This window comes from Candidatus Zixiibacteriota bacterium, from assembly GCA_026397505.1.
Classification (GTDB): Bacteria; Zixibacteria; MSB-5A5; order GN15; family PGXB01; genus JAPLUR01.
In genome coordinates this window covers 1-40,905 of the sequence record JAPLUR010000122.1, presented here as the reverse complement: position 1 = coordinate 40,905, position 40,905 = coordinate 1, and the positions used below count along the sequence as shown (strand labels likewise).

Annotated in this window: 38 protein-coding genes and 2 tRNA genes; 10 read left to right on the top strand and 30 right to left on the bottom strand. The window is 48.8% G+C overall.

What is annotated here, in order from left to right; genetic code table 11:
- Window positions 1-155 precede the first annotated feature (155 nt).
- The 6 genes from NT002_12800 to NT002_12775 form a co-directional block, all read right to left on the bottom strand.
- On the bottom strand, window positions 156-2,021 hold the full coding sequence (locus NT002_12800) for an aspartyl protease family protein (GenBank protein ID MCX6830136.1): 1,866 nt from the start codon (window positions 2,019-2,021) through the stop codon (window positions 156-158).
- Window positions 2,022-2,293: 272 nt separating this feature from the next.
- Window positions 2,294-2,683: a hypothetical protein gene (locus tag NT002_12795; GenBank protein ID MCX6830135.1), complete on the bottom strand. Its 390-nt coding sequence runs from the start codon at window positions 2,681-2,683 to the stop codon at window positions 2,294-2,296.
- Window positions 2,684-2,865: 182 nt separating this feature from the next.
- Entirely contained in the window at window positions 2,866-3,621 is a 756-nt protein-coding gene (locus tag NT002_12790) for a hypothetical protein (GenBank protein ID MCX6830134.1), read from the bottom strand.
- A 69-nt stretch (window positions 3,622-3,690) separates the two neighbouring features.
- The gene (locus NT002_12785; protein ID MCX6830133.1) at window positions 3,691-5,004 is read right to left on the bottom strand and encodes a glycine--tRNA ligase; all 1,314 of its coding nucleotides are present in this window, start codon (window positions 5,002-5,004) and stop codon (window positions 3,691-3,693) included.
- A 134-nt stretch (window positions 5,005-5,138) separates the two neighbouring features.
- Window positions 5,139-5,951, bottom strand: coding sequence for a DNA repair protein RecO (recO, locus tag NT002_12780; GenBank protein MCX6830132.1), 813 nt, complete (start codon window positions 5,949-5,951; stop codon window positions 5,139-5,141).
- Between the two features lie 6 nt (window positions 5,952-5,957).
- Window positions 5,958-6,314, bottom strand: coding sequence for a septum formation initiator family protein (locus NT002_12775; protein MCX6830131.1), 357 nt, complete (start codon window positions 6,312-6,314; stop codon window positions 5,958-5,960).
- A 155-nt stretch (window positions 6,315-6,469) separates the two neighbouring features.
- Between NT002_12775 and NT002_12770 the strand changes: the two genes are divergently transcribed.
- Window positions 6,470-6,982, top strand: a complete 513-nt coding sequence (locus tag NT002_12770; GenBank protein ID MCX6830130.1) for a DUF6125 family protein — start codon at window positions 6,470-6,472, stop codon at window positions 6,980-6,982.
- Window positions 6,983-7,012: 30 nt separating this feature from the next.
- Here NT002_12770 and NT002_12765 read toward each other — a convergent pair whose 3' ends face one another.
- The 6 genes from NT002_12765 to NT002_12740 all read right to left on the bottom strand — a co-directional run bounded on the left by NT002_12765 (window position 7,013) and on the right by NT002_12740 (window position 14,029).
- Window positions 7,013-7,435 carry a hypothetical protein gene (locus tag NT002_12765; protein ID MCX6830129.1) on the bottom strand — a complete coding sequence of 141 codons (423 nt, stop codon included), beginning with the start codon at window positions 7,433-7,435 and terminating at the stop codon, window positions 7,013-7,015.
- Window positions 7,436-7,638: 203 nt separating this feature from the next.
- A complete protein-coding gene (locus tag NT002_12760) occupies window positions 7,639-9,018 on the bottom strand; it encodes a putative Ig domain-containing protein (protein ID MCX6830128.1) in 1,380 nt (459 codons plus the stop codon).
- Between the two features lie 124 nt (window positions 9,019-9,142).
- Window positions 9,143-10,717, bottom strand: a complete 1,575-nt coding sequence (locus tag NT002_12755) for a transglutaminase-like domain-containing protein (protein ID MCX6830127.1) — start codon at window positions 10,715-10,717, stop codon at window positions 9,143-9,145.
- 273 nt (window positions 10,718-10,990) lie between these two features.
- Window positions 10,991-11,767 carry a dienelactone hydrolase family protein gene (locus tag NT002_12750; GenBank protein MCX6830126.1) on the bottom strand — a complete coding sequence of 259 codons (777 nt, stop codon included), beginning with the start codon at window positions 11,765-11,767 and terminating at the stop codon, window positions 10,991-10,993.
- A gap of 147 nt (window positions 11,768-11,914) precedes the next feature.
- On the bottom strand, window positions 11,915-12,478 hold the full coding sequence (locus tag NT002_12745; protein MCX6830125.1) for a transposase: 564 nt from the start codon (window positions 12,476-12,478) through the stop codon (window positions 11,915-11,917).
- 84 nt (window positions 12,479-12,562) lie between these two features.
- Complete coding sequence (locus NT002_12740) at window positions 12,563-14,029, bottom strand: right-handed parallel beta-helix repeat-containing protein (GenBank protein MCX6830124.1); 1,467 nt, start codon at window positions 14,027-14,029, stop codon at window positions 12,563-12,565.
- 387 nt (window positions 14,030-14,416) lie between these two features.
- Here NT002_12740 and NT002_12735 point away from each other — a divergent pair, with 387 nt between their 5' ends.
- A complete protein-coding gene (locus tag NT002_12735; GenBank protein ID MCX6830123.1) occupies window positions 14,417-15,007 on the top strand; it encodes a hypothetical protein in 591 nt (196 codons plus the stop codon).
- A gap of 286 nt (window positions 15,008-15,293) precedes the next feature.
- On the opposite strand, the gene NT002_12730 is transcribed toward NT002_12735, so the two are convergent.
- The 6 genes from NT002_12730 to NT002_12705 form a co-directional block, all read right to left on the bottom strand.
- A tRNA-Lys gene (locus tag NT002_12730) sits at window positions 15,294-15,366 on the bottom strand.
- Window positions 15,367-15,374: 8 nt separating this feature from the next.
- Window positions 15,375-15,446: transfer RNA gene (locus NT002_12725), tRNA-Lys, on the bottom strand.
- Window positions 15,447-15,503: 57 nt separating this feature from the next.
- Complete coding sequence (locus NT002_12720) at window positions 15,504-16,160, bottom strand: FKBP-type peptidyl-prolyl cis-trans isomerase (GenBank protein ID MCX6830122.1); 657 nt, start codon at window positions 16,158-16,160, stop codon at window positions 15,504-15,506.
- Between the two features lie 136 nt (window positions 16,161-16,296).
- Complete coding sequence (gene pepF / locus NT002_12715; GenBank protein ID MCX6830121.1) at window positions 16,297-18,189, bottom strand: oligoendopeptidase F; 1,893 nt, start codon at window positions 18,187-18,189, stop codon at window positions 16,297-16,299.
- 243 nt (window positions 18,190-18,432) lie between these two features.
- On the bottom strand, window positions 18,433-18,711 hold the full coding sequence (locus tag NT002_12710) for an RNA-binding protein (protein ID MCX6830120.1): 279 nt from the start codon (window positions 18,709-18,711) through the stop codon (window positions 18,433-18,435).
- Between the two features lie 363 nt (window positions 18,712-19,074).
- On the bottom strand, window positions 19,075-20,322 hold the full coding sequence (locus tag NT002_12705) for a serpin family protein (protein MCX6830119.1): 1,248 nt from the start codon (window positions 20,320-20,322) through the stop codon (window positions 19,075-19,077).
- A gap of 139 nt (window positions 20,323-20,461) precedes the next feature.
- Between NT002_12705 and NT002_12700 the strand changes: the two genes are divergently transcribed.
- Window positions 20,462-20,617: a hypothetical protein gene (locus NT002_12700; GenBank protein ID MCX6830118.1), complete on the top strand. Its 156-nt coding sequence runs from the start codon at window positions 20,462-20,464 to the stop codon at window positions 20,615-20,617.
- A 55-nt stretch (window positions 20,618-20,672) separates the two neighbouring features.
- On the opposite strand, the gene NT002_12695 is transcribed toward NT002_12700, so the two are convergent.
- Complete coding sequence (locus NT002_12695) at window positions 20,673-21,500, bottom strand: hypothetical protein (protein ID MCX6830117.1); 828 nt, start codon at window positions 21,498-21,500, stop codon at window positions 20,673-20,675.
- A 240-nt stretch (window positions 21,501-21,740) separates the two neighbouring features.
- On the opposite strand from NT002_12695, the gene NT002_12690 reads away from it, so the two are divergent.
- Both NT002_12690 and NT002_12685 read left to right on the top strand, forming a co-directional pair.
- Window positions 21,741-22,904 carry a radical SAM protein gene (locus tag NT002_12690; GenBank protein ID MCX6830116.1) on the top strand — a complete coding sequence of 388 codons (1,164 nt, stop codon included), beginning with the start codon at window positions 21,741-21,743 and terminating at the stop codon, window positions 22,902-22,904.
- Between the two features lies 1 nt (window position 22,905).
- Entirely contained in the window at window positions 22,906-23,445 is a 540-nt protein-coding gene (locus tag NT002_12685; GenBank protein ID MCX6830115.1) for a hypothetical protein, read from the top strand.
- A 72-nt stretch (window positions 23,446-23,517) separates the two neighbouring features.
- Here NT002_12685 and NT002_12680 read toward each other — a convergent pair whose 3' ends face one another.
- From NT002_12680 to NT002_12665, 4 genes are all read right to left on the bottom strand, one after another.
- Window positions 23,518-24,213, bottom strand: coding sequence for an FkbM family methyltransferase (locus NT002_12680; protein MCX6830114.1), 696 nt, complete (start codon window positions 24,211-24,213; stop codon window positions 23,518-23,520).
- A gap of 278 nt (window positions 24,214-24,491) precedes the next feature.
- Complete coding sequence (locus NT002_12675; GenBank protein ID MCX6830113.1) at window positions 24,492-25,595, bottom strand: hypothetical protein; 1,104 nt, start codon at window positions 25,593-25,595, stop codon at window positions 24,492-24,494.
- Window positions 25,596-25,877: 282 nt separating this feature from the next.
- Complete coding sequence (gene murQ, locus NT002_12670; GenBank protein MCX6830112.1) at window positions 25,878-26,783, bottom strand: N-acetylmuramic acid 6-phosphate etherase; 906 nt, start codon at window positions 26,781-26,783, stop codon at window positions 25,878-25,880.
- A gap of 65 nt (window positions 26,784-26,848) precedes the next feature.
- Window positions 26,849-27,595, bottom strand: a complete 747-nt coding sequence (locus tag NT002_12665) for a hypothetical protein (protein MCX6830111.1) — start codon at window positions 27,593-27,595, stop codon at window positions 26,849-26,851.
- Window positions 27,596-28,019: 424 nt separating this feature from the next.
- Between NT002_12665 and NT002_12660 the strand changes: the two genes are divergently transcribed.
- The 5 genes from NT002_12660 (at window position 28,020) to selD (ending at window position 32,607) form a co-directional block, all read left to right on the top strand.
- Window positions 28,020-28,604 carry a sigma-70 family RNA polymerase sigma factor gene (locus NT002_12660; protein MCX6830110.1) on the top strand — a complete coding sequence of 195 codons (585 nt, stop codon included), beginning with the start codon at window positions 28,020-28,022 and terminating at the stop codon, window positions 28,602-28,604.
- The gene (locus NT002_12655) at window positions 28,601-29,377 is read left to right on the top strand and encodes a zf-HC2 domain-containing protein (protein MCX6830109.1); all 777 of its coding nucleotides are present in this window, start codon (window positions 28,601-28,603) and stop codon (window positions 29,375-29,377) included. The genes NT002_12660 and NT002_12655 overlap by 4 nt, the downstream gene beginning before the upstream one ends.
- Before the next feature lie 47 nt (window positions 29,378-29,424).
- Window positions 29,425-30,456: a bacterial transcriptional activator domain-containing protein gene (locus tag NT002_12650; protein ID MCX6830108.1), complete on the top strand. Its 1,032-nt coding sequence runs from the start codon at window positions 29,425-29,427 to the stop codon at window positions 30,454-30,456.
- Entirely contained in the window at window positions 30,453-31,451 is a 999-nt protein-coding gene (locus NT002_12645; protein ID MCX6830107.1) for a tetratricopeptide repeat protein, read from the top strand. The genes NT002_12650 and NT002_12645 overlap by 4 nt, the downstream gene beginning before the upstream one ends.
- Window positions 31,452-31,623: 172 nt before the next feature.
- Window positions 31,624-32,607, top strand: coding sequence for a selenide, water dikinase SelD (gene selD / locus NT002_12640; GenBank protein ID MCX6830106.1), 984 nt, complete (start codon window positions 31,624-31,626; stop codon window positions 32,605-32,607).
- Window positions 32,608-32,706: 99 nt separating this feature from the next.
- Here the strand turns inward: selD and NT002_12635 are convergent, their stop codons facing one another.
- The 7 genes from NT002_12635 to NT002_12605 form a co-directional block, all read right to left on the bottom strand.
- Complete coding sequence (locus NT002_12635) at window positions 32,707-33,909, bottom strand: PKD domain-containing protein (protein ID MCX6830105.1); 1,203 nt, start codon at window positions 33,907-33,909, stop codon at window positions 32,707-32,709.
- Between the two features lie 15 nt (window positions 33,910-33,924).
- Entirely contained in the window at window positions 33,925-34,983 is a 1,059-nt protein-coding gene (locus NT002_12630; GenBank protein MCX6830104.1) for an N-acetylmuramoyl-L-alanine amidase, read from the bottom strand.
- Window positions 34,980-36,008, bottom strand: a complete 1,029-nt coding sequence (locus tag NT002_12625; protein MCX6830103.1) for a hypothetical protein — start codon at window positions 36,006-36,008, stop codon at window positions 34,980-34,982. Before NT002_12625 ends, NT002_12630 begins: the two co-directional genes overlap by 4 nt.
- A 187-nt stretch (window positions 36,009-36,195) precedes the next feature.
- Window positions 36,196-36,906, bottom strand: a complete 711-nt coding sequence (gene bshB1 / locus NT002_12620) for a bacillithiol biosynthesis deacetylase BshB1 (GenBank protein ID MCX6830102.1) — start codon at window positions 36,904-36,906, stop codon at window positions 36,196-36,198.
- A 62-nt stretch (window positions 36,907-36,968) separates the two neighbouring features.
- Window positions 36,969-38,192 (bottom strand): alpha/beta hydrolase-fold protein, encoded by a 1,224-nt coding sequence (locus NT002_12615; protein MCX6830101.1) that lies wholly within the window; start codon window positions 38,190-38,192, stop codon window positions 36,969-36,971.
- Window positions 38,193-38,204: 12 nt separating this feature from the next.
- Window positions 38,205-39,653, bottom strand: a complete 1,449-nt coding sequence (locus NT002_12610) for an outer membrane protein transport protein (GenBank protein MCX6830100.1) — start codon at window positions 39,651-39,653, stop codon at window positions 38,205-38,207.
- A 299-nt stretch (window positions 39,654-39,952) separates the two neighbouring features.
- Window positions 39,953-40,831 carry a metal ABC transporter permease gene (locus NT002_12605; GenBank protein MCX6830099.1) on the bottom strand — a complete coding sequence of 293 codons (879 nt, stop codon included), beginning with the start codon at window positions 40,829-40,831 and terminating at the stop codon, window positions 39,953-39,955.
- Window positions 40,832-40,905 lie beyond the last annotated feature (74 nt).

Genomic DNA, 40,905 nt, shown 5'->3' with positions numbered 1-40,905 from the left:
ATGCTTTATTCAACTATTTCAATCATAAATGGCACAGAAACAATGAAATAATAAAAACCATCAAAAACATGATACAAAAAGCAGCCTAAATAAATGAAAAAAAGGATATACCAATTTCCACACTAATATTGACATTACCATGACGCCGTCAAAAATTAACTGTAAAGATCACGCAGGGTCAACTTCAGCTTCTGCACCTTTCCGTCACGTACGATTTCAAAGGTAAGGACCGTGCCCGGTTTTTCCTTAAGAAGATTTTTCAGGGCGATTATCCCCCCCAAGTAGCCGACATCGATACCGTTGACCGTTTGAATGACATCATCGGCCTTGAATCCGGCTTTGGCCCCCGGCGTACCGGGAGAGACATAATATATCTGCATCTTGCCGTCCGTTGTAAGACCGGCCTGAAGGCCGCTGTTGTCGCGCGGGAAAGCTTTGCCGAAATCGATCCCCTTCTCGACAATTAACCGCTCTTTCTTGTAGTCAAGGTACAATACAAAATTCCGCAGAAGGGTATTGCCGATATTCCCGGTCAGTTCTTTACCCCCGAAAGCACCCTTGGTCGCCTCCAATCCCCATGATATAACCGGCTTTTCTACTGCAAATCCGCCGAATTCTATTTTCTGGAACTGCGCCTTGCGTTCCTTAAAAGAACCGCCGGCGCCGAAACCGAGAGCATCTATACCGGGGTAAGTCAGAAATCCGTTCGCCTCGGCAAAGGGGTAATGAAAGCTGGTTTCTCCGGCGCCCAAATCAAGACTCCAGAGGCCGCCGTATTTCCCGTCGACCGTCAAGGGAAGGTGAAACATATTATCCTGTGATATCGGTGCGCTGAGAACGGTTCCCGATCCGGCGTGAATGTAACTGTCGGGGTGATAAAATGATATTCTCTCATTGGCGTAGTCGATTCGGGTCACGAGACGCGAAAGGAAATCGTAACCGAGTATCCCGGCGACATCAAGGCCGACCCATTTCTTTATCAGCCAGCCGATATCAATAACGGCCACTTTTTGCGACTCGAATTCAAGACCGTCAATGCTGAACTGCGGCAGAACGGCAAAGGAAACATCAACCAGATTCCCCGCTCCCTGCCCTTTGATATTTCCCTCGGCTTTAAGTCCAAGCTCGGCGGCATACTTGCTGTCGATGACTGTAGCGCCGGCGCCGGAATCGAGAATCCAGAGGCGGCTGCGGCCGTTGACCGTTACATACAGAAAAATATGATTGTCGATAAACTGGAAGGGAATATTTTCGGCGCTCTTGCCGTTGGCAAAACGGAAATCCGTGATATCCTGCAGGGGCGGTTCGAAAAGGGAGGAGTCAACAGGAACATTTGTCTCAATCAAAGTGAATACCGTATTCGCAATCTGCCCGGTCGGCTCGGTGACCGATCTCTGAGCGAAAGCATATAAAATCCCATTGACAGGGCGATAGTCGGAGAAAATAGTTTTGGTTTCAGTGTCAGGCTGCTTAGCGACCGCTTCTATGAGATAGAAACTTGAAGTGTCATAGTAGTTGACAATAATATTCTCATTGATGGTGTTGGCGATTTTGACCACATAGCATGGTGCACCGGCGGCGGTATCGATTCCCTCGAAAGTGATTTTGAAATTCTTGGAATTCCGATTCAAGTGATAGTATTCGGCCAACAGCATGGCCACCTGACGCTCTTTGAGAGATTTTTCATCACGGGCGATCTGCAGCTTGCCATTGTGGTCGACACTCCAATTGAATTGGCCGTTATCGCCGGAGGATTGTTTGATGATCTTGAGATCGACATCCTGCCTATTTCTTATGGGGATTTCGCCCCACTGGACAAAGGTTCCTTTGAGGCCGGTTCCCTCAATGTCGATATTCCCTTCGACATGAGTTGTTTTCTGGGCTTTGATTTTGTCCAGCCCGCCCGATGCCTGGTAGGCGCGGTTGAGAATTTCGTACGGGTCGGTCAGAGTCGCCCGGCTTTCGGTTCCGATTAAGATTACGGCCAGAAGGCAGAGAGCAGCTATGATTAGTCGGCGCATGGATTACTCCTTTTCAAGGTATTTCTTCTCTATCAATTAAACTGCTTTAGATACGATTTTCAAGGGAAGATGTTTCCGGAATTGAAAGCTTACGGGCACCCGCCACGCGACAAGATAGATTGATTTTACCATGGCCGGAGATTATATTATTGCATAGCAGGTATTTAGGCCTGGACTTCAACATTGCACAATCGGCCCGGCTGGACCAGGGCACTTACATTTGCATGGCTTTGAAATAGATTATGAGTCAGGCGCAGAATGCAGCCGCCTTATCACTCGCCCGGCTTAATTTTCATGCTCCGTAATGAATCATGGTCGAGAATAACCCCTTTCTGCCAACTGTGCTTGGGGATTCTGATCCTGAAGGGAAATTCCTTAGCGGCGGTATCACCGTAGAAGCAGGTGTAAAGGCTTTCTTTGAGGAGAGTATCATAAACGGCGCTTTCAATGCGAAAAAGATCATTGACCCAGGAGACGTGCAGGCTGTCCTGAGATGACGCAGTTTGCGTTTTTTCCGTGTTCAATCGGGTTTCGACATACTCCTGCGCCACGCGGGTGACCTCGGCGCGATAATCTTTCCGCACCAGAAACGGCATGAAAGCCCAATAAAGGGAAAGCCCCAGCATATAGAGGGCCACCGGCGCCATGAGGTATATGACCATTTTCTGCAGGCCTGTTTTGTTATCATTGGGCATAAATTTCAACGAGTGAAACTAATCATTGCATAAGACCGGAGGTTCGGCAATTTCATGCCTTTTTTGCACCTTGCTGTCATAGTCGTGGATGATGACGGTATCAACTGAATCGAAGTCGAATATCAAACCGATTGTAATATCCTATTCTCCTATTTTATCGAGACCTCCTGGCCATCCCGATAGATCATTACATCAACGATTTCGCCTCGGGGATCAAGATGGAGCCATTTGCCGTCCCTCTTATCATTTACCTTTCTACCTATATAGAAATCCGTATAATATCTCAACCAATCATTATTATGAGTTCTCTTCCATTCAATCCATAAATCCATCTCCGCATTATAATATTCATTCGTGCTATGAAGCCATTCGCCGTCTCTTTTCTCCAATCTAACCAAAAGCGTGTCTCGGTAATAGTAATCTACTGAGTCGATCATCAGATTGGGATTGTTGCGATCATCCCCTTGTCGCTTAATGATCCATAACCCATACTTTGAATTGTACTTATAATAGCCTATGGTTTTCACAGTGTTGTCAGGGTACCATTCAATATATTGACCATTTAGCGCACTGTAGAAGTTATCTGGCAATTCAATAGCATTGTCAATATATGTTGTTTCTTCCCGGCGATTGCCATTTTCATCCCATTTGATCCAAGTGCCAATTCTTCTATTCCACCTATAAGTGCCGTTCTCTTTCAGCTGCCCATTCTCAAACCAGGACTTATATTGGCCATGAGGTTGAAAGGTGTCTCCATATCCTTCAAAGCACGCCCGAGTATAATATTCCCTTAAGTTTCCATTCTCCCACCGAACTTCGACCGTGTCATATTTCGTTGCCTCCCAGGCAAAGACCGTCGAAGAACTCAAAACGATCAAAAAAGAAATGATTCTCATAGTACGCATTTTGCCCTCCTTATTGTAGATTATTACTTCTTATGCCCGACCCGTCGCAACGGGTCCACATTATAACATCTATTTTATTCGCGCGGCGATTAAATCCTCCAGTTCCGGAATCTTATGCCTTGTCTGTTGCATGCTGTCGCGGTCACGGATCGTAACCGTCTCATCCTCTTTGGTCTGACCATCAATAGTGATACAGAACGGGCAGCCGGCTTCATCCATCCGGGCGTAACGCCGTCCCACCGAGCCGCCGTCATCATAGAAAATCTTGAATTTCTTTTTCAGGTCGTGATAAACCTTCTCGGCAATCTCCGGCATACCGTCTTTATTGACCAGCGGCAAAATGGCCGCCTTGATAGGTGCAATCCGGGGCGACAGGCGGAGCACCGTTGATTTATCGCCGCGCGTGGGATCCTCATCGTAGGCATCAACCAGCACCGTCAATAGTGTCCGGTCGCAGCCGGCCGAGGTCTCTATAATATAAGGGACAAATTTCTCGGTGAACCGTTCGTCAAAGTAAGACAGGTCTTTACCGGTCGCTTGCTGGTGGCGCGAGAGATCAAAATCGGTGCGGTTATGCACCCCCTCAAGCTCTTTCCAGCCGAACGGGAATTCATATTCGATATCAAAGGCTTTCTTGGCATAGTGCGCCAGTTCACCCTCGCCGTGCTGGTGCCAGCGGATTTTATCTTTCTTTATACCCAGTTCCAGGTACCAGTTCCAGCGCTCCTCCCGCCAGTACTCAAACCATTTTTCATCCTCGGAGGGATGAATGAAGAACTGCATCTCCATCTGTTCGAACTCGCGGGTGCGGAAAATGAAATTACCGGGGGTGATTTCGTTACGGAATGCTTTCCCGATCTGAGCGATCCCGAAAGGAATTTTCTGCCGCGAGGAATTTTTGACATTAAGGAAATTGACATATATCCCCTGCGCGGTTTCCGGGCGCAGATAAACGACGGCGGTGGAATCCTCGACCGGCCCCATGAAAGTTTTGAACATCAGGTTGAACTGCCGGGATTCGGTGAGCGTTTCGTTGCCGCAATTGGGGCAGCGTGTTTTTCCGGCGATATCATCGGCGCGGAACCGGGCCTTGCAGGTTTTGCAGTCGATCAACGGGTCGTGGAACTCGGCCACGTGGCCGGAGGTGATCCAGACCTGCGGATGCATTAGAATAGCGGCATCGAGTCCCTCGACATCATCGCGCCGGGTGGTCATTGCCTCCCACCAGAAAGTCTTGATGTTCCGTTTCAGCTCGGCGCCGAGCGGGCCGTAATCCCAGCAGGAGTTGAGTCCGCCGTAGATTTCGGAGGAGGGGTAGATAAAGCCGCGCCGTTTACAGAGCGAGACCAGTCGATCCATTTTGTCATCAGTTTTTTTCGCCATAGGTTGCTGTTGCCTTTATTTTAATTGCATTTATTCATTTTAGTAGGGGCGTATTGCCATACGCCCATCTGTCTGTCGTAGGGGTTTGATTTATCAAACCCTGAAAGGCCTGCATCTCCAATCTTCTCTCGGCCTCACACCTGCGCCTTGCGCAATTTCTCCAAGAACTTAAGCGAGTTGAGCTCCCGCGTATCGGTCTGGTATTTCAAAAATCCGGTCAGAAGCTCCAGAATCTCCTCTCCCTCGCCCAGATTCATTTTCATCGCACCGGCCTCGGCCAGAGAGGAGGTTTGCAGGCGGTATATTGTCTTCAGCCGCTCAAATTGGAGCTTAATATAATACTCTCCCGGCATTTGGCAAGACGAACATACCAGCCCGCCTCGCTCGGGAGTAAAGAAATATGCCTTGCCCGTAGCGCCGTTGCGGCGGTTGGTCTCCGTGATAGCCAGCGCCTCTTTCTCTTTCCCGCACCCCACGCACCCGGCGAAATTCGGACGATAGCCGAGATAGGAGAGAATTTTGAGAAAATAGGCCAGGAAAAGAGGAATCAGTGAGTTTTTCGAAACAGAGTCGGTGAGACGAAGAAATTGGATGGTGAGAAGATAAAGTTCTTCGTGCGGTTCATCCTCGGCAAGAAGGTCGTTGAGAAGCTCCAGCGCCGCTGAAGCGAAAGTAAGCCGGCCAAGAGTTCCCTCTTTCTCGAAAAGGAATCCCTCCAATAGCTCCACCTCGGTCAGATATCCGGTGCCCGATCTTTCCGATTTGAAATACTCGATTTCCAGACGGCTGAAAGTCTGAAGTCTGCCCCGTTTGCTTTTGAGCGAGCGACCGCCGCGATCAATAATTGATTGTTTCCCGGCGTTGTCGGTGAAGAAAGTGACGATTCGTGAGTTTTCTTTCCAGTTGACCGCCTTAAGGATTACCCCTTCTGATCTGACCTGCGGCATTGAATTCTATTCTTTGAAACGATAGATAACCTCGCCCGGGCGGGTGAACAGGTGCTTGGTGCGGGCGATATATTCGATATAATTCAAATCGTTCTGAAGGCGCATCCGGTCGTATTCGGCATCAATGAGCCTGACCAGTAACTGGTGGTTTGCCCTATTGATTTCATTGATTTTATAATGAATCTTGGCAATCCGGACAAAACCATAGGTGCCGCCGAAAAAGGCATAGACAAGAAACGCCAGCACGACCACCAGAAGAACTCGGAACAGCCCCCGGCGAAAAGTATTCTTGCTGTTGGAAAGTCGGTCGGCCAGATTGTCCCGCCAGGGATGAGAAACTTCTTTTCTATGATCATGCCGCATTAGTCAGGTCCTATAGAGTATCACACATTGACATTTTTTTCAGTATTTTGATTTAACTGTTTTGTCTCTTTTTGGCAAGAAAATTTTTGATTAAATTGTCCGAAAGTTTGGAATAACCCATGACTGCAGATGATAGAATTAATAGAGGATAAATCATGAACGATCAACTGAAGAATTTACCCAGAGAAACTCTTGAGACGATGCTGGTAGATTTCGCCAAAAACTGGCTGGCACACGACGGGCTCTGGTTTCAGGCGGTGGAGCAGGAATGCGGTCTTGAAACCGCTATCCGGCTTGACACCCAGGCCTGGCAGGAGTTCACCAGGATTGAGGCCCGACGGATAATGGAACGTCACCAACTCCCCGCCAACGGCGGACTGGAAGCGCTCAAGAAGGCGCTCGGATTCCGCCTTTATGCTTTTCTGAACGAGCAGACTATTACCGAGGAAACCGAAAACTCTTTTCTTTTCAGGATGGTTGACTGCCGGGTGCAATCGGCCCGAAGAAGGAAGAATCTCCCGTTGTTTCCCTGCAAATCGGTTGGAATAGTGGAATATACCGAATTTGCCAGCACGATTGATGCCCGGATTAAGACAGAATGTATCGCTTGCCCGCCGGATGAGGGGAAACGGGATTTCTATTGTGGCTGGCGATTCACAATTGAATAATCGCCGGAGGAGATTACTCGGGGAATCAGATTATCCTGAAGATTGTTTGGCCGCTTTCTTGACCAATGAGAAAATCAGCGGGCCGAATAATTCGCAGGCCAGAATCACGGTCCAGAGGCGCCCCTCCAGGATATTATAATCGGCCAGCAAGGTCTCCCACGGGTTCCCCATGACATAATGTCCGAATACAAACTCAAAAATAACAGTAGCAATTACCCAGAGAAAGCCGACCAGAAAAAAATCCAGTTTTGAGAAGGGGACCCGGACATGGGTTACAAAGATATAGGTCACGACCAGAACAAAACCGGAAAGAGCCACCGCCGCAATGACATGAGCGGGATATTTCCCCATCGTCGGTTCCAAAAAGATATTCCGTATGGTGCCGTTGAGAAAAGCAAATATGAAAAAGACAAACCATATCCCCATGGCATGCAGGAAAACTTTCCCTTTCATATACACTTCCTGTATTTCGGGAGAATCTTTTCTGATCGGCAACTCCTTTTTGCAGCCTTTTGTCACCGGCGGATGACGGTCGGCTTCAATTGAAAAGATAAAAGAGCCGGCCTTCTCTTTCAAACATAATAATTAATGCCATAAAATAAGAAAAGCCTGCCCCGCTCAAAGGCGGGGCAGGCTTAAATCATAATCAATTCCGGTTAATACTGACAGGGCGCGGGGCCGCCTTTGTAGATATAATTGACCAGATAGGTAATATCCAAAATATCACAATTAAAAGTGCAGTCGAGGTCGCCGGCCTGCGGGATGACCGGAGGCGGGCCGGAGCGATACAGATATTTGATAATATAGGTAACATCGGCGATATTGTATTGGCCGCTGCAATCGGCATCACCGTTCATGGCATTGGCCACCGGCAAAGTAAAATATTTGAAAAAGCTTTTGACCGGGATCGAGGAATCCATTACGCGGAGGGCGAAAGTATAGCTGCCCCCTTTTTCCGGACTACCGTGTATCAGGCCGCCGGTTTCCAGAGTCAATCCGGCGGGAAGCTGGGCGACCAAAATCGACCAGTTATAGGGTGGCGTCCCGCCGCTGGCGTTCATCTGGTAGCTATATTCCGAGCAGGGATTGCCGGCCGGAAGCGGAGTCTCCTCGGCAATTCTGACGGCGTTAATATCAAGAAGAGCAGCCCCCTGACCAAAATTGCAGGTGCCGTATTTGATCCAGAAAAAACCATTATCGCCCCATCCTGGCCCCCAACTGTTCTTGACCCGCCAGGCGCCCTGGCCGTTGCACATGGTGTCATCCCAGCCGACAATTAGCACGCCATGATTCAAGTCGGTGGTGAAGGTGTTATTGCTGTAACAGCCTCCGCCATAAGAAAAGAAATCATTAAAAACATAGAAGGCAACCGCCACCGGGGCGGTCATAACCGCGGTCTTCAGAGAATAAATATTGTTCGGGATGGCTGTCCAACTGTCGAGAAAAGCAATCGGTTGATACTGTGTCTCGGTGCATGGAATATTATGATTGGCCAGATAGGGCATTTGGGATTCGAGAATGGCGCCAAAAGATTTATAATGATTATATACATCATCCATCCACCCGCCATTGCATCCCCAGCCGGGAGACACGCAGGAAAGAATCTGCTGTTCGGAAAGATCGTATTCAACTTGGCGATAGATTTTATAATTTGCCTCCAGAGCGCCGGTGGCACAGAAAATCCAGCAGGAACCGCATCCTCCCTGGTTTTTCACCGGCGTGACCTTGCCCGAATCCTGCCAATTGAAACTGACAGGAAGGTCGGACGCCGCCTTGGACACAAAGTCCTTGCGCAGGTGAGCGCTCCATATCTCTTCCCAGTTGGGCGGCATTTTCAGACCGAGCATTTGGCGACGTTCATCGAGAGTATAATCGGTCATGATAGGATTTAGTCCCGCCGTCCAGTCAAGGCCCTCGTCGGCGATTTTCTTCTGTATAGCCGTAACTTCCTTCTCAGCCTCAGAATCGGCCAGAACGAGGTTAGAGATGAAAAGTGGGGCGAGGAGCAACAGCGCGAAAATACCAAGTCTTTTCATAAAAGGCACCTACTGTTTATAATTTAGGCAAGTAATCATATTATCAACTCAAATATAGTCATAAAGCTAATATTGTCAAGGAATTAGTGGACATTTTGGATACAACGGCACAATCGCCCGGCTGCTACCACCAGACCTGCTGATTATCATCAATCGTGAATATCCTTTCTTCACGGTCAGAGTCTTTGGCTACCAGCCAGTAGAGTCCCGCGGAAGGGATTTTCTCAAACTTGAGAGGCTGATCGCCGGCGGTAATTTTTCCGATTGACTGCCAGCCATCATCCCAGTAGAACAGTTCATACTCTTTTCCGGGAGTCAGAAAGGATTTGGCGATCCCATCGGTCGAGGCAACTTGTGCAACTTTCGTGGTAGAAACGAATTCGGCGGTGATACTCCTCTCTTCATCAGGGGAAAATTCTCGGGTGGTGCAATCATTATTTAATATGAATGGGGATCCATAGGGGACAATTTTCTCATCCATGTAAAGCGCCGGAAGGTAGGCGATGTCGGTACCCATGGAATTGAAAACAGCCTGGCCGTTTTTGATTCTTCCCCAGTGTATCGCCTGCCACTCGCCGGAGTTGAAAACGCACAGATAAGCGATATCAACCGAATCGGGAACAGGCTTATTGAAAGTAACGGCAATGTCACATGTCTTCGTGTAAGCGGAAGTAACATCAATATAGCTCTTTCCGGCCAGCCAGCCGGGGACTTTCTGCTGTTTTCTCTCCTGGAAAATGAGATTATTATGCTGCTGCGCGTAGGTCTTGCGATAGACCTTGGCCAGTTTATTGGCCAATTGATACTTGCCGGGGTTACTTTCCGCGCCCATAAAAGGGATCACTTTTCGATCGGGCAGAACAATAGCATTCCAGGCATGATTGTTTCCCGAGTTGGCCCAAAAAGGAGTGTAGTCGCTGGTAACCGCCACGCCATTGGCCCGCATGGCGTAGATGGCGGCATTGGTCATATCCTCGCATCGCCCCAAATGGTTCTTCATCATCTCGGAAAGTCCCTGGTCGGTCGGATGATAATAAAATCGGGGATCGAAGGTGAACCAGGTCATGACATCATTATTAATCAAACCTGCCGCCTCCATTGGATCGGTGGAATCAGCCATTTTAGAGGTTATATCCTTATACTTCTCCCAAAATATCTCCCGCCACGGCTCGATCGGCTCATTGCTGCAGCGATATGGCAGAACATAATCAAAGAAAATATCGACCGGCAGATTTTTCGCCCAGGGTTTTTCGCGCCAGGCCCGGAAGGCGTAATCAATCTGGTTTATCAGATAATCAGCCCGGATTGTTTGGAGATCATAAATGGTTTCCTTGCGCTTAAAATCCAGCGTGCCGTATTTTGCCTCGAGCACTTTCCAGCCTGCCTCCAGAGAATCATATTTAGGATAATCAAATATGCTGAAAGGGACTTCCTGCCCGACAGAATCCCGGAGATCAAAAGTGACATAAGAGTGTCCCCCCATGTTGCCGACCAGATATAGAGCGGCCTTGAGCTTAAGGGAATCCTCCGGTGCCGCATAATGAGAAAATACCTTTTCCAAATCCGCACGATTATTCCCGGCGGAATCAAGCGCACGGTAAACATCATCCGAGTATGGCGTAATCTGCAACTCTGCCCCCCGCACTGATGGGCCAAGAAACAGCAGGATCATTATGGCAATCTTATAAACCGCAGTCATAGCAGACTCCTGTCATACATATTCGTGACATTATGTTTCATTTGAAAATAAGAGATTGTTGTTGTTGAAGCAATCCTTTCGTCAATTTTGCCATACATGGGCAAAGTTGACGGAGGACAAATCGGGACGAGAGTTCGTTATTTAATTGGATTAGTCCAAATCTGACGGGAGATTAGCTCTGACCAAGTTTCTTAACTGTGCAGTTATTATTTTCCTCTCCTTAGCCGGGGGATGCGATTAAATCTCCTATCATATATCCTTTCCTGCCGCCGGCTATTGGAATATTTCACTGAAGAATTGTTTCATTGCCTCCCAGGAACGGCGATCGGCTTCTGCATTATAGGCCGCCCCTTTTGTGGGGTCGTTGCCGCTGGCCGGATTGGTGAAACTGTGCACGGCGCCGCCATAGATTATCATCTGCCAATCGACCGAGGCCTCTCGCATCTCTTTTTGGAAAGCCGCCACTTGTTCGGCGGGAACATAGGGATCATCACCGCCGTGCAATACCAACACTTTGGCCCTTATATTGCGGGCATCCTCGGGATGCGGCGTATCCAGATTGCCGTGGAAACTGACTACGCCATTGAGTTTGGCGCCGCTTCGCGCCAGTTCCAAAACCGTGCCGCCACCAAAACAGTATCCGATTGCGGCAATTTTGAGCGTGTCGGTCAGAGGAAATTTCTTGAGTTCCTCCAGACCGGCTGTGGCCCGCGCCCGCATTAGGCCGCGGTCAGCGCGGTAAATTGAGGCTTGCTCGCCCGCCTCTTTGGTATCTTTGGGACGGACCCCTTTGCCGTAAATATCGGCGGCAAAGGCAACATAGCCGAGCGAGGCCAGTTGCTCGGCTCTTCTTTTGGCGTAATCATTCAGCCCCATCCACTCGTGCACAATCATAACACCGGGCCGTTTCCCGGCAAAGGAATCATCATAAGCCAGATACCCCTCCAGAACAGCAGCGCCCTGCTTGTATTTGACGGTCTCGGTTTTAATCATAGCCGAATCGCCCTGCCCCAGAAGCGCGATTAATAGAAATGTCGCCAGATATTTCATAACCTGCTCCATGTTCATCTTTTTGGGGTTATACGAAACCGAGAAGCAATTTCACAAATGCAATTTTCTTGATATATGGGTAAGGGGAATGGCGGAACCGCAAGACTTCGTCTGGGATTCCGCACTACCCAGCTTTTGGGTCGACCCCTACATACTTATGCCGCGTTCAGGATTTTCCTCATCGAGCGCCCATTTCAACGGATTTTCGATTATGTATTTTCTAATTTCGTTCAGGTCATATTCATTGCGAATGACATGTTCATAATAATTGCGCTGCCAGATTCTGACCGGTGCATCCCATTCCTGGCGTTCAACATATCTTAGCCACGCATTCGCACATGATGATTTAAATGCCCCTATAATTCGCCCAATTGTGGGGTTCACCTGTCGATTTGTAGATGTAGGGGCGAGGCTTGCCCTCGCCCTTTCATTTTGGGCGACCGCGAGGGTCGCCCCTACGATTATGATTATACCGTGCACGTGGTTCGGCATTACTACATATTCATCCAATTGCACAGTGCAAAATCGTTTGGGGATATTGAGCCACTCTCTTTCAACAATCTTTCGCAGTTCCTCATAGCGTTCAAAATGTGTCTTGTGATTCCGGGTGCAAATGGTGACAAAATACCCGCCGTCTTGTGAATAGTTATATTCCGGCAACCGTATTGAACGGCGGCCGTTAAATCTCTCACTCACCATTTTTGAGGTCATTTGGCACCCCGGAATAATTCGTCTGCTTGCTCTCTTTTATATATATCGTGCCGAGTTAGTCTTGCCTGCCGCGCACAGAATGCATTACTCTTTATTGCGGGCGAGCTTCACCTTGTCAAGACAATCGGCGGCGATATCCCATGCCCCATTGGCATTACCGCGAAGGTCGTTGTCCTCAAAGACACCTTGCCCGCCTTTATATACCCAAATCGCTTCATAGAGATTTTTATAGATGCGATTGCGACGTAGGGTGGGATTGCCTCCTTCCCTGATTTCCACACCAGCAAATGCATTGCCGAATATATCATTATCCTCAATCACACCCTGACCATATTGGCCAACAAGAATGCCGTCCTCCCTGCTATCGTGGATACGGTTGCGACGCAGGATTGGATTGCCCCCCGTCTTGATCACCACGCCAGACATCATGTTGCCGTAAATATCATTATCCTCCAGCGATCCCTGGCCATACTCCAAAATATAAACCCCGCCCCGCTTGCTTTCGTGAATTTGGTTGCGGCACAAACGTGGGTCTGCACCTCCATGTATCTTAACACACGATCGAGACTGACTTGTTATATCGCATCCTTCCAGATCGAGACGTCCCTGGGTGATATCGATGCAATACCAATCCCCGCCGCCAACTTGCCGCAGGGTCAGATTGGCGACTCGACCCATGTTCGCCATGAAGACGACGGTATCCTTGCCCTTCGCTTCGATTACGACCTCGCCCAACGCCCCGTCACCTATGATTTCGACCGGCTTGTCAATAGTGACACCTTCCTTATACAACCCGGGCCGGACAAGAATCCGGTCACCCGGTTTGGCGGCTTTGAGTGCATCCCCCAGAGTCAGGTGATCTCCGCGATGGAACGCATCGACGATTAACGTCGGAGGCTCGGTTTTGGACAACGGTCCGCGCGAGTCATCGGCAGATTCCGTGCCAGCTTCCTCGCGCTGTGGGCTCTTCTCGGCACTGCTCTTAATAGCCTTTCGGTGCCCGCGTGCGCCCGCGCTGTGCATAGGCCGCGGCTTGGGCTGCCCGCGTTCCAATGCCTCGACGATTTGCGCTGCCATCCTTGCGATCATCTTGCCTACCTGTGGGGAGGTAAATGGCTCAAAGCGCAGTTCGCGCCAGTCGATATATTGCCGCGCAGCGATGACTCTGGCCAATGGGTCAGCTTGCCGCTTCGCCTCATCGTTAAGGATCGGACAATTTACGTAATAGACCGGCAGAATCAGATCCTGGCGTTTCAGCTTTTTCTCCCGCTCGAGGAAACGATTCAGCTCTTCGCAACATGGCGGGCTTTTAAAGAACCCGGGTGTGATGATTGGGATGAGAAAGGTGACGGCATCAAGGGACTCGTCGATGCGTTGTTTCCATTGCTGGCCCCAGGCGATGTCCGCCCGATCCTGAAATATGTGAAACTCTTCTCCGGTCTGCAGGCGGATTTCACCACTCAAGCGATTGCGGAGTTCGCTTAATCGTCCCGTTTCATGCTCATCAACGAAACGGACATAGCTCATAAAGGCGGCCGGCTGCTGACTCATATTACCCTACTTCCTCGTTTGATACTGTAAATATCACCTTCCGATTCAAATATATAATCATTTTGAGGAAAAGTCAAAAATAGCTTTGTAGCGCAAAATCCCGAAGGGTTTTGCGAAACGGAATTTCATGCTCGTTGCTTTCCTCGCGGCGTCAGGAACCCCCTCCTGACGCAATATTGCTGTTGTGTCAGTTCCTTAGCGCGGCTTTTCCAAGCGATGAACTGACACATATTATTTTTGCTTGATCGCCTCAATATCAATCCATTTACCCCGCAATTTCACAAATATTTCCTTCCTATCCCCTTGCCATTCAATCACCGCAATACAAAATCTGTATCGAATCGATGGTGATTTTGCTCCATACCCCCTTAATAGGAGTATGAAAATATGTCAATAAGCGAAAAACAACTTATCGCCAATCGCGCCAACGCTCAAAAATCCACCGGCCCCAAGACCGATCAGGGCAAGGAAACCGTCGGCCACAATGCCGTCAAACACGGCATTTATTCGGCCGATATTATTATCAATTCACCCCGCCTCAAAGAAGATCCCGCCGAATATGAGCAACTTCTATCCTCATTATTCGAGGAACTTAAACCTCAAACCCTTCTCCAGGAACACCTTGTCCGCAAAATCGTCAACTCTCTCTGGCGTTCCCGCCGCCTGATCGCCGCCGAATCCGCCCAAATCACCAACCAGCTCGAGCAAATTGACAATAAACTTGTCTTTGTCAGCGGCCATGGCTTTGTGGATAATATCGAGGACCCCGATAATGATTCGATCTCGCCCGAAGATAAAGCCCGCGTCATTAATAATAAGGTCGGTGCCAAATCAATCCCCACGGAATCTTTCAATACCAACATTCTCCGTTACGAAATGCGCCTCGATCGCCAGCTGACCCGCGCTTATACACTCCTCCGCCTCCTTCAACAAGGTCAAAAAGCAAAATCACCCCCCGATTCCAATGAAACATTTTAAAAATCGAAGAAACAAACCCATTTTTCCGACCCCAACATTTGACAGTTGTGAGGGCATCTTGGGACAAATATGTTCTTGTGCCACTATCGCCACGTTATTGTCATGCTGGACTTGATCCAGCATCCAGAGATTCACCTCATGCGGTGCATGGCAGACCTCCCGGTTGCCGATTTTCGTTCGGGCAAGACGGCAGACAAGGACCCGCCCCGGCGGGCCGCACACTTAATATGGATTCTGGCTTTCGCCAGAATGACATGAAAAGGGGATCTTTGGCACCAATAAAAAATGCGCCATAAAGGACTCGAACCTTTGGCCCGCTGATTAAGAGTCAGCTGCTCTACCAACTGAGCTAATGGCGCATTCTATATGAGGGTGGAAGGGATCGAACCTTCGACCACCTGCTTAAAAGGCAGATGCTCTACCACTGAGCTACACCCCCGTGCTTTCGGGGTGACACAAAAATATGCGGTCGGCCGCTTATGTCAAGCCGTTTTTCTTATTTTATGCCAAGCAGTTCGACATCGAACATGAGCGTAGCATTGGGGGGAATTACACCGCCGGCGCCGCGCTCGCCGTAAGCCAATGCGGGAGGAATAATCAGTTTCCGTCTCCCGCCGACTTTCATGGTCATAACGCCCTCATCCCATCCCTTTATCACCTTGCCCATGCCGATCTGGAATTCAAATGGCTCGTTACGGTCGCGGGAACTGTCGAATTTCTTGCCGTCAAGAAGCCAGCCGGTATAATGAACCGAAACCGTATCGCCGGATTTCGGAGAGGGGCCCTTACCAACGACCATGTCGATATATTTCAGCCCGGAAGCCGTAGTAGTCTCCTTGCCTTCCATCTTTTTCCCCATTTCCTTGGCTTTTTCGGCTTTGACCGCTTTCAGGGTGGAATCGGCTTCTATCTTCTTAATCTCGACGGCCTTCTTTTCCTCAACCTTGGCCTTGGCGGTATCGGCCACTTTTAGCGCGCCTGCCTCAGTCTCAAGTTTCTTGGCCTCGGCCTCGACCTTAATCTCCTCGGCCGCTTTGGCCTTCATCGTATCAGAAACTTTTTGCATTTCCACGGCCGCTTTGCCGCTGTCGGCTTTGGGGGCTGCGACCGTAAAGCCCAGCATCAGCCAGACAAATACTACAGAAAGAAACATATCAGAACTCCTTCATTTGGTTCAATTGTGCCCGGTATATATAACTAATCGGCGGCGATTTGTCCAGTGGGGTATTCGGGCCAATAACAAACCGGGGATGAGCTATCCACCCCCGGTTTCAGGTCGATTTCGACAGCTATTTTTCCAGAAGCAGTTTCTCGAACTGGTCGACCAATTCCGAGAATATTCTCGTCACATTTTCCACCGGCACCGGGGTGTTCATGTCGACTCCCGCTTTCTTGAGGATATTAATCGGATAGTCGGAACTTCCGGTGCTGATAAAACTCTGGTAAGAATTGAGGGCGCCTTTCTCGCCGTCAAGAATCTTCCGCGACAGCGTCTGTGCCGCGGCATAGCCGGTGGCATATTGATAGACGTAATATTGACGGTAGAGATGATATATGCGAAGGCCGCCCATATCTTTTTCCGGCTCCATCACCAGGTCGGGGCCGTAATATTTTTGATAGATTTCGCGGTACATCTTGCGCATCGACTCGGCCGACAATGCGCCGCCAGATTCCACAATTTCATGGATTTTAAGCTCGAATTCGGAAAACAGCACCTGACCGTAAAAAGTCCCGATAATCTGGTTGATGTAATAATTGAGGAGGTACAACTTCTGGTCTCTGTCCTTGGCGTTCTTGATCAAATAGTCGATCATGATAGCCTCATTACAGGTCGAGGCCACCTCGGCGGTGAAAAGGGAATACCCGGCATAGGTGATCGGTTCGTTCTTATTGGTATAATGGGAATGCATGGCATGCCCCAGTTCGTGCGCCAGCGAAAAGATGTTATCGAGTGTTCCGGCGTAATTGAGCAGGATATAGGGATGCACCGAGTAGGTCCCCCAGCTGTAGGCGCCGCTGACCTTTCCCTGATTTTCATAGACATCGACCCAACCCGATGCAAGAGCCATATTGAGATTTTCCAGATACTCTTTCCCCATCGGCTTCAACGCCGTAATCAGGGTCTGTTTGGCTTTCTCGTAGTCGGGGAATTCCATTTTGGCTTCCGGCACCAGCGAAACCCACATATCATAGGTGTAAAGGGTATCCAGTTTCAGGACTTTCTTGCGGAGGGCGGTATAACGGTGCAGAGGGGCAAGATTTTTATTGACCGCATCGATCAGATTATGGAAAACTGCCGTCGGAACATTGTAACCATCAAGGCTTCGCTCCAAACAGGTGCTGTACTTGCGTGCCTTCGTATAGAATAGATCGGCGTTGATAGAGGAACTGAGATTGGTAGCCAGAGTATTGAGATAGGCCTTATAAGCGTTGTTATAAGCATCGCTGGCATCTTTGCGAACCTGCCGATTGGGTGACTCCAGAAGAACCCCATAACGCTCTTTGGTCAGCTCGATCATCTCTCCTTTTTCATCTTTGACCGGCGGATATTTGATATCGGCGTCATCGATCATGGAGAACAACTGGATAAAGCTCCGAGTGACATTTCCGGTCATGGCCAGAAGGTTCTCCACCTCGCTCGACATAATATGTGCTTTGCGACGAATAAGGTCTTCGATATAGAATCGATAGACGGCCAGTTGGGAATCGGAATTCAGAAATGATTTGAGAGTATCATCGGGCAAGGCGAGTATCTCCGGCTCGATGAAAGCGGTTGCTTGACTGAAATCGGTGCCGACGGCCGAAATCCGGTCGCCCATTTCCTGATATTTGGAGACCCTGGTGTCCTCATCCTTTTTGAGGAAAGCATACACAAAGAGGCGGTGGAAATTAGAGCTGAGCGAATCATTAAGCATAAGACAGCCGGCGAGTGTCTCGGAGAAACTGCCCAGTTTTCCCTCAAAGGCCGCAAATTCGGGGATACGTCCTTTGATTTCAATAAAAGCCTTTTCCCAAGTCTCATCGGAGGGGAATAGGTCTTCCAGTTTCCATTTATATTTGGCGTCGATCTGATCGCGGGTAGGGGCCGCTTTGACCGGTGCGGCGTTTTCAGCTTGTGCCATAGCCATTGTCGCTCCCAAGGTTAGAATGAGGATGGCGAAGATTGCCTTGCGCATGAACATCAGGTAGTCTCCCTGTCTTTGGGTTGAATATGATATATGCATAACGCATAAGTTTGTCTAATATCTTACAAATACGCAGAATATCAAGCGGAGGTTTTCAGTTTTTGATGTGGAGGGGTTCAAAAGAGGGTGAAATTATCTGATATGAAGTATCGCCTTATTTACACACAAAAACCAGGGGCGTATATAAGAACGCCCCCGAAAATATAGAACCTGTCCGACCGCGCTCAGTCAGGAACCGTTTTAGATACGGCGACCTCCGCCGTCATCGGTCTGCTCGGCCTTCGGACGCGCCTCATTTACTTTGAGAGCCCGCCCCTGGATCTCTTTTCCATCCAGACCCGTGACAGCCGCCTGCCCTTCTTCACTGGAGGGCATTTCGACAAATCCGAAACCGCGTGATTTCCCGCTGAATTTGTCTTTGAGAATGGTCACATTGGCGACCTGACCGAATTCCTCAAAGACTCTGCGCAAATCATCCTCGCTTGTCTCAAATGACAAATTCCCGACATAGATGTTCATCATAGACTCCTGAAAATAATGTATCTAAGGTGATTAATAAACAAAGAGAATTTCCTGATTCAAAAATGGATAAAATCGCCTGATCGTGCCCGCAAATTTGATTGTTTCCGAAATGTGGTCAAAATCTATGCTATACTAACAACTTCCAGTAACGGCATGGAATCTATACAACTCTTCTCCGTTTGTCCAGTCCAAAATCAGAAATCAGATAGAATTTTTTGGAATAGTCGGTTTCACGACACAAAAGCAGTGGGGTTATGTCCTGATTAGGAATTTCCCCGGGATTATCGCCGCATCATGCCGAAATGGTAAAACCTGATTTCCGGGGCAGTCGCACTGCGTGAGGTCTCTCAAGCATCAGGCTTATTCATTCCAGACGGGCCGGGCGATTTTGCCGATAAAGAGAATGGCTCCCGACTGGTGCTCGTGTATCAGGAATATAAACGGCCGGTTGATCAGCATGCCCGGATTGAAACTGTCAATCATCACCACGGCCGTCACAGCCGCCGCCTCGGTGCCGTTTTCATCGACCTGGACGAAGGTTTTATGTTTAACCTGATCTATCCATCCCACGCCATCGACAAACATCTTGCTGAAATCGGCCCCGCCGCCGAATGCAATGGTCATCCCGAGCGCCTGGAGTGCATCATTCAGTTTCACCCCATACTCGAATCTGAATCGCGGCATGGCAATCGGCATCACCGCCTTGTAAAAGCTTTTTCTCCAGACCGCCCAGTTGGCGTCATTTAACTGCGCTGCCACTTGCTCCGGTGTCACCGATGGCAAAGGGAGAAGTATCGCCATACTGAAATTTTCATCACCGTAAGGAAGATCGACTGCTTCAAACAAGTCATTGGCGAAGTACAGAAGAGTATCCTCGCGCGCCATCATCCGGCTTGAAATTTCGGTACTATCACTCAGATAAAAGGCGCCGTCATAAGATTCGGCACTGTCGAAGAGATGGGTCCAGGTTCCTTTGAAATAGATGGCATTCATCAGTAGCATGGCCACATCGGCCGGCAATCCGCCTTTGAATATCTCCTTTATCTTGCCGTTGGTGTTAATATTAACCCAATTGTCGATGGAATCGACCGTTCCCGGAGCAAGAAAGTCAACCTCTTTTACCGTGGCATCGAAATAATCCCGGCTCAGGGTAACAAACTCGGGCTGTATCGTTTTCCCAATCCGCGACCAGATAGAATTGGCGATCTTGAATGCGACGGTCGGGTCAAGCCGGGTAAGAATTTTGGTAAGGTTCCGATATGCTTCGTTTATCTCCCGGTCGGTTAGTCCGGCCAGTTCAAGAGTCTTGTTCATGGCTTCGCGGGTCGTTCCGGCGGCGCCGTTGCGTGTCATACCGAGCGCATAGGAGACAGATAACGGCGAGACAAAAATGTTATTCCCGGCCGGTTCCCGTGCCGAGATTTCCCGGAACAGGTTAAAACCGAACCGATTGGTTGATTCCGCCAGACTTTTATCGGCGGCGGTCAACTCGATCGGGGGATTCTGATGCGGCGGCTTGGCCGGCTGAACTGGAGCAGCCGAATCTGAGCAGGAAAGGCCACACAGGGTCAGGGCCGTTAAAACCAGAAGTCTAATTATTTTCCTCATAATTCCTCACTTGCTAACATCTTATATAATAAATGTCGGAGAGGAAGGGCGAGAGGTTCATATTATCTAAATTAAAGATATTGTTTTCAGCAATTTTGTGCAATGCAAATTAATATCTGGCTGGAACTGAAGCCTCCCCATGGAGTTTTCCAAACAGTGTAAACCGAAATGGATTGTGGCGCAAACCACCGCCGATAACTGCCCGATGATTTCGGTATTCGAGAAGCGTGGTTTTACGGTCAATTACAGCACGGCCGATTCAACGGTGGAGCTTGTGAAGGCGATTGATTGGTAGGGCGGACACGCCCGCCCTATTCGACGTTGTTATTTCCAATATTATTATTCTAGCTCTAAAAACTGCCTTTCAGACCGGCAGCAAAGCCCAATTCCTCGACTCCGTGGACCCGACCATAACGCAGGGCGGCACTGGCGGAAAGATGTTTCTGAAGCGGAAGTTGCATCTGGTACAAGAACCCCGGCGAATCATAAAGACCGCCGGAAAACCCAAAATAGAAACTGGCCAATTTTTGATTGGTGGAAACGACACCGATATCATAGTATCCTCCTCCGGAAACCAGAGGAGTATTTTCATTGTAACTGGTTATGAAACAAATAGACCGGGGATTGCCGAAACGCAAATGAAATGAGCCGTCAAAGGCCATATCCTCGTGGCCGGGCGAAAGATTCAGCGGCCGCCGTCCCGACATAAAGCCGAAACCGATACCTGCTTGACGGGTCTCCAGACTGATGCTGGGGTTGACGTAATTGAATCTAACCGGCCGGGGCGGAGAAGGCATGAAGGAATCGCCGTTGTTCATGTCACTCTGACGGATCGGATAGCGGTACGATTCGGAGCGCCAGCCCCCCCAGGCAATGCCGATCACAATCGGCGAATTCTGACGCGGCGGAATGGCCAGATGAGCGGATAGAGCGTAATCATTGAAAGTATTTTTTTGGGCGGCCACCGGTTCGCCGCACTCGCGGATTACGGAAGCATATTGCCCGGTGCCGATATGCCCCGAAAGAACGACACTGGTTGAATCGGGATTGCCGCGATAAATGCCAAACGGCAGAACCAGTATGAAGCCGAAACAAAAGGTGTGAACAAATGGTCGCAGCAGGGAATTGATTCGGTCGCTCAATTTGCGCGGCGATTTTCTATAATGGGAAAAGCGCATATTCAAATCCTCCTAGTCTTATATAAAATATAAAGATTCAGGCTATTTTGGCAACAGTTCTTTTTGCAACCGGGAAGGTCGCGGCCTCGACCGGACAGTCTTCCACCACTCTGCACAATTTTCCCCTTGATTTCGTCTTTAGTGTTGAAACGCCCATTGCTATTTCGCATATTGAAAGAGTTGAATTCCTGTTTCTTTTGACAACCGGCCCGTTGAAAGGTTCAAAACAGGCAGTTATTTATGGCAGAAATATATCTTTCAAGAGTCAAATTTGCGGCGCTCTGCCTGACTCACAATTGTAATCTGCGATGCCGCTATTGCTATACCGGCGAAAAAGTGAATAAATCGATGAACCGGGAAACCGCCCAACGGGCGGTCGATTTTCTGCGCGACCAATCCGACGGCAGCTGTGTCATCACCTTTTTCGGCGGTGAGCCATTGAAGGAATTTGACCTGATGAAAGCGATCGTCGCATACAGCCGGGGAAAATTCGGCCGCAGGATTGAATTCCGCATGAGCACCAACGGGACTCTTCTAAAGCCGGAGATATTGGAATTTCTGAAAGAAAACGAAATATATTTTGTCCTGAGTCTCGATGGTAATCAGAAACAGCATGATTGCAGCCGTTGTTTTGCCGATGGTCGCGGTTCGTACAGTATGATCGCCGACAAGCTGGCCAATATCTTTGCCGTCAATCCCTACACCATTGCTGTGTCGGTGGTTGTCCCGGAGACAGTAGGATATGTTGCCGCAGGTACGATGGACCTCTTCGGTAAGGGATTTCGATATGTCCTGCAGACACTCGATTATTCCGCCGGGTGGGAAAATCAGCACCTGAAAGAACTTGAGAGACAGTACCGGGAACTGGCAGCATTCTATTACCGCAGTCTGACGGCGGGGAAGAAGATTTTCTATAGCCCGTTTGACGAGCGGATCAAAACCCGGGCGCAGAAACCATACGGCCAGGGCGACCTCTGCGATCTGGCCAATACGCAGATTGCCATTGCCCCCTCGGGGAAAATCTACCCCTGCGTGCAGTTTATCGGCACCGATGATAAATCATTCCGTGAAAATTCCATTGGCGACGTAACGAACGGTTTTGATGAGGTGCAGCGCCGGCGTTTCGTGGGGCAGAACTATCTGGACAAAGAATCATGCCGCGGTTGTGCTCTGTACGGCCGTTGCGCCACTTATTGCGGATGTGTCAATTGGCGCGCCACCGGGGCGCTGAACAGAATCCCGCCGATAATTTGCGAGCATGAGCGGATGCTGATGCCGATAGTCGATAAGATGGCCAACAAACTCTGGAAAAATAATGTCGCCTTATTTAGGAGAAAGTTCTACGAGAAATCATTTCCGATATCATCATATATGGAAGATTGTCTTATGGAAGGGAGGATATAAAATGTTAAGGATCAGAATAATCAGGAAATATACACTGCCGCGATATCCCGGGGGAATCTATCATTCCAAACCTGAGCCCAGATCAATTAAGATTATTAAAGGAAGCCTGGCAGCGGCTCTAATGGCGACATTTCTGGATTCCTGCAATTGTGTCGGGGTGACCGGCCCGCCGCCGTTGCCACCCGGAATGGTGACCGAAAACGAGGCCAGGGCGGTTGTCAACCGGGTGTTCGCCAGAAATGAAATCGCACTGGAGCATGATAAGGCTCTGACATTTCATTATCCGGAGAATGATTCCACCATACTGAATCTTGACGGATACAACGACTCACTGAATGTCGGCTATGAATATATATATCAGAATGATGACAGTTTGTTCACCTCACAGATTGTTCAGGCTCTTGACAGCGCCGCGCATAGTACTGGTGGGCCGTATGTCAAAGCAATCGAGGCCATCCAAAAACACTCCGACTACGGCATTTTTCTGGACAGCCTGATGCAGAAATTCATTGATACCTTGAAAGCGCAGGGAGTATTTTAGAGTGGAATATTCGGGCGGCCGGGCGGTCGCCCCGGTCATAAATTTCGTGAAATATGAATCTGGTTCTGCGTTTCAGCCTCTGATGAGACGGAATATTTTCCTCAGTGGATTGACCTTGATATCTTGTCTCAAATATACAGTATCGGACCTGTCCCGGTACCACTTTCGGTAGCCATTTTCGCTCATCCAGTTTTCAATCTGGGGAAGATATGGATTCCGGTACTTCTTCCACCCGGTTTCCAGAGATATGACCAGCGGTCGGCTCTTGAGGTGCATAAGGACATACCATTCACACCCTTCGGTGTCAATACTCAGGAGATCGATTGTACCGTCATCAAAGTCACTGAAAATGCGGGCCTCGGCATAAAATATATCTTCCGGCGCCGGTTGGTATTGGTCGTTGGCCAGCGCCGGAGAAGTTTTCAGGTCCGCGACAAAGGTCGATGCGCCGTCACGATACAGCCGAATTGGCCCGTTTTCAGCATAAATGGCATATGGAAATATCCGAACATTCGAATTATTTTTGAAATAGTCTTCTATTTTCTCTATACAGTCGGGATCCGGCTCGAATAAATCGGCCCGGACACCATCTTTAATAAATCCGAGAATATTGGATGATTCCGGCAGATAGACGCCAACCTCAGCCACGTGGTTAAAATTAAATCCCCAAATTCTGGTTTTGCGATACAGCCTTTCATTCATGAGAATTTTCTCTCTTGATGCATTATAGAGTTTTCCGCCGGGGATTTTCCTTTCAGAATCAGACAAAGGCGAATCAAGAAGAAGGGCCTGAAATGATTCATTAGTTTCTCCGCAAAATCGCCATTTGGCACTTTAGACTTTATCATCGGCTTTCATGGATAATGAATCATGATGGATATCAATTGGCAAGAAGATTTCATTAATATGGCCTGTTTTTAGAATGAAAAACCCCTTAAAGCTCCGAAGAATATGGAGCTGAAAGGGGTTCAATGACATTCTCAGCGTCGCATGATATCCGAACTCCTGAAGGGTCTCGATCTGCAACCGGCGACATCGAACGACGTTTATGGCTTCTTCGCTGCTACTGCCGCTTCCTCCTCCTTGGATGTTTTCGGCACCAAACCGGCGGAGCGGAGATTGATGAACTTCTTCAGAACATCAAACCAGAACGGCGCCCCCAGCGAAACTGCGACAGCAGTCATCAACCAGCCCAGCAGATGCTCCAGAACCCAATTGAGAGTGAACTTAATCGCAGCCCATGTGCCGCTGCCCTTGTCTCTTTCCGCCTTAGCGACGGATTCTTTAAAATGAGCTCGATATCCTCCAATCGGAAGTTTCACCGCGGCCAGAGCGGTAGTGAGCTGTTGGATTCGCTTTCCTGCGCGAAGTGAATCACTCATTGGAACTGCCGTTCTCCCGGGTAGTGTAATTGGGAATTTTTTTACCTCAATGCTGTCACCAGTTTCATTTGATGCCGCAGGTTCGTATTCCTGCCAGTGCGACTCAACATAGCTGGTAACGCCGGCCCGTAGCGAAGGGTCGCGCCAGAGGGAGTCGGCAATGACCATCGTGTCGATATTGAGTCCCACCGCCAATACTATTCCAATCGCAAACGATATTAATCTGGCTTTGCGGCTGTACCAACCATTCAGCCGGCCCATGGTCTCATCAAACCAATCTTCAACTTCTTTGCGCAGATTGTCCGCCTTCGCCGCACGCGATATTACGAATGTCTTGAGGGCAATTTTCAAATCGGGATGAATATTCGCTTTGTCAATCATATCCGTCAGAACCTGCGGCGATTTTGCGGAAACATCTTCTCCGGGGAAAATAAGATCAAAGACAACCATGGCGAAAGTGCGGGCGGGAATGTATGAGGGCTTTCGCTTGATTGTTGACTTTGAACCGCCTTTTTCCCACTTCTCCTCGCAGAATGCTTTTATGACCGGGTGGTCATAAAACCGCTCCCCCAGAGAGTTGGGATTCGCTTTCCCGGAACCGGTGTCCGGAGGATCTTTCAGAAGACCTTTTATGGCTTTTTCCAGCGCTATGGCCCGGGTCTTGAAAACCTGCGCAAACCATTCATTTACCGAGCTGACAAGAAGGCTTAAGAGCAGGTAGATAAAAGCCAACCCGATCGTGACTTCAATGACCGCCGATATTGACATATTTCTCCCCCTGGGTTAGATATTGTTTGTTGATGATTGTCATATACCAACAACCAGTTTCAGATTTATCATGTAATGTCAAACATGCCTATCGGGAAAATCCCGACAATTTATCGCTGATAATCACTCGCTGAGTCTCGATGTTGAATAACAACGCCGCGCACTAAATAAAGGAGACCCGGGATATAAAAAACAAGTGGAAAAATTGAATTTTTTTGCTACCCCTCCCCTTTTTGGAAAACCGGGATAACTTATCCCAACCGGGCCATGGCCGCCACCGGATTAAATCAATTTCTTAAGAAACCCTCCGGCTTCAGTCAGTTTTTGCTCCGCCTCTACTTTTGAAGCCCCAAGCCGGTGCATCACCAAAGCCGTTTTGACCGAGCCTCCCGCCGATTTCAGCAGCCGGTCGGCATTGTCATAGTTGATATTGAGAAACTCCATCAATATTTTTCTTGACCGGGCGGCCAGCTTTTCGGAGCGGGCCTGAAGGTCAACCATTAGGTTCCCATAGGTCTTCCCCAGAAGAATCATGGCAGTCGTGCTTATCATATTGAGGGTCATCTTTTGGGCCGTACCAGATTTCATCCGGGTCGAGCCGGTGATTACCTCCGGGCCGACCGGAAGAATTATCAGAATATCCGGTTTCATCACTAATATGTCAGCTTTGTTGCAGGCTATTAAGGCAGTCCGGCATCCGATAGATGCCCCATATTCTAAACCGGCAATAGTGTAAGGTGTCCGCACCGAAGCAGCCAGACCGATGAGGAAATCATTTCTGCTTAGATTCACTTTTTTCAAATCCTCCACCGCCCAGTCGGTTCGGTCCTCAGCCCCCTCTTTGGAGAGAATCAGGGTTTCATATCCGCCGGATATCAGGCCGATTATTTGTTTCGGGTCGGTGCCGAAAGTAGGAGGGCATTCGGAAGCATCAAGAACACCCAGTCTTCCCGATGTCCCGGCGCCGATATAGATAATCCGTCCCCCGTTTTTCAATGTTCGGGCGGCTATCTCCGCCGCCCGGGCGATCTCGGGCAGGACTTTTTCGACGGCAAGAGCAACTTTCTTATCTTCGTTGTTTATTCGGGTGACAATATCCAGCGGCGAGAGGGTGTCGATATCGGTCGTATCGGAATTGACCTGCTCGGTATCGAGATGGGAAAGAATATCCACCAAATTCTTGCGCACAGAATCATCCATAAAAGGGAATTAAGGAAAATATCGGCATTGAAGCAAAGAGAATTCGGAAAAATCTATGGCAAGGTGGTTATGTACATTGAATCCCGCCGAGTTACCGTAATCGCTCCCCAGCTTCCGGTGAAATTGTACCGGGCAATATTGGGGTCGATTCCGGTTGGGAAGGAAGTAGGCAGATTATGGCTGGCAATCGGCGCGCCATAATAGGCATAGACATAAATATAATACCATCCGGTGTCGAGATTTCCTGAGAGACGAAAAGCATCTGGGGGGATAGTAACCGAGGTGGTCCCGGTGGTCACAAATTGCTTAAAGCCGGTGGCATGATAAATTAGATCGCGTCGAATTACACCGAAAGCATAACCGTTGCTTCCGGCCGAGGTCAACCAGGATATTTTCACCTGCCGGCTGCCGCCCGGATTCAGCCGAGTATCGGGTACAATCGAATAAATGGAAAAATCGGCTGGTTGGTAAAAAGAAACGGAATCATCGCGGATACCCGGGTCGGTCAATCTTAGATGGTAACTCCCCTGAGGGATTGAATCGGCCGCCGGATATGATTTAAGATAAAAACTGTCGACATATTTCAGCGTGTCATTTTTGATACGAATGAGCGCCGTGGTCAGGATAGTATCATTGCGCTTGACTTTGGCTTCAACCACAACCGAATCATTGTCCAGATTTTTGACCGACGCTCCCTGCAGAAAATGGCCATTTTTTTCAGAGGGGGTAATTCTCTGATCGCAACCCCAGACAGCCAGAAGATAAAAGGCCAGCAGACCCAAAATAATCAGGTTTTTCATATCAATCACTATATCGGAATTTTTTCCAATCAATTCAAGAGAAATTTTGCCCCAGGGGATTCTCGGCCGGAGTCTTCTGACCCTGACCCCTATCCATTCCAAGGCGCAACACATTGTCAGACAAGATAATAGGAGACGACAAGAGACCCGGAGAAGTCTGTGATATTGATAACCCTCTTTTGTCCTTGCATAATTACCCTGATTTCGATTATTTGTAAATAAGGCAAAAGATATTTTACAGATTATTGCCTGGAATCTGTATAAATTGATATGGATATTTTGCCGGAGTTTTCGCTGCCATTCTATGGATATATCCAGTAATCGTTTACCACCAGCGAAAAAGGGAACAAGACGAGGGCCAGAGATGTTATATGATATTGAATTGTTTGAATTACCCGATCCGACCCATGAGTAGAGAATTCTCATGAGCGAATTGAATTCGGGAAATAATAAAAAGGGTAAGTTTGAAGCCCAGGCGCTGATACACCTGGACGCTCTTCATCGGACTGCTCTCCGGATGACCCGGAATGAGAATGAGGCCGAGGATTTGGTTCAGGAGACGTTTCTTAAAGCGTACCGCTTCTGGGATAAGTTCGAAGAAGGTTCCAATTGTCGGGCGTGGTTGTTCAAGATAATGACCAATATCTTTATCAACAACTACCGCGCCAAATCGAGGACGCCACAGGTTGTTGACTTACAGGATGTTGATGATGATTTCTTATTCGGACAGTTATCGGCTCTGGGACCTGCGGAGAATCCGGAACAGCATTTCTTTGCCAAGGTTTTTGACGACGATGTTAAGAGAGCCGTTGAGGAGTTGCCCGAGGATTTCCGGCTGGTTGTGGTGCTCTCCTTTCTGGAGGGATTCAGCTACCAGGAGATTGCCGAGATCGCCGGTCTTCAGATCGGAACGGTTAAATCGCGACTTCATCGGGGGCGCAAGCTTCTTCAAAAAGCTCTCTGGGATTACGCAGTTAAGAATGGTTTTATCAAGGAAGCAGCCAAATGACATGCCAGGAAGCCCTGAGACTACTCTATGAAGTAATTGATAAAGAAGCCGATCAAATCGATACCGAAAAAGTCCGAGCGCATCTCGAAAACTGCCGCGACTGTATGAAGCGCTATGAATTCGAGACGATGTTCAAAACGTTTGTCACCGATAAAGCGACCTCCCCGACCATAACCGAACAGCTGAAATATAGAATTCTCGCCCGTCTTGAGGAAGGTGAACCAGAGTCAGGGGGTTTTTTTACAAATTTTTTTAAGAATAAAAATCTAATTTTTGCCGCGGCGGCTATTCTGGTACTCTTTCTGGTTTCGGCCCTTTCTCTTTCCCAATTGTACCGCCATCGTACTTACGTTTATCCTTTCGAAAAACATCATCTGGAAGGAAATCCGTTATCTATTATGGAGAATAATAGGGGCATTCCGCTCCCGCAGATAAGGGACTATCTGGCCTCGAACCTGCATCTTGCCCTGAGCGACAGCGTAGCGGGGTATCAGATGCTGCATGGCGGTTATGATGATATCATCGGACACAAATATGTTCACCTGCGATACCAGAATGGGTCTGCCAGGGTCTCGCTTTTCTTCGGCCGTGCCGCCGATACCGTCTTACCCAATTTCCAGAAAACCGTCTATTCCGGAATGGAGTATTTCCGGCATGTCTGCGCTGACTGCCAGATGATCTATTGGAAGCATGGCGATTCTATTGCCATGGCTATTTCTGAAGATAAAACCATTGATTTACCCGCCTTCATAGCGACTGTACGGCCCATATAGCTCAAAAAACTATTGCTAATATTCCTCCTGCTCGATATTATGCGGCGATGCTAAAGCGGAATTCGGTTCCTCTCACAACAATTTTCTTTATAACTTGCCTTTTTCTATTATTTCTTGCTGCCTCGGCCAGTTCGGAAACCGCCATCCGCGACACTTTTGTCCGGCAGATATCCCGCTACATATGGCACTACGATTATTATAATGCGATCGATAACGCGCGGGCAATCGTGGTCAATGAACCGCAGAATCCGGTCGGATATTTTCTATTAGGGACAGTTTACCAGACGATTTCCGAGGAATACCGCACGGATCGTTTCAAAGATAGCGTTACTTATCTTCTCGATAAAGCGATTGCCTTGACGGAGGAAAGAATAGACAGCGATCCGGAAAATCCCGACTGGCATTTTATCACGGGGGCGGGGCACGGTTATCGGGCATTGCATCGCGCCTTTCACGGAGACTGGTGGGGGGCTTTCAAGGATGGTTTTCAGTGCAGTTCACACCTCGAACGCACGCTGGAGCTGGATAGCACTTTTTACGATGTTTATCTGGGGCTGGGGGCTTATCATTATTGGAAAACGATTAAATCCAAGGACTTTCTCTGGCTCCCGTTTGTCAGCGACCGCCGCGAACAGGGAATAGAAGAGATTATCAAGGCGGCCGAGCATGGCTATCTGTCGACATACAATGCCCGCGAATCGCTTCTCCGGGTGTATCTGAACGAAGGGCGATACGCCGAGATGCTGCGTCTGGCCGATTCCCTGGCCGAGTTAAATCCCGGTGACCCCTATTGCCTGCTCTATCATGCCCAGGGGCTGATGGCGGTCGGCCGTCTCGATGAAGCCGAGGGGAAATTGCGGATGTTGCGCGCCGCCTGGAAAAAATCCCCTTTTTATGATCCTTTCGGATTCTATGAAGTCGAATATCTTGCCGCCGAAATTTTCTTTCAGAAAGGGGATAAAGAAGCGGCCCGCAAAATAATCGATAAAATCATCTCGGATAGCTCGATGAAGAAGGCGAATGCCTATTTCGCCGAGACTCTGGATAAGGCGGAATCTCTTGCCAAGAAGCTGCGATGAGATATCTTCTTTTTCTGACCGGCATTCTTCTGGCCGGGTCTGCGATGACGCAGCCATTACTCTCTTTGGAAAAGATTGAAGCTATACTGGCCGGTGAAGAGGCTTTACTGGCAACCGATTGGCCGGCGGCATATGCCATTTACGACAAATTGCATCGCGAGGATACAACCGACCCGGCCGGATATCTTTTTCGGGCCGGAGTACTTCAGGCGGAAATGACCGACCGCGAGGAAAATCTTTATGGGGTCAGGTTTAATGCTCTTCTGGATAGTACCCAATATCTTGCCAAACAAAAACTGCGTGGCTGCTCCAGGCGCGATTCGGCGCTCTGCTATTTGTACCTGGGATACCAGTATGCCTACCGTTCATTGTGGGAATCACGTTTCGGATCCAGCCTGGCGGCGCTTGGCAGCGGAATGAAGGCCAAAGCTGCTTATGAGGATGGTCTGAAAGCCGATTCCACCCTATATGACCTATATCTCGGGTTGGGCTCATATCACTACTGGAAATCTGTCAAAGCGGGGTTTCTTCGTACTATTGGCCTTTTCGGTGACGACCGGGCGCAGGGAATTGAGGAGATCAAATGGGCCATTGATTCCTCACTCTTTTCGGGTAAATCAGCCCGGGCGGCGCTGATCTGGATATGGATCAATGAAAAAGACTATGATTCGGCGATATCATTGGCGACCGAGATGTCCCAGCAATATCCGAGCGGGAATACATTTCTCTGGCCTCTGGGGAAAGCATATTTCAAGAGCGGACAATATTCGCCCGCAACGGAGACATATAATAGGATTCTGGAGAGATTAAAGACGGAACCGGGAAATTACTACAATGTCATTGAAGCCGCTTACTGGCTCGATTTATCATTCGATAAGCTGGGCGCAAAGAAAAAGAAAGACAGTATTGCCGCATACGTAGACTGGATTTATGAAAATATTCCCAAAGAGATAAGAAGAAAACAGCGAAGCCGGCTGGGATATCTTCAAAAATAGAAATTGAGGCGTTGCCACAGTCGCAGTGGAACCCGGGCTGGCCGCGGCCAATGATACTATTGCTTTGATCTCTAATTAAGATTATCTTCGCTGAGAGTCTATGAAAAACGAAAAAGAAGAAATTACAATCAAGCTGACGGCAGAAGTCACCTGCGCGGGTTGAGCCTCTAAGTTGGGGCCAAAGTTTTTGGCTGAACTGCTGAAGAAACTCCCGGCCGAGACCAATCCCAATCTTCTGGTTGGGTTTGAGACTTCGGATGATGCCGGCATATATAAGATAAACGAACGTCAGGCACTGGTGCAGACGGTCGATTTTTTCCCGCCGATCGTCGATGATCCGTATGCTTTCGGGCAAATTGCGGCCGCCAACGCCCTTTCTGATATCTACGCCATGGGCGGCAAACCGCTCACGGCGCTCAATATTGTCGGTTTCCCCGAGGCCACCATGCCGCCGGATATCCTGATTAAGATACTTCTGGGGGGAGCCGCAAAGATTCGCGAGGCCGGAGCGGTAATTGTCGGCGGGCATTCAATCAAGGACAAAGAACTTAAATACGGCCTGGCGGTCACCGGGATCATTGATATTGACAGGATTGTAAAAAATGCCGGAGCCAAAATCGGCGACAAACTTTTCTTGACCAAACCTCTCGGCACCGGGATAATCACTACGGCGATTAAGCGCAATATGGCCGCGCCGGAAGATATAGAGGCGGTGACTGCCATGATGACCCGGCTGAATAATATCGCCTCGGAGTTGATGCTGCAGTTCTGCGCTCATGCCGCCACCGATATCACCGGCTACGGCCTTCTGGGGCACGCCTATGAGATGGCCGCTGCTTCCAATATCGGTATTGTATTTCATTATGACACTCTTCCTCTTCTGCCGAATATTCTTAAATATGCCGAATCAGGCGCGATTCCCGGGGGAAGCAATGCCAACCGCGAATATCTGGTAGATAAAGTGACCATACCCTCCCGCCTGTCTGTCCCTATGACCGATATACTTTTCGATCCGCAGACATCAGGGGGACTTTTAATTTCTTTGCCAAAAGAAAATGCGGTCGGCTTTGTTCGTGAGGCGGCGCAGCGGCAATTACCGGTGTATGAAATCGGTGAAGTGACAGCAAAGGGCGCGAAAGCAATTGCAGTCGACTGAAGTACTAATTCATTATTCAACCGAAATTTGTATTGATATCTATGATTGAACGAGGGATAGGCATAATGCCCATCCCTCAAAACATTAGATTGAATCCTATTACAGACACACCGGGGCCGGACCCCCTTTGTAAAGATAATTTATCAAATAAGTGACATCCTGAAGATTGAGGTTGCCGGAATGATTCACATCGGCTGCCTGCCAAACCGGCATGGGCGCGGATCCCCCCAGGTATAGAAATTTGAGAATATATGACACATCCTGTATGTTGACTAAACCATTGTTATTGGCATCACCGCAAATGAAATCGCAGGCATCACCGATACCATCGGCATCAGAATCATGCTGGTCGGGATTGGCAATCATGGGGCAGTTATCGGTCAGATCGGGGATTCCATCATTATCGTCATCCGGGTCGCAGAGATCACCGAGACCGTCGTGGTCATTATCGGCCTGATCGGGATTAGCCACACTCGGGCAGTTGTCGCAGGCATTAATGATACCATCGTTGTCGGTGTCGGGCGTTCCGGCCGGGGCTGTAATGGTTATGTAATTCACCTTGGTTTGCTGATTGCTGCCGCACATGTCGGTCACTTTCAGGGTAATCGTATATGATCCCGGGCATGAATAGCTATGGTATACCGAATCCAAGCTTGTTGTAACCTGATTACCGTCGCCAAAATCCCACCAGTATTCCATTGGTGGTGTATATATGATCTCGTTGCGGAAGACTATGTTATGGTTCAAGAGTGCGGTGGTGTGATCGGTCATAATCAATGCCGGCAGGATTTGGCAGTTTACATGAACCATGTTTGGTCTGATTAATGTATCGGCCGTGCATTGATTCGAGGCTATTAAGGTCACGGTATAAACACCCGGGCCGTATGTATGCGTTGGATCAGGGGCTGTTGATGTGCCACCATCGCCGAAATCCCAAAACCAGGCCGAAGGTGAATTCAAGCAAAATTCGCGGAATGGAATCGTCAGCGTGCGATCACCGGTGGCATGGATAGGCGTAAAGTCGGCATATGGACGTGCGCAGCCCAATCTAAACCGATGCGAAATCACCTGGCCGTTGTTTTCTGCGAGGTCGGAGCCGCGGATACGCAGAAAGCAGCTATCGGAATTGATATTGGGCGTATGCCAGAGATATTTACCGACATTGGGCATTAATGGCACACTCTCCGGGGGCGACGCAGCCGCACCCATACCATTGTTATAGGGAAGCGGACCGGCAATTTGGGACCAGGTGCGCTTGTTATTTGTGGAAAGCTCCACATAAAGAGAGCAGGAGTTAAGCACCCCCGGTGGCGCCATTCAGATTATAGTTAAGGTGTCATTCTTATTGATTTCGGTCATGCCGGCCGAGGGGTATATCAGATTGAAATCAAACGGCCCGCCTGTGAAAATCGCCCGATACCAATGAGCGGTGTCACCAGGCGCTTGATCTACGAAAAATTCATAGGGATTGTCCGTAGTTTGAAATAGTAAAACGCCTGAGAAATAAAGACGGTGTTCCCAATGATGAAATTGATAATAATAGCCGTCTTTAATGAATGGAGCCGCTTCCAGACCATGATATTCGCCCGGCATCCAACAATCCCGGTACGGCGCCTTATAATCCCAGCCGTCAACTCTCAAAGCAAAAGAATCAGCATATTCAGGGTTCTGATAGATATAATCAACATAGGCAATGCCCTGGGCCGCCCAATAACTGTATATGGCGCTTACCAAAGCCCAGGCCTCATTTTCGCGGTGGCCGTCCTCATTATTGAAAAATTTCTGCGCCTCAGCGGGTTGCGAAATGAAAGATGCCTCGGAAATCGTTGAAGCCATATATGACATCCTTAGGACGGCCTCATTTTGGGCTATAGGTTCGTTCCATGCATATCGAAATGCGCGGCGAATCAGATATAACACTTTCTGCGCAAAGTGCGGTGTAGTCTTGCGCGTCCAACCCACATAAGGCCCGTATGGTATTGTATCCATGTTGCAATAATATCCCCAGGAATACTGCACCGTTGGATTTGTACTGCCATTGTGATGGATCGAAAGAAACGCATCCGCTTCATAGGTATTGGCAATTGCCGGCCTGTCCTCCAGTTGAATAAAAGTATCAGTAAGACGGGTAAACCGATAATTACCCGTGAGTGATCCCATTTCAAGGCTGTCTTTAAGCAAAATGGCAATCTGTAAATTGACATCCTTTTCATTGTAACCGGTAATTGCAGAAGGTGCACCCCCATCTTCGCCGCCATGTCCGGGGTCTACGCAAACCTTAAATGCAGATGCAGTATATATGAGTGAAAAATAGACACAAATAAATATAATGATATGACCTGATAGAGAATTCCTGTATAATCTACGGATATTCATTGCAACCCCCTATAGATAATATATATTTTCTTGTTTGATTGGAAGGCGATTTTGCGTCCATCGGGCGCATAGACTGGAGTCGCACAATCAGTCAAGTGAATAATGCTATCAAGTATTTGTATTCTGCCAGTTTCAAGGATAAAGGTACCAATGCTGCGGACTATATACGATTCACCATCATCGCATCCACGTTGAAATAATATTTCATTACCTTTGGGATTGAAGGAACAGAATATGAAGCCACAACCAACTGTTTTTTGAGGCTTATTGGTAATGCATGTATCCATTACTATATATTGAGAATCGGCAATACGCTCAATGGTGCCGCCAACCATTATATATTTGTGATCAGGGCTGATTATCGGTGGCAACGGTATATAGTCGTAAGGCTTTCTTGATAGCCTTGTCGAATCCTGCATATCGGCGCGAACCAGGTAAAGCCCTTTATCACCCCACCGCAATATGTGGTTGTCAGATGCCGACGAGGCCTTATCGGCGGGCGCAAATTTGCTCTGCGGTATGATAGCGCTTTTCCCCGCCACCTTTTCGTTGATATAATATACATTCCCCTCCACTGTGCGCTCCGGCCCACTAACCTCAACCTCCTGTACGGCCGACATATTGGAATCTGCTGGAGTATTATCCACTAATATCCGCTCCTGGCCGGTGTTAATATCAATAATACTCAAACGAACAATGGTTCTGTTTCCAGCCAAAAAGCGCTGATGCATGAAAATTTCATCGTTGGACAGCCATTCATATTTATGCGGATAGGTGTTTGCCTTCCAGGCCTGCCGGGAATGGCCCAAAGTGTCCGAAATCGTCAAGTAGCCATTGTAGAAATAGGAAATCTTCGTCCCGTCCGGCGACCATTTGATCGGCCACAAGAACGGCACCCAGTCGGCTGGGCCAATCTCGATCACCTTCTCAATCGTGTAATCCCCGGCACTCGCCGAGCAGCCTATCAAACCCCAGCAGATACCCAAAAGCAGACCAATCACCATCAAATTTGCTATTCTCATCATTTCCTCCTTGTGTGTTGTTAGCCCAAAATATGCCATATTTTACTGCAAATCAAAAGAAACTGCTCATAGGCCATCCTTTCCCCCAAATTATTATGCAACACCGGATATTAACCGGCGCGTCTTGGCCAAGGCTCCAGATTTAGTTTCCCTACTACTAAGATGCCCCAAGGATTAAAAATGTCAAGAATTATTTTACCAGATCAAACAGGTCGACAATGCGCATCGGTTCGATATGGTAGAACCCCTGCCCATAGCGGCATCCCGCCTGCGAACCGAACGAGCGCGCCATCGATTCCAGCGACCAGATATAATCGCGCGATTTCTCCGGATTGAGAAACTGAGACTTATGGCATTTGAGCGCCTCAATCCATTGCTCGAAATACTCGGTGATATCGACCACGAAACTGGGAGTCAGCCCGGGCGGGAGAAAATAATGGAAGACCCGTTTGACCGAGTGAGGTTCTCCGGGAATCGGCATCTTCTTCAGCGTGGCGTAGCTGGCAGCATTGATTACAATCTGCCCGGCAGCAACATGATCGGGATGCGACTGTCTTTTCCCATGCCCTATCTGAGGGTAGGGCGCCAGGATTATCGAGGGACGGCACTTTCTTATCAGGCCGGCCAGCTCAATCCGTTTTTCATAGCTGTCAAAAAGACGGGCATCGCCCCAATCATAAGTGTGAATCAGATCGGAACCCATAACTCTGGCGGCATTGACCGCCTCTTCCGCCCTGATTTCGGGCGTTCCGCCGGTCCCCATCTCACCGGCGGTCAGATAGACAATGCCGGTCTTGTAGCCGCTCTTATTGAGCGCAATAAGTACGCCGCCGGTGCCGACCTCAACATCATCAGGGTGGGCGCCGATTGATATTAAATCGTAGCTTCTCTCGTCTATCATACAATTAAAAAGCCGGGCGGGCTGACACCCGTTCCCGGCTTTTGAGTTTCATTTTACACCCATCACGGGATAATGAAATGATCCGAGTGGAATTTCAGGATTTTCTCCAGCATATCATAGGTGTAATTGTTGCCGCTCGCCGGGACTCCGGAATACCCATCAAACATAAGATACTGATGAGCTTTATTCAGACCGGTCAGATGGTCATGGAAGGCCAGGGTCTGATCGAAGTATCCGAAATCGCTCTGGGGCGAGGCCGCCAGGAAGATCGCTGTGGCATCGAGCGCATCGGGATAGGCGGCCAGAATATTCTCAATATTGTTGCTCAGCCACATATTCCAGATCGGATAAACGGCACCGGTGGAATCATAAACGCTGCCGGTGGAATCGAAGGGAAGATGAAACTTGACGGTCGAACTGCTGCCGAAAGGTGCAAAATAGGTGGCCGAATCGGTAATGACGAAGCTGTCACCGGTAGTGCCGGTATCGTGCGGCGAATAGTTGCAGGCCGCAGCAATGAACAGGTTGTTCAGCGGCTTGGAAGAGGAAGTATCCAGGGAGCGATAATTGGCGCTTCCCTGAACTTGCATGACCTGCTGGAATAACGGGACAAAACCGCCGGTGCCGCCGGCGCCGTTAAAATCGAGCGGAGCCGAAACGGCTGATACCGAAGAGAAATTTTCGCTGTAACGAATGGCGATTCTCATGGCGCCATAACCACCCGTGCCGACCCCGGAGATGGCCCGTGTGGCGCGGGAATCGATGGTATTGAAAACGCCGTCAACATAATCCAGCAGAGTGCCAAGGCTGTCATTGGTGGGAAGGCCGTATTTGGCGCCAATCAACTCGGCGTATTTGCCGCCGGCGTAAGTGTCACCATAGAACGCCCCGCCGTAACCGCTGGAGCCATTGACACAGACGATCCACATCGGCTTGATTTCGTGGCGGGCAATCATACCGTCAGCCACTTCTTTCAGGCCATTATCAAGATAGAAGAATTCGTCTTCTCCATAGGGCGAGAGAAGATACAGCACCGGAAAGGGTATTCCCGGAACCTGATTCTCATCCTCTATGTACGGGCGGTAGACCCGGAACCGAACCAGCGGGGCATCGCTGATATTCTTGAACATTGATTGTTTGAGATAGTGCGTGAAGACGTGCTGAGCCGTGAATATCGAGCCCTTATTAAAATTGTTGTCTACTGTGACGATTCCCCGGTCGCTGCAACTGTAAAGCACAGCCGCGATCAAAAGGACCGAAAACAGAAGCCATATTCTTTTTAACATATTTTGGTCCTCCTAAAACCGGTATGAGATACCGAGCACGGTTTCATAGTTATTGGCTCTGTAATCGCCCTGCAGGTTATCCATCAAACCATCGTCATTGACATCAGAATAACCGGTGATTTTGAGATCCTTCTGATGAGAATAGTTGGTGGCGAAATCGAGATTCCAGTAGCCGATTGCAAAACCAAGGCCAAAACCGACCGTGTATTTATCGCCAAGATTGAAAAACTGCGGGATGAAAGTCGTCTGGTTAACCGGCGAATTTTCAAAAGAGCCTCCGGCTCTCACATCTATGAAACTGTAAGCCTTATAATTGGCGCCAAGCATCACTTTTCCGGCATCGTCCCACTTAACCGGTACAACCATGTTGGTCTTGAATAAAGAATCGTTGGCGCGAAGGAACAGCGGATTTTTTAGGCCGGAGAAATTGCTGAAGGTGAAGTCAAAACCTTTGAACGAAGACCAGAAAACCATTTCGGCATCAAGCGCCACAGTCAGTTTCTGATTGACCTTGTAGGCAATCCCGCCGCCGATGGAAGCCGGGAGATCAAGGGTGGTCTTGAATTTGGAATTCAAATCCACAACTTCGCCGCCGGCAAAAAGGTATTCCTCGGTGGTGGGAAAGAAGTTATCGCGCAGGTAGGCATTGTCTCCCATATAGAACTTGAACTCGCTGGTTCCGTCAATATCAATTGATGATTTCCCGATAAAAACCAGGCCGAGATCCAATTTCTCGGTCGCTTTATAAAGAAGCCCGGCGCGATAGCCTATTCCCCAGCCATTACCGTCATTCTTATACCATTCGGGGACTCTTTCGTAAGGACGATCGCTGATCGGAGCCGGCATCGGATTTCTTCTCAGGACCAGATCACCATAAGACAAATCGCCGCGGAGAACCGCCAGACCGATTCCGACCGAAAGGCGATCATTCATGAAGTTCTTGGCCGCAGTCAACTGGAATGCGACCACATCAAGGTTGATGTAATACTGGGTGCCGGGAATACTGGCACGGCTGTATGCCGGAATGTTCTTATACAGCTGCCAGGTCTGGTTTTGATCAAAAGCCTGGTAACCGGATAATCCCATCACAATTTCACCCCAGAAAGGGAAACGAGCCAGGAAGGCACCCTGGGGGATATTCAAATACTCGTGTTTATTGGGAATATCCAGACCGTTCATGTAACCGCTTTCATACTGTCCGCCCCACAGGATATTGGGCTTGACCCAGTAACGGTTATGGAAAATAGTCAGATTGCCCGCCAGTTGATTATCCTTCATCCGGGCGTATCCGGCAGGATTATAGCAGGCTGCCGACCAATCATCAGCTACGGCACGAAATGCCCCGCCCATACCTCTTGCCTTCACTCCGTTGCCGTCAAAAGTAAAGCCGCTGCCAAAAGCTGATGGCAACAGAAATACCAGAAGCAAGGTCAAAAAGGCAAAATACCTTAAAATTCCCATTCTCATCTCCATCAATATTGAATCAAATACTTTCGAATTATCTATTTTATGGCCCCACGAGCCTCTTTATCTCCCGCAGGGGTAATTATTTCAACCTCTTATCGTTAGACCGGCAATTTATTATTACCGGCCAAAAAAGTCAAATGAAGTTACCATAACCCCTTCCGTTTGTCAAGGCCTCTATATAGGCCTCTATATAAATTTTGGAATTGGACATTTATACCTTTAAAGAGTCCTCATCTTTATTCTAAGACGCAGTTGCCCCCCATTCTAATCAATGAATTCCGCAATCAGGCCTTTCAATTTACCGGGGAAACATGCCGTCCTTTCATGTGCCTTATGAAGCTGGCCAGATTGGTGAGGACGAAAAGAGCCGATGCCGCCAGTATGACAGAGGCGCCGGTGGCCATATTCCAGATTAGCGAACCGGCGAGACCCAGAACTCCTGAAATCAATGAAAAAAGTATTGACCACCAGAAAAGAGCCCCCGAGGAACGGGCCATATTCCTGGCCGAAGCCGCCGGGAGTATCAAAAGAGCGGTCACCAGCAGAAGTCCCACGGCGCGGATACTAAAGGTGACCACAATGGCCAATATGGCCGAAAAAGCATATTCATATAAGGTAGTATTGAACCCCTTTGAAGAAGCCAGATCCTCATGCAGGCCAATCATCAGCAACTTATTGTAAGTCAACCAGATAAATATGAAGGCAACGACAAAAAGGGCAATCATGGCGGTCAGTTCAGCCTCGTTTATAGTTAGAATATCGCCAAAAAGATAAGATTGCAGGTCGCGGCTCAGTCCCCGCCGAACGCTGATTATGGCTATTCCAATGGCAATGACCGTGGAAAAAAAGACTCCGATAACGGTATCGGTTGACAGCTCGCTATGTTTCTTGACCCGAATTATTCCCAGGCCAACTACGACGCCAAAAGCCACCAGTGTGATCCAGGGATTGACTCCAAATAGGAGACCCAGGGCGATGCCGGTGAAAGCGGAGTGACTGATGGTATCCGAAAAGAAGGCCATGCGGAAATTGACCACCATTATCCCCATAGCCCCGCAGAGCGGTGTCAGCAACAAAAGGCCAATCAGAGCCCGCAGTACAAAGGTTGAATGCGCCCATTCATAGGGGAAAAGCCCGCCGATCAATCCATAGAGACTATCGTAAAAAGCCATGCCTGTTACTCTCTGCTTTTCCCGGGTGAATCAATTTTCCCGCCGCGGTGGCTGCTGACAATTTCGGTATGGTG

Excerpts from the sequence above, each read along its gene's own strand:
- NT002_12615 (MCX6830101.1), bottom strand. The coding sequence starts at position 38,192 with ATGTTAAAAAGAATATGGCTTCTGTTTTCGGTCCTTTTGATCGCGGCT.
- NT002_12705 (MCX6830119.1), bottom strand. The coding sequence starts at position 20,322 with ATGAGGAAAATAATTAGACTTCTGGTTTTAACGGCCCTGACCCTGTGT.
- NT002_12695 (MCX6830117.1), bottom strand. The coding sequence starts at position 21,500 with ATGCGCTTTTCCCATTATAGAAAATCGCCGCGCAAATTGAGCGACCGA.
- NT002_12655 (MCX6830109.1), top strand. The coding sequence starts at position 28,601 with ATGACATGCCAGGAAGCCCTGAGACTACTCTATGAAGTAATTGATAAA.
- NT002_12740 (MCX6830124.1), bottom strand. The coding sequence starts at position 14,029 with ATGAGTCAGCAGCCGGCCGCCTTTATGAGCTATGTCCGTTTCGTTGAT.
- pepF (MCX6830121.1), bottom strand. The coding sequence starts at position 18,189 with ATGTTCATGCGCAAGGCAATCTTCGCCATCCTCATTCTAACCTTGGGA.
- NT002_12745 (MCX6830125.1), bottom strand. The coding sequence starts at position 12,478 with ATGACCTCAAAAATGGTGAGTGAGAGATTTAACGGCCGCCGTTCAATA.
- NT002_12755 (MCX6830127.1), bottom strand. The coding sequence starts at position 10,717 with ATGACTGCGGTTTATAAGATTGCCATAATGATCCTGCTGTTTCTTGGC.
- NT002_12610 (MCX6830100.1), bottom strand. The coding sequence starts at position 39,653 with ATGGGAATTTTAAGGTATTTTGCCTTTTTGACCTTGCTTCTGGTATTT.
- NT002_12660 (MCX6830110.1), top strand. The coding sequence starts at position 28,020 with ATGAGCGAATTGAATTCGGGAAATAATAAAAAGGGTAAGTTTGAAGCC.
- NT002_12790 (MCX6830134.1), bottom strand. The coding sequence starts at position 3,621 with ATGCGTACTATGAGAATCATTTCTTTTTTGATCGTTTTGAGTTCTTCG.
- NT002_12720 (MCX6830122.1), bottom strand. The coding sequence starts at position 16,160 with ATGTTTCTTTCTGTAGTATTTGTCTGGCTGATGCTGGGCTTTACGGTC.
- NT002_12770 (MCX6830130.1), top strand. The coding sequence starts at position 6,470 with ATGAACGATCAACTGAAGAATTTACCCAGAGAAACTCTTGAGACGATG.
- NT002_12605 (MCX6830099.1), bottom strand. The coding sequence starts at position 40,831 with ATGGCTTTTTACGATAGTCTCTATGGATTGATCGGCGGGCTTTTCCCC.
- NT002_12785 (MCX6830133.1), bottom strand. The coding sequence starts at position 5,004 with ATGGCGAAAAAAACTGATGACAAAATGGATCGACTGGTCTCGCTCTGT.
- NT002_12675 (MCX6830113.1), bottom strand. The coding sequence starts at position 25,595 with ATGTCAATATCGGCGGTCATTGAAGTCACGATCGGGTTGGCTTTTATC.
- NT002_12630 (MCX6830104.1), bottom strand. The coding sequence starts at position 34,983 with ATGAATATCCGTAGATTATACAGGAATTCTCTATCAGGTCATATCATT.
- NT002_12625 (MCX6830103.1), bottom strand. The coding sequence starts at position 36,008 with ATGATGAGAATAGCAAATTTGATGGTGATTGGTCTGCTTTTGGGTATC.
- NT002_12765 (MCX6830129.1), bottom strand. The coding sequence starts at position 7,435 with ATGAAAGGGAAAGTTTTCCTGCATGCCATGGGGATATGGTTTGTCTTT.
- NT002_12700 (MCX6830118.1), top strand. The coding sequence starts at position 20,462 with ATGGAGTTTTCCAAACAGTGTAAACCGAAATGGATTGTGGCGCAAACC.
- NT002_12760 (MCX6830128.1), bottom strand. The coding sequence starts at position 9,018 with ATGAAAAGACTTGGTATTTTCGCGCTGTTGCTCCTCGCCCCACTTTTC.
- recO (MCX6830132.1), bottom strand. The coding sequence starts at position 5,951 with ATGCCGCAGGTCAGATCAGAAGGGGTAATCCTTAAGGCGGTCAACTGG.
- bshB1 (MCX6830102.1), bottom strand. The coding sequence starts at position 36,906 with ATGATAGACGAGAGAAGCTACGATTTAATATCAATCGGCGCCCACCCT.
- NT002_12795 (MCX6830135.1), bottom strand. The coding sequence starts at position 2,683 with ATGGTCATATACCTCATGGCGCCGGTGGCCCTCTATATGCTGGGGCTT.
- NT002_12650 (MCX6830108.1), top strand. The coding sequence starts at position 29,425 with ATGCTAAAGCGGAATTCGGTTCCTCTCACAACAATTTTCTTTATAACT.
- NT002_12735 (MCX6830123.1), top strand. The coding sequence starts at position 14,417 with ATGTCAATAAGCGAAAAACAACTTATCGCCAATCGCGCCAACGCTCAA.
- NT002_12800 (MCX6830136.1), bottom strand. The coding sequence starts at position 2,021 with ATGCGCCGACTAATCATAGCTGCTCTCTGCCTTCTGGCCGTAATCTTA.
- NT002_12690 (MCX6830116.1), top strand. The coding sequence starts at position 21,741 with ATGGCAGAAATATATCTTTCAAGAGTCAAATTTGCGGCGCTCTGCCTG.
- NT002_12710 (MCX6830120.1), bottom strand. The coding sequence starts at position 18,711 with ATGAACATCTATGTCGGGAATTTGTCATTTGAGACAAGCGAGGATGAT.
- NT002_12775 (MCX6830131.1), bottom strand. The coding sequence starts at position 6,314 with ATGCGGCATGATCATAGAAAAGAAGTTTCTCATCCCTGGCGGGACAAT.
- NT002_12645 (MCX6830107.1), top strand. The coding sequence starts at position 30,453 with ATGAGATATCTTCTTTTTCTGACCGGCATTCTTCTGGCCGGGTCTGCG.
- NT002_12665 (MCX6830111.1), bottom strand. The coding sequence starts at position 27,595 with ATGAAAAACCTGATTATTTTGGGTCTGCTGGCCTTTTATCTTCTGGCT.
- NT002_12685 (MCX6830115.1), top strand. The coding sequence starts at position 22,906 with ATGTTAAGGATCAGAATAATCAGGAAATATACACTGCCGCGATATCCC.
- NT002_12750 (MCX6830126.1), bottom strand. The coding sequence starts at position 11,767 with ATGAAATATCTGGCGACATTTCTATTAATCGCGCTTCTGGGGCAGGGC.